This is a genomic window from Vreelandella sp. L-25, from assembly GCF_056857535.1.
The window spans coordinates 1-57,671 of sequence record NZ_JBSXNH010000041.1; the positions used below are offsets into that span (position 1 = coordinate 1).

Here is a 57,671-nt window from a genome sequence, read left to right on the forward strand (position 1 = left end):
GTGTACCGTTAACTTCCTATGGCTTCCTTCAGACCCCACCGTTGGCCAGTGACGCCCTTGCCAGTCGGATTGTCTTCCCCTCAGTCGGGGTGACGCCACCTTCTTTCAGATGGCCGGGTTTGCCGGCTTCGCCGGGCAAACAAAAAAGGCCGCCCGCCATTTGGCGGCCTTTTTCGGATGATGCGCAGATCAAAGCGTCATGGCCGCCAGCCAACCAAACGCAATCAGCGGAAGGTTATAGTGAAGGAAGGTCGGCACGACGCTATCCCACATATGGTCATGCTGGCCGTCCACGTTCAATCCTGAGGTGGGCCCCAAAGTGGAATCCGAGGCTGGCGACCCCGCATCGCCCAAGGCGGCAGCGGTGCCCACCAGCACTACGGTCGCCATGGGTGAGAAACCAAACTGCACGGCCAGTGGTACGAAGATCGCCGCAATGATGGGAATGGTTGAGAACGAAGAGCCGATGCCCAGGGTAATGAACAGGCCGACCAGCAGCATGACCAAAGCGGCCAAGCCACGATTATCGCCAAACAGATCGAAGGCACCCGCCACCAGCGAGTCGATATCGCCGGTGGCTTTCATGACTTCCGCAAAGCCTGCCGCCGAAATCATGATAAAGCCAATCAAAGCCATCATCCGCATACCGCTGGTGAACAAATCATCAGCCTCGCGCCATTTGAAAATACCACCCAATGACAGCAAGCCGATACCCACCAAGCCTCCAACGATCATCGAGCCAGTGTAGAGCTGAAGGCCTAACGCCGCCACGATCGCCACGCCTGACATGACTAACCCTAAGAGGTGCGGTTCGACAGGCGTGTGCGTCTGGCCATTGAGCGCGGCCACGTCCTTGCTCGCGTAGCTACGCTGGCCGCGGTAGCTAAACAGTAGGGCGACCAACAGGCCCATGGCCATGCCTCCCACCGGAATCGCCATGGCCATGGGCACCATGCCACGCGAGATCTCCAGCCCTAGTGGCTCTCCGGCACTGTTCAGGTTTGCCAACAAAATATCGTTCAAGAAGATCGCCCCGAATCCTACCGGCAGCAGCATATAGGGTGCCGTAAGACCAAAGGTCAGCGCGCAGGCAACCGCGCGGCGGTCCAGCTGCAAGCGATTCATCACCGCCAGCAGCGGTGGAATCAGCACGGGAATGAACGCGATATGGACCGGAATGGCATTTTGTGAGGAGATGGCGACCAGTAACACGGCCACCAGCAGCAACATCTTCACCCGCGCTTGGTGGGCGGCGGTCGCCTCTTTACCTAGCAAGGTGATCAATCGATTTGCCAGCATGTCCGGTAACCCAGAACGAGAGATGGCCACGGCAAAAGCGCCTAAGGTTGCGTACGCCAGCGCCACCTGCGCGCCTCCGCCGACGCCCTCGTTGAACGCGCTGAGCGTATCGTCCAGGGAAAGGCCTCCGACCAGCCCCCCTACTAACGCACCGACCACCAGCGCAAATACGACGGACACACGAAGAAGCGACAGTGCCACCATGACGAGCACTGCGAGAATTACTGCATTCATGGAAATACCCTGGGTTATTGGAAGGTCATCAACGCCAAAGGTGGCGGATTTTAACAGATGAGGCGCGCTTAAGCAGGCGAAAGTGACGCTCTCTTTTGGTTACGACTTTAGTCACAACGCTATTGCTGCTATGCAACATAATGCCTAGTATCCCGGCCTTCGTTTACACGCACCGATAACTAAATTAACAAATACTTAGGATCCTGTATGGGCATGCTCGCTATTATCGTCTCATTGTTGCTGTTGATGCTGCTGGCCTACCGAGGTATCTCGGTCCTCCTGCTTGCGCCGTTAATGGCCGCGTTAGCGGTTTTACTATCAGGCGACGGCGCTTTTTTACTGCCGATTTACACCAACACCTTCATGGGCGCCCTGGGTAACTATGTTATGCAGTTCTTCCCGCTTTTCTTGCTTGGTGCGCTCTTCGGTCAGTTGATGGCAGATTCAGGCGCCGCTCAGTCCATTTCCAACGGTATCGTCAAGCGGCTGGGCACGCATCACGTGGTGCTGACGGTCGTCATGGCCTGCGCCGTTCTGACCTATGGCGGCGTCTCGCTGTTCGTCGTGGCCTTTGCCATTTACCCGATCAGCCGTGAGCTGTTCCGCCAGGCCAATGTGCCCAAGCGCCTCATCCCCGCCTCCATCGCTCTAGGCTCCTTCACCTTTACCATGACGGCGCTGCCCGGCACGCCAGCCATCCAAAACGCGATTCCCATCCCTTACTTTGGCACCAACAGCTTCGCGGCACCGGGGCTTGGCATCATTGCTGGGTCGATCATGCTAGGTCTAGGAACGTTCTACCTTCAGTCGCGAGTCAAGAAAGCCGCTGCCCAAAGGGAGGGTTACGGTACCCACACGGAACGTGAAACCGATACCCACAGCGACGTCGACACAGCACCCGGCATGCCGCTGGCCATCGCGTTGATCCCACTGGTTATGGTGATTGGTCTCAATGCCCTCTTTACTTACTGGGTATTCCCGGCGATGGACCTGAGCTTCATCAGCGACGCGTTCGATAACGTCACACCCAGCCGACAGACCGGGCTTTGGGCCATTCTGATTGCCCTGCTGAGCGCCTCGGCTTGGCTGATCATCACCCGCTGGCGCCACTGGCAAGACTTGAAAGCCACCATCAATCAAGGCTGCTTTGGTTCGCTGCTACCTATTTTCAACACGGCCTCTGAAGTGGGTTACGGCGCGGTCATCGCCAGCTTGGCAGGCTTTGCCATCCTTCGCGATGCGGTGCTCAATGTCTCCCCCGGTAACCCCCTCATCTCCGAAGCCATGGCGATGAGCGTGCTGGCAGGCATCACCGGCTCCTCCTCCGGCGGGCTCTCCATTGCACTCCAAACCTTGGGTAGCGAGTATCTGGCCATGGCGCAACAGGCTGGCATCGACCCAGAGCTCATGCACCGCGTGGCGACGCTGGCCGCGGGCGGCATGGATACGCTCCCCCATTCCGGCGCCGTCATCACACTTCTGGCCATTTGCGGGCTGACCCACCGCCAGTCGTATGGCAATGTCGCCATGGTCACCATCGTGCTCCCCATCGCCGCGCTGATGAGTGTGATTACGCTCGGCACCCTATTTGGAAGCTTCTAAAATCGCCAATGCCATGCGATAGTTGATTAACGCGTTAACCAATCCACCATAAGAGACGTGCCATGGCCCTTCAGAAACACCATACGCTGCTGTTGATCGTGCTCGCCAGCTTGGTTATTTCCACGGCCATGGGGCTACGTCATGGGTTCGGGCTGTTTCTCGAGCCCATGAGCAGCGATTTCGGCTGGGGGCGCGGCGTTTTTGCGTTCGCACTGGCCGTCCAAAACCTCATTTGGGGGCTGTCCCAGCCATTTACCGGGGCGCTGGCCGACCGTTTTGGCGCGGCCAAAATCATCGTGGCGGGCGGCATCCTCTACGTACTGGGGCTCTGCTTCATGAGCCTTTCGACCAGCGCGCTCGGCATGACTGTCAGCGCGGGTCTGCTGATTGGCTTCGGCCTATCGGGAACGACGTTTTCGGTGATTCTGGGCGCCGTCGGCCGGGCCGTTCCCGCTGAGAAGCGCAGCATGGCCATGGGGATCGTCAGTGCGGCGGGCTCGTTTGGTCAATTTGCCATGCTGCCCGGCACGCTGGGATTGATCGAGTGGCTAGGCTGGTCCTCTGCGCTCCTGGCCATGGGGGCGATTGCCGCACTCATGATACCGCTGGGCGCCATGCTCAAAGACCGGCCCAGCCCGAAGGCACTGGGCGACTTGAGCCTGCGCGATGCGCTTAACGAAGCGGCGGGGCAAAAAGGATTTTGGCTACTTTGCCTGGGCTTTTTCGTCTGCGGCTTCCAAGTGGTGTTCATTGCGGTCCACTTGCCAGGCTACCTGTTCGATAACGGCTTGGCCGTCCAAGTCGGCACCACGGTGCTCGCGCTGGTGGGTCTGTTCAATATCGTGGGCACCTACACCGCTGGCTGGATGGGGGGTATCTGGTCGAAACCGCGCCTATTGAGCTGGCTTTACCTCATCCGGGGCGTGATCATCACGGCCTTTATCGCCCTACCCCTGACGACGACCAGCGCTTATCTCTTCGGGATCGCCATGGGGCTGTTATGGCTCTCCACCGTTCCGCTCACCAACGGTATCGTCGCATCGGTGTTTGGCGTTCGCCATCTCTCGATGTTGGGCGGCATCGTGTTTCTCTTTCATCAGCTGGGCTCGTTTATGGGCGTGTGGCTGGGTGGATTTTTGTACGACCTCACCGGCCACTACGATACGGTGTGGCAGATTGCCATCGTGCTGTCCGTGGTCGCCGCCGCGCTCCACTGGTTCATCAGTGAGAAGCCGCTGGCACGCCCCTCTGCGGGACAGGTGACGACATGATGCGTTCAAGTCTATGGTGGAGTTTGATTGCCCTACCGATAGTGAGTGGCTTGATATTGCTGGCATGGTGGGGCTGGCACGCACTAGACCCTTCGATGCTGCTGTTAGGCAGCCAACTTTGTTGACTAGAGAACACTCGCAACGTGTCCTAGATCAAAAGAGACGACATGCGTAACCATTACACTGATGAGTATAGACGTATCAGCCATTGAAAAAGGGCACTAATGAACTTTATTCACTCTCTCGCCCTGCAGCTCAAAAACAGTCTTCGGGATTTGCTACCCGTTGTGCTGGTTATGAGCTTCTTTCAAACGCTCGTCATCCAACAACCTCTTCCCGATACATTGGCGCTTTTCGATTTAGCACTAGGGCTACTGTTTGTAGTGATCGGGCTAACGCTCTTCATCAAGGGGCTAGAGCTGGGACTGTTTCCTTTAGGAGAGAACCTCGCACGTGCTTTCGTTCATAAAGGTTCTGTCGTTTGGCTCCTTCTATTTGCTTTTGCACTGGGGTTTGGATCCACCGTCGCAGAGCCAGCACTGATTGCCGTGGCGGCTCGTGCAGCGATTGTCGTCTCCGAAAGCGGTCTGATCGAGAATAGCAGTCTCGCCCAAACGTCCTTTGCGTTCACGCTCCGCATGATCGTAGCGCTTTCCGTAGGCACCGCCGTGGTCGTTGGCGTACTGCGTATCTTTAAAGGCTGGCCGCTGCATTTGATGATCATTGGTGGTTATATTCTTGTACTGCTCTTGACGCTGTTAGCGCCTGCTGAGCTCGTTGGCATTGCTTATGATTCGGGAGGTGTCACGACATCGACCATTACTGTCCCTCTTGTTACGGCACTCGGCGTTGGCTTGGCCACGGCCATCAAAGGCCGCAACCCTATGCTGGACGGCTTTGGTTTGATTGCATTTGCTTCCGTTATGCCCATCATTTTCGTACTGCTTTTCGGTATTGTTGGCCTTGATCTCGTTGCAGAGGGAAGATCATGAATATGCTGGCTGTTTTTTGGGGGACGCTACGCGATATTCTTCCCATCGTGGCGATTATTTTTGGCTTCCAATATTTGGTGATCCGCAAGCCGGTCAAACGGTTTCTTAAGGTCGCTATTGGTTTTTTCATGGTATGGGTAGGACTCTCTGTCTTTTTGATAGGGCTAGAGCAAGCCCTGTTTCCCATGGGTGAGTTGATGGCCAGCCAATTGACACACCCCGATTTTCTACCTGCCATGACAGAGGGAGCTCAGCGGCATTGGAGCGACTACTACTGGGTCTATATTTTCGCGTTTACGATTGGCGCAAGCACTACGATTGCCGAGCCATCGCTGATCGCGGTGTCGATCAAAGCTGGCGAAATATCCGGCGGTACGATCAACCCTTTTACCCTGCGGCTCGCCGTTGCCCTCGGCATGGCCGTTGGAATCACCCTGGGCGCATGGCGCATCGTCATGGGCCTACCTTTGCAGTGGTTCGTGCTAGGAGCGTACTGCCTAGTGATTGTCCAAACCCTACGATCCCCAAAGTCGATTATTCCCCTTGCATTCGATTCCGGGGGCGTCACGACATCGACCATTACCGTGCCGATCATCGCCGCGCTAGGTCTTGGATTAGCCTCCTCGATACCCGGTCGTAGCGCGTTAATGGATGGCTTTGGAATGATCGCGCTTGCCTGCCTATTCCCTATTATCACGGTAATGGGATACGCCCAAATTGCTCGATGGCGAAGCAATAGGCCATCGAAAATACAGCCGCTCTCAGGCACGTCAGTGACAAAGTCTCATCAAGGAGATACCCATGCGCTTTAAACTCATTGTCGCGCTTGTAGAAGATGAGCTAAGCGACCAGATACTTCAGGCAGCTAGAGATGCTGGAGCCACCGGCGCCACTGTCATCAATAACGCGCGTGGCGAAGGCTTAAAAAAAGCAAAAGGCATTTTTGGCATGGACATTACGTCGCAACGTGACGTGCTGCTCTTTTTAGTGGAGGAGCATATTAGCCGTTCAATTCTCGAAGCGATCGCGGAAGTGGGTGCATTTGACGACACGTCGGGAACAGGCATCGCCTTTCAGCTAGACGTCGAGGATGCGGTAGGCGTCGCACACCAAGTGAAATCCCTCGAAGATGCATTCGATCAACCGCTAGGCTAGAGAGAGGCTTTAACAATGGCAAGCTCATCACTGACGGAGCGCACTGCCCAGGACGTCATGCACTCCCGCTATGTGACGACCGATGGTTTTATGACCGTTACTGACGGCATTGAACTAATGAGGCAATACGATGCCACCGCTATCATCGTTGATAGGCGCGATGAGAAAGATGAACTGGGGCTTGTGTTAGCCTCTGATATTGCTAAAAAAGTGCTCGCAGTCAATCGCTCTGCAGACCGTGTAAGCCTTTACGAAATCATGAGCAAACCGATCATTAGCGTCCGTCCGGAAATGAATATTCGCTATTGCGCTCGCCTGTTTGCTCAGTTTGGTTTATCCCAAGCACCGGTCGTCGATGCAAAACACAGCGTCATTGGGATCATCGACTACCCACGGCTCGTCATCGGGTGGGAAACTAATTAGCGCCTCCCAAGCTTCGATGCCGCCAAAGCCGCATCAGCACACCGTGCTTTGGCGAAAACAGCAGCGCCGTGAAGAAGCACCCCGTTGCTACCAAGACGATGGTGCCACCGGACGCTACGTCAAACGCAAACGAGAGCCATAGCCCCAACACGGCAGACCCCACCCCAATCCCCACGGAGATAAACAGCATCGTTTTGAAGCGGTCGGTCAGCAAGTGGGCCGTGGCGCCCGGCGTAATCAGCATGGCCACCACGAGGATGATACCGACGGTTTCCAAACTGGCCACGATGGTGAGCGTGAGCAGTAGAATCAAACCGTAATGTATCACTCCCGTATTGAAGCCAAGCGCTTGGGCCTGCGTGGGATCGAAGGCGTAAAGCATGAGCGGACGATAAGCCAGCCATACCACCAACAGCGCAACAAGGCTGGCCGCCAACGTGAGCAATAGTGCCGACTGCTGCACTCCGAGCACGTTGCCAAACAGGATATGCATCAAGTGAGTGCTAGAGGCGATCTTACTGATCAAGACCACGCCCAGCGCAAATGCCCCGGTAAACATGATCCCCATGGCGGCATCGGATTTGATGCGCGTGTGCCGCTCGATTGCCCCAATACCGAGCGACGTCAGCGCTCCAGTGACGAAGGCACCGATAAAAAAAGGCAGGCCCAGCAGGTAGGCAACCGCCACCCCAGGCAGCACCGCATGAGAGATCGCATCCCCCAGCAACGACCAACGCTTGAGCACGACGTAACACGAAAGCATGCCGCAGATGGCTCCCACCATCATCGACGTGAGCAGCGCACGCTGCATGAAGGCGTACTGAAACGCCTCTGATACGCTGTCGGGCATTAGGTTCACGGGCACCATCAGCGCCGCAATGAGCCCCGCCACCAGCGCACTACTCCAAACATCCAACGTTTCTAACATTCAAGTCGCCTATTCTTTGCTGGCAAATGCAGGAAGGCGGACACGCCCGACATCCGCTGGAGAATTTGCAATAGAACTCACCGCAAGTTCGGCCAACTTGCTATCGCTCAGCATTTCGTCGGGCGCGCCCTCGCCGCGAATGAATCGATTGATCAGTACCACATGGTCCACGTAGCGACGCGCGCCCGGCATATCGTGCGTCACCATCACGATGGTTCGCCCGGCTTCGCGTTCGCGTTTGAGCACGTCGAGAATGAGTCGCTCGCTAGGTGGGTCGACCCCCGCGAGCGGCTCATCGAGCAGCAGGATACTCGCCTCTTGCGCTAACGCACGCGCTAGCAGCACGCGTTTTTTTTGTCCGCCCGATAAGGCCCCGATCGGCCGCTCGGCATATGCCAGCATATCAACGTCGTTTAACGCCTTTTCCACCGCATCACGATGCCGTGACGAATGCCAACGCGCAGGAAGCAGCCTCCGCCACCACGCATCTTGACGCATGTGGCCATAGCGGGCGCTCATCACGGTTTCCCACACCGAAATAGGGAAGTCCCACTCGATGGCCTCTCGCTGGGCCATGTAGGCAATGCGCCCGGCTTTTCGATGATGCTCGATGGCTTGACCAAATGCCGTCACGCGGCCGCGTAAGGGTTTCATACTACCGGTCAGCACGTGAAACAGCGTCGACTTGCCTGCGCCGTTCGGCCCGACGATGGCCGTCCAACGCCCGCTTGGCAGCGAGAGGTGGATATCCTCTAGCACGGGCTGACGCTGGTAAGCCGCATAGACACCGCTCACATCGATGGCGCTGGCTGGTTGAGACGGTAGTGAGGACATCGTGATTTACTCGCTAGCCAAGTAGCGACGCAGCAAGGCAACGTTATGACGCTGCATGGCAAAGTAATCGGCAGCCTCCCCGTCAGGCTCACTCAACGAGTCGACATACAGCGGCCCGGCAACGGGCAGCCCCGTATCACGTGCGATACTGGTCACATGGCGGTCAGAAATCGTGCTTTCCCAAAACAGTGCCGCCGGTTGACGCTCGTTGATTCGATCGATGACCCGCATCAACTGGCGCGGAGAGCCCTCTGTTTCGGCATTGGTCCCCCAAATGCCGTCGTGCTCGAACCGATACGCGTCGGCAAAGTAGAGAAAGGCTGCTTCACTGGAGAGCAGCACGCGGCGCTCTTCGGGAATGGCTTCGAGCGTTTCTTGGAGCTCGACATGTAGATCGTGCAGTTGCGCTTCCAATGCCGCTGCACGCTGCTGAATTGCATCGGCTTGATGGGGCAGGCTATCCTCCAACGTGTTGGCAATGGCTTGCACATAGGCACTGGCAGCCCGCGGGTCCATCCACAGGTGTGGGTCCACGTCGCCTTCCATCTCACCGGTGACGATCGTTTGCGTCGGATAACCCGACGCCTCTGCCACGGCGATCATAGGTATGTCATCGTTGACCGTCGCCGATACTTGGCGCATCCACTGCTCGAGCTGATAACCGTTATAAAAAACGATGTCGGCGTCCTCGAGCGCAGCAAAATTATCTGGGGTGAGCTCCCACTCGTGCACTTCGGCGTTGATCGGTGTCAGCACCGTGACGTTCGCATCATCGCCGGCCACTTTCTTCACCAAGTCGCCAAGAACTGAAAACGTCACGGCAATCTCGATGGGCGGATTTTGCAACTCATCGGCCTGAGCACTGGTCAAAACGCCACACCAGGCGAACGGCACGCTCAAAGCTGCTAGCAAGTATGGTTTAGCCACTGGATCTCTCTTCTGTGCTAGGCTCGTGTTACAGATAACTTTAGCTCAACAAAAAAGCAATGTGCAAACAGTTTAGCCTTGGCTAACAATTATCTTCAAAAATGCGCTACCATCGCCAATTAACGTTTCCACTAACTTTGATAACCTTTGCCAATGAGTGATCACCAACAGCGGCGCACCTCCTCCCCCTCTGGACACAGTGGTGATGCACTACCGCCTGTGGAACAGCACGCACAGCAGTATGAAACGGTGCGCAATGCACACGAAACCGAGTTGATCGAAGATTATGTCGAGCTAATTGGCGATTTAATTCGGCATCGCGGCGAGGCACGCGCCGCCGATATCGCCAATCGTATGGCAGTAAGCCAAGCAACCGTATCGAAAATGATTCGTCGCTTGAATGAACTAGGATTAGTGACCAGCAAGCCCTATCGCTCGCTTTTTTTGACCGAAGAGGGTCAGAAAATGGCGGAAACGTCCCGCGCCCGCCACGACATTGTATTGCACTTTTTGCGGGCGCTCGGCGTAGATGACAGCACGGCAAGAATTGATGCCGAAGGGATGGAGCATCACGTCAGCGATAAGACGCTCACCATCATGCAGCGCTTCACCGAACAGCAGATTAAGTAGTCGCCCTCTCTCCCTAGCGGGGCACCCGAAGTGTAAAGTCATCGAACCACGTTAAGTGATTCGATGACTAAACCGAATGTTATCGGCCTCTAGCATAGAGCGTATTCAGATCTTGATATTATCCGCCACCTTCCAGACACCAGGTGAATTCCTTAGTGCCTTCTGCAGTGCGTGCGAAACTATGAATGCAGTATCACGGTAGACTCATTAACCTTAATCCACCCCAAGCGCTTTGACCACTGCATCAATCGGTTCGGCATAGAAGCTGGTCTGGAACTTGGTGAACAGCTCTCCGGGGATGGTAGGAATATCCATGGCACTGCTCATGGGCAGGGTGACGCGCTTGCCACCGGCGTCGAAGGCAACCTGCAGGCATTCCGCTATGCTTTCGACGGGTTTTAGGCTTCCTCCCAGGCTCATATCGCCCAGCACGACCATTTGGCTTTGGGTAGGTTTACCTACCAGGCCTGAAGAGAACGCGACCAGGCTGGCGAGCGAGAGATCTCGCAGGACACCGCTATTTTGCAGGTCAACCACATGCAGGTGGAAATCATGCTCCAACACCTTGCGGGCTCCGCTGATGCGGCTGGCGTTGGCTTTGAAGTAATCGAACGCCATTTTGACTTGCTCTTTGGCTGAAGTGGAATTCCAGAGCCCTGACATGGCCAGCTTGCCGCTGCCTGCGGTTACCTGCATTTCGATGCGATAAACCCCCGGCATGCCTTTATCGCTGAGGCCAATGGTATGCACCACGCCTGGCTTGCCTTGGCCTTCTGGAATTAGGCCGCCACCGCCCTGCTCTTTCACCGACACAAAGTGCTCTTCCAGGGTCTCTTTGTCGATGTAGCTGAAATGAACATCGTAAAACTCCATGCCACCAATCTTTTTCAGCTGCTCCTTCACGCGGCGGCGTACCTGCATGGCGTATTCCAGGCAGTCCCGTACATCGTCTTTCATCAGCCCTTGTGAACCGCCGCCATGGGGAAACATCAGCTTCAGCAGGCCCGACACCGTTTTACGTACCGCGATCACGTCACGCTGGTTGAGGTTATCACCCAACGAGAAGTAGCGATCAATCGCATCAGCGAAGCTGCGCTTGCGCATTTCACGGAAGAATTCCGCTAGGTAATCGACGATAAACCCATAGCGCTGAGTGAAGAATGAGGGCCGCATCTTGGGGATTTCCCAGCCGGGAATATAGGCATGGAAGCGGTCAAAGAAGGCAGCATCAATCATGGCATCGGGGAATGGCGTCAATAGGTGGCTGGTTTTCACCAGCGACTCCACGCTTTGGTTGATGTTGCCGACGAACACCATCGAGGCTGAGGCTTCCATCTGTTCGCGCCCACGGGCAAAAGAGCCAGAGGCCATGTAATCCTTCATGATCTGCACCCCGTCCTTATCCTTGAACGAGATACCGGCCACTTCATCGAATGCCACCAAGTCCCACATACCCACCAGGCCAATGCGCCGCGAGCTCATGTTGTAGAACAGGTTAGCCACCGTGGTTTGCCCGCCGGAGACCAAAATGCTGTTGGGTGAACACTCTTTGTAGATATGGCTTTTGCCAGTGCCCCGTGGCCCTAGCTCGCAAACGTTGTAGTTGTTCTCGACAAACGGAATCATTCTGGCCAGCAGGTGCCATTGCACGCTCTCATCCAGCTCGGTAGGTTCCATACCAATCGAGCGAATCAGCACTTCACGCCATTGAGCATTGGTGAACCCTCGCCGCCCTTCAAACAGCTCGTCCATATTCATGTGGGGCATCTGAATCGGCTTGAGCAGGCTGACGCCAAACGGCGAACTTGTTTGCCCCTCTTCATGGAAGTAGCTGAGTGTGGCGATCACCCAAATACCGCCTACCAACAGCTTCTCGTGCTCTTTAACAATGCCTGCAGAGATTTCGGCATCCTTGATGCCCAGGTTACTGAACGCGGCTTCATAGCGGTCTTTTTTCTCATTCAGACGCACCGTGACACGATCAATTACCTTGAAGCTGCCGCGCTCACGCACGATGGATTTCACTTTCTCCGCTTCATCTGGGCGAACGTAGTTATCCGTCAGAATCGCTTTAACGTTTTCCAATCCCGTAGCGATCACCTCCGCATCATCAGAGGCGCAGTACATACCCAGCAGATACTCCAGCACATACACGGGCACGTTTGCGCCCTCTTTCACGCGCTGGGTGAGATCCTTACGCACCACGCGGCCTGCAAAGTGGGTGTTGAGCAGCGTATCCAGATCGGCGTCCTGAAGGGCGCCGGTCACTTGCGTGGCGGAAGATGAGTCAAAATCCATGTGGGCGGTCACTCCTGAACGACGAAAAAAGCACAATGCACAAACATAAAAGCTTCCCAGCTGATGACGGGCCTAGAAAAAATCATCCGTAAACGCGAGATCAATCACCACTCGGTAGCGCTCCCGCTCGGTGCCCAGGTCTTTATCGCGCAGCACGAGAAAGTAGTCGTTTTTACGGTCGAATGACGTGCCCGATAGCGAGAGGCGCACCGACTTCATGCGCTCGTTCATATTGTCGCTTGCGCTATCGAAGGTCACGACTTCTTCACTGGAAACGACCTCGCTGCCCGCGTAAATCGCCACCGACAGCGTGACCGGGCGGAGGCGCTCGCTCACCGCTTCGGTTTGCAGCAGGTCGAAGCGCTGAATGTTATTGACCATCTTCAGCGATGCCTTGGGTGAGATCACTTCCACCTTGCGGCTGGTGCGCTTTTCTACCTTCTCACCCCGCAGCTGCTGAACGGTGAGCACGGGCACCACGATTTCCTGGGGCATAATGCCCCCGTGTACAAAGCGTGCCCCGCCGACAAAGTGAAAACGATGCGCGCCTTTGGGTATCCAGAACTGGGTATCGCAGGTGGTGCCTGCCGTATCGCGGGTATGGCCGTGCCACACGCTGGGGTTATCGGGCAGCGACTCGCCCAGCACATAGCGCTTTTTGCTTTTGAAGGCCGACGCTGGCTTGTCTGACAGCGCCGTGCGGTCGGTAGCATCTAACGCGCTGCGCTGGAACAGGAAACCGTGGTCGGCGGTGACCAGCACCGTGCTGGTGTTCAGGTGCATGAGAATTTTACGGGTCAGCTGATCCAGTTCATCTATGGCATCCTCCACCGCTGCGAACGTCTCGCTTTCGGTGTTAGCGGCATCCCCACGGGCATCCACCACGTTGTGGTAAACGTACATCAGCTGCACGCCTTTGATCTTTTCGCGCCCTTCTTCACGGCTCCAGCCTTTTACGTCCTCGGCGGTCACAGCTAACGCCTCCCCGCCTAGCGCGGCTTTGAGTAACTTGCTGCGGTTCGCCGTACCTTGGGTGGATTGGCCATTCACCAGCACCGTATCGCTGCCCGGCTGATAGCTGAGCTCTCGGTGCGGTAACAGCGAGGCCATTCCCAGCGTGGTGTAGCTAGGCACCACACCTAACTGGCTTTTTAACGTCGCTTCGCTATAACGCTTGGCATTAATGCGCTCACGCAGCTCTTCCGCCGCTTCATAGCGGAAGGCATCGCTTATCACCACCACCACACGCTTTTGGCGGCTAGCGGCTAGCTGGGGCTGCACCCAATCTCGGTAGAAATGCTGCTGGCTGGGGATATTGGGTAGCTTCCAGTGGGTGAGCCGCTGTTCGGCTTCCACGCGCTCGCTCCAGTTACGGGTGAGCTGGCCCAGGAACCACTCGTCGTAACAGCGCTCAACAGCGGCATCCAGGTTTTTAAGCAGCTCAACGCCGGTGGTATCCGAGGCCACCGCGTAATGGCGATAGGCGTTATCAAAACGGTAGAGATCTGTTTGGTAAGCGTGGTAGAGCGCCTCAACACTCTCGTAATGAAAGCCTTTAGCATGCAGATGACGCAGGCTAAACAGCGCAATCGCCGCCGTCAGTGCGGCATACAGCTGCCGGTAGCGCTCGCGGCGGGCATCGTTTTTATGCCGCGATGCCCAATAACCGTCCAGGCGCGCCACAATGATGCTGTCGAATAGCTTCAGGTCGCGGGCATCCGCCGTGGGAATCGCCTGGCAGAGATCGACAATGATCTGCTTCTCCACCACCTCAAACGTCGCCACATGGCTTAGCTGCTCTAGCGGCACATCCTGCAGCTTGTCATCAATGCGCTGGGCATCTGCCACCCACCCGGAGATCACATCAAACGCGGGGTAAAAGCGCGAGCTATCTCGCCAGCGGGTGAGCAGCGCCCGCGAAGATGCACGCGCATTAACAGAGGGAATGGCCACCTGACGCGCCCAGTCAGGAATATCAGAAATGCTCTCGCAGTAGCCAGTAATCAATAACCGCAGCATTAGCTGGCCGAAGTTTAGCGGCGCTTCACCGCTAAGCTCTGCTTGGCCAGCGGGGTAACCCACCTCGGCCTGCAGAGCACGCACCAGCGCAGGCACCAAAGCGTACTTTTCGGCCTCGGTCAACGCCGCTGGGTTCGTCTCTAACCCCAGTTCATTGGCCACCGCTTCTTCAGCCAGATGAAACAGCAGCGTGGCGACGTCAATTGACGTTGCCCCCACCACCACGGCCAGCATCGCCAGATCCAGCTCATCTTCACTAAGAGAAGGCGTGACCAAACGCTTCAACGCTTCGATTCGCTTACGACTGGCCAAGAACGCCTGCCGCTGCGCCAAGTGCTCGCGCAGTACATGGCGGGTTAGGCCCAGCTCATTGAAAATCATCGAAACGCGGTCGGCGTAGAAGCGACCAGAGTACAGCTTAATATCCAGCAGCCAGTCCTCTTCCGGGGCTGGCTCGGCGGAGGGAAAGTAGAGCAACGTAGGCGTCTCAGGCTCTTCCAGCTCCAGGCGTAGCTTCACGCCCAGGGTGGACTCCCCCGCCATATTGATCACCTGAACGCCTTCCAGCGTAAGCTCGCTGAGCGAATCCGCAAAGTGGCTAGGAGCATCGTACCAGAAGACAATCCGATGGCGGTCGGTGAAGAAGGCGTGTTGTAAGCCCTGCTGGAGTTGGTCGAGCTGCATCTAGCCTCCTTGCCACATAAACGTTAAAACTTGCTGCCAGTCACGCCGCCATCTCATAGATAGCGACGTGTACTTAGACGCGAAAAGACTTAGGATTCAAAATATTATCACGTTCGGATCAGTAAAAGCGGCAGCGCTGCCTAGCCATGCACTGCTCTGCTCTGCTCTGCTCTGCTCTGGCACGGGAAAATATACATCAGTCATTTTTTATCAGATTCAGCATATTGGCAGGCGCGATAAAAACGTCCTTTTTACCGACTTTATATTTTTTCAGCAGATGATACTTATCTGATAGCGCTAACAAGTCGGTTCGTGCGGTCTGATAAGCAATCCCATGGGAATTCTGATGGGATTTAATGGTGTACTCCATCCCAGGGTTATCCAACGCATTTTTTAACAGCCCCAGCTGCCGATGGTTGAGCAAACCATTGAGCTTTGATTTCTTGAGGATTTTTTCAGCCTCTCTGTACTCTCCTGCTTTGTCAGTGAGGTAGCGATGCAGATCAGCAATCGATTTTTTGATCACTTCAAGCTGATGAATAATGAAATAAGTAACATCATTACCATCCGTTTCTGTATGCAGGTATGCCGCCATGTATTGTGCGGGTGCCTGCTTCAGCACCCGAGAGATAGAGATATACTCCATCAGCCAATACCCCTCCTTGGCCATCACCCAATATAAAAGAGCCCGTGCCGTTCTGCCATTGCCATCCACAAAGGGGTGGTCATACCCAATCATGAAGTGGACAACGATGGCCTTGATAACAGGCGGTATAAAGCTAGCCTCGTTCTCATTTTCCGCATTGACGAAGTCACATAGCTGCTGAATACGGTCATCAAGCTCTTGATAGGATGGCGGCGTATGTAGCAGCTTGTCATCGAGTGAGTACACCCTTATGTCTTCATCTGGACCTCGAAAAACACCGGCTTTATCAGCATCTTCTGTAGGTAACGTATCTTCTGTCACGATCTTATGTAATTCGCATATCATTGACTTCGTGAGTGTTTCTTCCTTGTACTCACGAATGAAACGCATGGCGTTATAGTTGTTAAGAATCATTTTTTCAGAATGATCTTTGGGTTTTCTTCCCGAACGTAGCATATCCTTGGCCACCTGGCGGGTGGTTGAAGCCCCTTCCAGTTGGCTCGAATTGATGGCTTCTTCAATCAGCGAGTTGATCAGGTAAGTTTGCTTTGTGTGAGGGTCTGAGATTTTACTGTCTGCCTTGATTGCCCCCGTCGCGTTCTCACTGATCCAGAGAATGTCACGCATCACGGTATCCGGTATGCAAAACCGAAAGGGAGCCCCCTGCTTATCCTTAAAAGATAGGTCTCTGGAAATTTTCTCTCGCGCGTTGCGCATGGCCAGCCAGTAAAGCTCGGCATCATAACCTTTAGGCATGGCCAGATGCCTAAGCTTGTCCCAGTGTAGGTAACGGCCTTTACTGTCCGTCGGCCCAACCGCCTGACCAAAGAGCAACGCCATTTTAGCGACATCGCCACTTTTGAGCAGCTCAAGTAGCTTTTCCTGGGACGGTGGAGAGACAGGCACCTTCATCACATTGCTCCAACTACTAATTTATTAAATATTAGTATATGAGCCACAATAGGAGCTTGCTACTTATTATTTTTCTCTTCACGGCTGCCGTTCAATTTCTAGCGCTGATTCATCCCCGCAGTGAATGAAAAAATACCCTTTGGTGATACGCGATGATGAAAACGTAAACCAACCACGGCCAGATTTCTCATCGCCCTCATCATTACCCGACCAGGTGAAATCGATACGCTTGCCCTCTTCTGAAAGACGGTAGTCGAGCTGACCTTCAACAGCACCGAAGATAAAGTAGCCAAGGCCATTGTCATCGAACCGAAAGTGCCCAGGCTCAATCAAATCGACAAAGTCCTGATCCCAGGTTTCCATCCAGGTGATGCGCCAACGGCCAATAGGAGTTGTCATCAAAGCTCCATACATTGCACTTTATGGATTGATTTCATCTGCGAAGATATCATGCTCAATAGCATCCTCAATCGCGGAATCTAGGCGTATAAGCAACGCCTCAAACGACTCGCCAGGCCGCCTAGCTAACATCGCAAGGCAATTAGCTTCATCGCTTGCAGAAGCACCGCAGCGCACCGGCCCAATTCTACCGATGGTGATTTCACCCTCGTTATCAATCAGCTCTTCGATATTTTTAAGCTCCATAAATCACTTCCCCACCACTTGCTTCACCTCAGCCAACAAATCCCCAAACTTCCCGTAGTTCACCTTCACCCCATCATCCAGATCCAGTGAAATACGCTGGTCGGCGTAGTGGCGCAGCTTCTCGTCGAAGGTGTTGAGTTCGGCTTGTTGCTTGTAGAGCTTGCTCAATTCCTTCTCGATGGCTTTTGCTTCGGCGGCGGAGGTGCTGGCGTCTTTGTCTTGCTCTAGCTTTTCCACGTAGCTGGCGAGCTTGGTGGTGAGCGGGATGACGTAGTCGGTGCGCATCTCGGCTAGGGTGCTTTCGTTGTAGCGGTGCAGGTAAACCAAACACTCGAAGGCTTTCTGCTTGCCGGAGGAAAACAGCCAGTAAATGGGGCGTTTCTTGTAGGTGCGCAGGTGGTCTTTGAAGAACTGGGTGCTTAGGTAGCGGCGAATGGTGTCCAGGGCAGCCTCGCCTTTCTTGGGCTTAATGGCGTGCAGGCAGAGGCTTTCGGCGACGAAATCGAGGTTTTCTTGCAAATGTTCCTCACCCCACACAGTACGCACGAAATCGCGGAAGCGGTTGGTGGCGTCGTCGGGGAACCATTCCTGATCGGTGAGCGGGATGATGGCATTGTCATCCGGGGCGAAGTTTGGCTCGGGTATCTGGGCGAGGTAGTCGCGGACGGTTTCGCCCTGACTGGCGAGGATCAGGCCGGGCTTGTCCAGCGAGTAGCGGCCCATCATGCAGCCGATGGCGTAGCTAACCAGTTCCTTAAGGGTGTCGCACTGGAGCAAGGTTTCCAACTCTTCATCGGAACGGTTGCCGCCATAGCGGTAATGAGGATTGCAGGAGAGAGTAACTTCTTCTATTAGAACCTCAGATGATAGCTCATTTTGCAAGCCATAGCCGTGGATAAATAGGTGATTATTTTCTTCTTCCATGCACTGCATTTTACTTGTCAATTCTTTCCAAACTAGCTTAATTTTTTCGTAGCAAGTGCTTAATTCAAATACCCCTCCACATTGACTAACGATTGGGAGCACAGTGAAGCCCCATGAGTTCTCATATGAATCCCAGTCAGCTTTAGAAAGATTGATTATTTCCTGGGAGTTATTAGATAAAGTATCACTTAACAAAAGATGCTTGGCGACTGGCAAAGAACTAATATTCCCGGGTAGAAAATTTAGAGTTGGATTCATTGCTTTCAGCATTTCTATCGGTAGCTTTGAGCAAAGAAATGCTAGCAAGACAAGCTCATGCTCATCCTTGAGTGGAAATGCGTTCGCAGAAGCATCGTTAAATAAAAAACCCTCTGGTTGATATCTTGCCCCGAACATTCCTGAAGAAATTTTAGTCCATGTGATGCCTTTGTTAAAAATGCGATCTAAGTTAAAATTATGAGCCAGTGTGCGCGCTCCTGATTCATGCATACGATTTTGTAGCTCATAACCATCATTCGACCAATCTAAAACTGACTCATTATTTCCGTACCAGCGCCTAAAGTCTCCGCCCTTAGATTGAGGGAACCACTTTCTTTTAGAATTTTTGGCTTCATCTCTTGAGCTTACAAACCCAACCTGATCCTGTGATACCTCATGCCAGAGCCGAATATATTTATCGTTATCTCCTGTTATCAAACCAATACGCGTATCTGAGTATTTTGAGAAACTCGGATTGTTTAAAAAGCACTCACGCATAGCCACAGAAGTCCAATATGCCACAGGACTCCCCGGGATTTTCTTGAAATCATCGATGACGACATTCTTATGCCTCTCATTATCAAAAGGGAATTTTAAAGGAACACCATTATTATCAATTTCGTAAAATCTTAAACATGAAAAATGACCTTTTAACCTTGGAATATATTTATTTAGTGAAATCGAGGCAGAAGTTCCAAAATTAATACCTAGGGGAGTTCTTCCACGACCGTTGTAGGGCATATGCACTAAATCAAGGATCGTCTTTTCTTTTAAAAGCCTATTTCTAAAGCCGCCATATGATGATAAAAACATCCAGCTTTCCATGATAATCATAGCACTAAGACCGTTACTAACTAACAAGTCATAGCTCCGCTCTTTCATACAAGCGAACAGATCTGACTTACTGTTGGGGTAGGCGTTTTTGGCGTAATCCTTTAGCGCCTTGTTCATGCCTTTGCTGCCCATATACGGCGGGTTCGCTACCACTGCGTCATAGCGCTGCGCCAACACCCAAGCTTGCTTAACAATGTGCACCAACCGCTGGGCGGCTGCTTTTTGCATCATATCGCCGCTGTTGGTGAGCTCGCTTAGTTCCTCCAACAGTGCTTTCAGCGGTGCTTCCCATTCATTGGGCACTTCAATCAGCGAACCGAAAGTTTTGGCATCCTGAAAGCGCTCAATCAGGTCGGCCATCAGCTTGTAAGTGGCATCGTTGCTGGAAAGGTCTTGCTGTTCGCTCTCAAACAGACTTTGGGATTGGCCCTGGTGCCAGTCGCCGGTGAGGTTTAAATCGCGCCATAGGGTGTTGGCATCCAGGTGTTGGCTGCTCTGCATGGCCAGCACGTTCAGCCGCACATTCCTGCCTAAAATGCGTCGGTCGTCTTCGCGGGCTTTCATCAACAGCGCAAAGCCGGCAAGCTGGGCGGCGCGGTCGTCGATATCCAGGCCGAACAGGTTGTTTTCCAGAATCAGCTTGGGGATGTCGCGGGTGCGGTAGCCGCGCTCTTCGTAGATCGCCTTCAGCACGTTGTAGGCTTCGACCAGAATATGGCCGGAGCCGCAGGCGGGGTCGAGTACCTTGATGGTTTCGGGGTCGAGGCTGGCCGGGGTGATGGCATCGAGCTGGGCCTGTACTTCTGGCTCCTGCTCGGCGGGCTCGATGTAGTAGGGCATCTGGCCTTTGAGTGGCGAGCCTGGGTAGGTTTGCAGCCACTGGCGGCCTACCGAGTTCTGCACCAGATATTGAACGATCCAGTTGGGGGTGAACAGCTGGGTGGCGGCGGGGATGTCTTCGCTTTTCACCACCTTACCGATCACCTGGTCTTTTTTCTCGCTGATGTAGAACTGGTAGAGCCAGCCAATCACTTCTACATCTTGCCAATCCTCTTCGGGAATCGCCTCGACCAGCTCGCGAATCAGCGAATCGGTTTTGGTCAGGTTGTTGGGCAGCAGCAGTTCGCTGGCGTCGTCCAGCGGCTCGAACAGGAACGGCATGGCCTCATGCAGGGCGTGGCACTGGGCCAGCAGCAGCTCGCGGTAGAGGGTTTCATCCTGGGTGCCGTCGAGCTTGAGTTCGCGCACGCGGGCGGTGTCCAGCCCTGGTAAATCTACCTCTAAGCATTCCTCCAGAATCTGGAACTGCCCGGCTTCGCCCCCTGCCCCACTCAGCACGCGGCGGCCGTGGTCTAGGTAGCCGTGAATCTCCATATAGCGAACGGCGCACAGGCGATTGAACCAGCTATAGGCGGCCTGCTCTATCGCTTGGGTAAAGCTATCGCGCTGCACCCACGCGGCCAGCGCTTCCCGTGCGCCTTTTAGGTGGGCGGGCACGGTGTGGGTTTGGCCATCCTGGGCGGTCATCACCAACACATCGCCCTTTTGTGCCAGGGGGGCAATCACCACACCGCCTTTGCCATCTGGGCTAATGCCCACTCGGGCCGCCTGGCGCGTCATGGTGTCGATAAAGCGGGCGCGGGCCTTGGGGGCGTATTTTTTGATGTTGGCGGTGTTCATGTTAGATCCTTGAAAGTGTCTTGCAAAAAGCGCTGGCCTTTAGGCGTTAAACGGTATTGTTGAAGGCGGCTATTGGGCTTTGCGGGCAGCGTCATTTCAATCAGCTGCTGCTGGCGTAAATTGCCTACTTGTTTATTGAGCTCACCGGAAACGCCCTTGTGACCCAGCTCACGCGCTATGGCAGCTTTACCCAGCGGCTCCTGCTGTAGTATCAACAGCACTCTGGCTGCCAGCGCTGACTCTAGCCGTGACTCTAGCCGTGACTCTGACTGCACTGACTCAGCCTGGGTCACTGAAGCTGACTGCTGGATAGAAACCGGCGTTGCCAGCCGAATACTCAAACGCACGCGGTTGGCAATTTCTTCAATATGCGGTTCAGGCAGCCCTTGGACTTGGGCTTCCGAGAAAATACGCTTCACACCGCTGCCCCACTGCTCTATCAGCCCAAGCTCACGAAACACGCGGGCAATCACTGGGTTGCGAATCATGGAGACGCCGCGTTTCATGTCTTCAATCGTCATGCCGGGCATCAGTAGTCCTGGGCTTTCAATCTCGATACGGTCATCAAAAAACGCAATGCGTATAGGGCTGCCCCTTTGGGAGTAGTCGCTGTGTACCAAGGCATTAATAATCGCTTCACGCAGGATGGTCAGCGGGATACTCCACACATCGCGGCGACGCATGGCGCCAAACTCTGCCTGCTTGAAGGCATGTTTTTTGAGAAACAGCTCGATGTCATCAACCGCTTGGGATAACGGCGCGTGAATATCTGTCTGGTCGAAAATCTCGACCTTATCGTTACCGCGAAAACGCCCGCACTGAATCCAGGCATCTTCAAAGTGCCATTGGCGCTCGCGGCCAAACAGCAAAATTCCGCCCACGCTGGGTACTAGGCGGCCTTGGTACGGCACCAGTAGCCGTAACGTGCATAGCTTATTGTCATCAAGTGGTTGTTCGCTGCGAAAGGCTTGCTGTATGGCGTTATGATCAAGATCATCACGGCTCAGCTCGGGCATGGGCTGAACATCAAACGTAGTGCCGCTCGCTTGGCGCTGCATTTCCTGGATGAGGGCCAACCCCGCCTGCCGATTGCTGGAACCAAGCCGCACCAGCACACCGCTTTCTTCGCCAAGCGCTTTGAAAAAGTGTGGGCGTGCGCTGCTCAAAAACACCTCAATACACACCAGGGTATGTTCGCCCACACTCACCAGTTCAATATTGGGCAGTAGCCGGGGGTGAATGGCATCCGCGATCATGCTGGTCAAGCGCTCTTCCATATCCAGCGGATCATCCACGCCTAGCACGGTGCCATCATCGTCAACGCCAATGATCAACTGGCCACCGGCCGTATTGGCAAAGGCGACCAGGGTTTTCATCAGCGGCTTGGGCGATGATAGGTCGCGCTTGAACTCAAGCTGCTTGCCTTCTGGCTCGCTTAGGCGCTGCTCAATGGTCGCGGTGGTCATAGGTGTCTCGTTGACTTTTCATGTTTCTTTCCGCTTCGCTGTCCCGCGTCCTAGGACGCGGGACAGCAGTGAACAGGCATATTGGTCGTGTCAACAAAAATCGTTCGAACACTAACGCACCTGTACCCGTTTACCCGCTGAAAGTGACCCTTCCAGCTCTTTTCTCAGCTCGTCCATAAACGCATCGACTTCCGCTTGGCTTTCCAGGTACACCCCACTATGCACGCGGCTAAGTACGTCGCTTACACGCACTCTTGCCACGGGTTTGGGAGCATTTACCGCCGCCGGTACTGTTTCGGTATGCGGGTCGTACGTTTTATCACGTGGTGCCGTTTGTGTGGCTGGCTTGGGGTTCTCGGGTGCCGGTGTTGTGGTGTTTCCCGCAGGCGCAGGCGGCTGCCGCTTAGCAGCGTCGGCCTGGGCGTTGTGAAGCGCATCCAAACTTTCTTCTTCTAACTCGACGGCAGTTTCGGTTTGCAGCTGGTAGATTTGCGCGACGCTGACCGATTGACTGACCGAGGATTTAAGCTGCTGCAGCGGGTGCAGCAAGCGGTTGCTGAGCTCGGCGGTGCCAATGCCGCTTTTGGCAATTTCAGCGCTCACCTTGGCAATGCGCGTATCGATACGGGCAATGGCGTGCTGACGCTTTTCCTCTACCAGGCGGTTGTTCACCTCATCCAGCGTACGTACTAAGCCATCCACCTGGTTAAGCATGGCGTAGGGCGCTTCAGCGCGATAAATACGCTCACACTCGGCCAGCGCTTGCTGGGCCTGGGTGTTTTTCTCAAGCTCTAGGCGGTTCACCGCAAACCGATTGAGCGCTTGTTCTAGCTGCTGCCAGGTAGTCAGCTGCTTGGTGAAGAAGTCGTTGAGATCGCGGTAGTCCTCTTCGACATCGAGCAGCGTGTCTTGCTGGCTGGCGACGGTTTTGAAGAAATCAAAGCTATCGTCTAAACGCAGCAAACGCTCCACTTCCCGCAGTGAGCTATCAATGGCGTTGCGACCGGGGAAGTTGCCCACGTCGGTTTTGCTTTTGTACGCCTCTAGCTCACGTCGCCAGTGGGATAAGCGGTCTACGTAATAGGTAAACAGCTCTTTTTCACTGGTGGGGCCTAGCTGGCCAAACAGCTCTTTGGTGAGGTTACGGGCTTTGTTGAGCACCGCATCTTCGGTTTGGCGCTTTTTCTGGAGGCGGACTTCACTGCGGCGGCGGGCGTTGTTGAGTAGCTCAAAGGCTTCTTTACCGCTGAGCGCAGGGCCAGCGGTGTGGAAGGTTAAGCGCCCAGCGGCATGCAGGCGGCCTAGTATCAGTAGTGTTTCGCCTTCCGGCCAGCCGAAGGGTCGGTTGCTAAAGCGCTCAATCAGCGGGGTCAGTGGCACCGGCTCGCCACCGTGCAGGATGATGTACTGCTCCACCTCTTTCACGGCCTGGGGGTTGCCCTCCTCGCCGTCTAAGTTCAGGTTCTGGGTGCCCAGGTCATCGGCGGTTAATACGGCCTGCAGCTCGCGCATCGGCTCGGGGCTAAGCGCCGTGAGCTGGCTCAGCTTGTTGTAGGTGTTTTCCAGCAGGTAGCGGCAGGCCTCATCCAAACGGGTGTTGATCTGGCCGCGGTTGAGATCAAGCTTTTGCCCAAGCGCGTACACGTCCGCATCTAGCAGCATCTCTTCCAGGCGCACCCGCAGGCGTTTTTTGCGCTCTTGGTTTTCACGGCCACGGTCTGCCAGAATGCGCTCTACGCTGTGGTCGTTGGCCGATAGGTTCAGGCGAATAAACTTATCGGTTTTCAGCAGGGTGCGTAGTTCATCGGTAAAGCGCTTATCATCGGGCAGCTTAATGAGCACCTGCCCACCGTTATCGCCGCTTTTGTGAATGCAGCCCGCTTCGCTTAGCTGCACGTACTCCACATCCAGCGGTGAGACCACCTCCACCCTTAGCTGGCTTTGATAGCGGCCATCCAGGGTGTGGCCATCCAGGTAGCGGCCAATGCTGTAGTCGGTTTTGTTGACCGGGTAGCGGTACTTGGTGCGATCGCGCAGCAGGTCTTTGAAGATCAGGCTGGAAAGCTCTTTGTTCTCGTCGCTGCTGGTGACTTCGGTAGCTTTGATCTTGCGGGTGATGTCGCGCTCTTCATTGGTGAGGAACTGGTACTCATCGCCGTTGCGGGTAATCAGGCTCTCTTTTTCCAGTCGTGCCAGGGTCGCTTCCAGCTGCTCCCGAATGGCTATGCGGTCATCGTCGATTTGGGTCAGCGAGAGTGTCACCAGGTTATCGACCGTACCCTTCACCAGATCCACATAGCGGATCATAAACAGCGTGCGTAGGGTTTCGACATCAAACGCCTCTAACACGGGGTTTTCGCTGGCCTGATCAATGGTGCGCTTCACCGCTGTATCAAGAAAGCCCTCTACCGCTGTATAGAAGCAGTGCATTGGTACCAGCGCGCCAATCGTCTTCTCTTGCACGGCTTTGGCGGCCATGTGGAACGCATCGAGCATGGAGCGCTCGCCATAGGCTAAGTGAGCGCCCGTCGCCCCTACCTTGCGGATCTCTTCAAAGACTTTTTGCACCAACTGGAAGTGGTACGGCACAAAGGGGTAATTGGCGATAAAGCTTTCCACGCCTTCGATGTTTTTTAGCGTGGGGCCAGAGCGGTCAAAGGTCAGTTGGTTACGCAGAATGGAGCCTTTGGCCTCAAACACGCCTTCAAGCTCGGCGCGTGCCGGGGCGGTTTTCACCAGCAGGCGCTTTCGGATCACTTCGTCAGAGTTGGAGCTTGAGAGCGATAAGCGGGTTTTGAAGCGTCCGGCGATTTTGGAAAAATCGTTGGCTTTTGAGGCGGTCATTTCGCCTAGCACGGCATCCATATCCGCCTGGGAGGTGACCACGATCCAGGCACGCCCACCGCAAATCGTGCCCAGGTTTTCGGTGAGCGTTTGCAGAGTCAACATTAAGCGTGTGTCGCTGCCAATGAACTGGCCAACTTCATCCACCATGAACACCATGCGCTGGGTTGCTGACTGCGACTCCAAAAACTCTTTCACCCAGTGGCAGAAGTTCTCTACAGAGACGCTGAAGTTGGTTTCAGATTCCTCAAACCATTTATGCGCCGCTTCAGGAGAGAGATCGAGCGCCGCCCCAATCGCTTGCTCGATATCGTCCTGGTAGAACTGATAGCCATCTCGCTCCTCTTCCCACACCACACCACTGGCCTCGTTAAAGGCCTGCTTAAAACGCTCATACACACCGCGTTTTTCTAGGTGGCGCTCCATATGAGCAATGTGCGGGTAATCAGAGCTAAAGCCTTGGTGCTCGTTAAACACGCGCAGGAAGACGTTCAGGATGGGGTTGCCATCGTCGTTCGAGCTGGCCTTGCTGTCGATATTGAACAGCACCACATGCGCCGGTTCACGGACGGCCTTGTCGATATCAGCCCGGATAGAGCCGTCTACCAGCTTCTGCTCATCAAAAAAATCAGCGGCCCGCTTGGCCTGGCCGTTGGCATCAAACGCTTCCGTGTTGGCGAGTAGGTAAGAAAGCGTTTTCAAAAAGTGCGATTTACCCGACCCAAAGAAGCCACTCACCCAAACGCCCACGCGATTGGCGACGGAGGGGTCATCTAAAGGGGTGGTGTAAGATTCAAAAAAAGCGCGAAAGTGCTTTTCTAACTCGTTGGTGACGACATACTCATCCAGCTCTTGGTAGATGGTTTCCTGGTCACGCTGGTCGGCTTTGACCACGCCGTTGATTGACCGGCTAAGCGGTTTGAGGAAGAGCTCTTGAATGTGCATATCTGTCCTATAAATATGTAAACCCTGGGTATTTCGAGCTAGGAGGTACCGATCTCAAAGACCACGACTCACCAAGCGAACGTAGTACACGGAATGACGTCATCCGTTGCGCTAGGGCACAAGCGCAAACGCACGATAGTAGTTATTGCTTTCTATCCGCTTAAACAACGACATCGTCTGCCCGTCGTAACGGCCTGGATAGAACAACACCAGCGGCTTATGACCGAGTGGCCCGTGTAGGGCATTTAACAAGCTGTGCGCACGCACCATGGGCCACAGGCTGCCAACACCGGTGAGCAATACGATATCAGGCTCATGCGACAAAGAGTGTCGGATGAGGTACGGGGCGAACTTGTCCATGTGCAGCGGCCCACGTAGCGCTTTGAGCAGTGCCGCATCGCCTTTGCTTTTTTGCATGGCAATGGCTTTATCAAGAAAACCGCGCTCGGTCAGGTAATCCTTAAGCACTTCAAGCAGATTGACCTGCGCCATTTTGATATCAGGGTGCTGGCGTGCCATTAATGAGGGGAGGAAATTCAGGTAGGCACGCACCTGGAGTTCATGTTCAGGGGCGTAATCAAAAATCCAAAAGCCAATTTCGTTACCCAGCCCCTGGCCCGCTAAAAAATCGGGCCGAGTGATTTTCTCAGCGACTTGGTTCAACCGTGCCCGTAGCTGATCATCCTCGTGGTGGCTAAAACCGCTGGGGGGTGGGTAGTGATTGCTCTGTGACATGCGGATGCGTCCCTGTGTCTAGCATGTTTGATGCAAGGCATTTTTAATGCAAAAGGCTTATTTTTGATAAGACTATGTCGCTTGCCACCTGCGTTGCAAGGTCTACTTAGTCGCGTTTTGACGTCAGCAATGAGAGTAGAGGGATAAAATTACCGCAACTGGCGACAACAGGCACTCAAGCGGACGTGCTGGTAGGTTTCAAGCAAGCTTTTTACTTCTGGACGCAGCAGCAAGGGCTGTAACTTGCGCGAGCGACTGGAGGCCAATACGCCGACTTCCGTCAACATACGATACACCACCTGCCCCATTTTACGTTTGGAGCTTTCCGCCCACCCTGCTATTGCTTCATCACGATGGGCACGCTCGGCTAAAAACTCATCCCACTGGTAGGCCTGAAGCGCCTCCGCCTGGGTTAAGAAAGCATCGGCGACGACACTTTCAAGAAACTCCACCAATAGCAGGTTACGTGCCATGGCCGCACAGAAAGACACCTGTGTGGCGAGCTGGTCGTCGCCATCGCGCAGCGCTTGCCAAAACGGTGGCTCCAGCTTCTCTAAGCGCTTACGAATAGCTTGCCCAGCACGTTTAGCAGTAGCGGGACGGTTCTTCTGGAGGCGGTTATCAATGATGATTGCCTGGTGCCACTGCCCTTCATCCGCATTAGAGAGCAGCAAATCAGCAACGGCACGGCTCTCGCGCACCATCAGTCCACCGCCAATCAGATCAGAGTTGTAGCTGAAAAAACCAGTCAATGAGTATCCACCTATGTCGTTTGTGTAGCTTCCTATTAGGGCACAGCTCATAAACGCCATCATCATAAAAAAACATGATCGCTAGAAACCAGTGAGTCAGAGGGTATACGAGGGGATATGGAGCCGGTTTGCAAGTAGTATTCAGCATGCATAACGGCAAAGGCTATTAGTAATAGACCAGAAATGGAGGCGGCCCCAAAAGCCACATCCCGGCACACGCAGCCACCACTACCGTTGCTCCCTTCCGGGCCTGGCGGGGTTCGCAGTTTAGCGTTGCGGGAGGACCTAAGGGGCCACCATAGTCGTATGCTGTTGAACTGCATACTTGCGCTGATTGGTGGCTACGCCCTGATTTGAACAGGGGACCCCATCATTATGAGTGATGTGCTCTAACCAACTGAGCTACGTAGCCTTTCCGACATCAGCGGGTGCAGAGTATGCCTATATTAGCGGCAAAAGGCAAGCCGAAATGGCCTGCCTTTTCATACGCTCAGCGCACGCGCTTACAACGCCGACTGTACGGCAGGTAACGCGTCGCCGCCATCACGCGTCGTCACGCCTTTCAACCACGCCTCCAATACATCGGGATGTGCACTCAGGTAGTCACGCGCCGCTTCGCGAGGCTCGACCCCCTCGTCCATGATGGCGCTCATCAGCTGGTTTTCCATCTCCAGCGTGAACGTCATGTTGCTCAGCAACTCACCGACGTTTGGGCAGGACTCGACGAAACCAGTGCGAGTATTAGTGTAGACCGTCGCGCCTCCAAGATTCGGACCAAAGTAGTCGTCTGCATCAGACAGGTACGCCATCTCGAAATTGGTGTTCATGGGGTGCGGCTCCCAACCCAGGAAAACCATCCACTTTTCATTGGGAACCCGAGCGCTCAACTCGGCCAGCATGCCCGCCTCGCTGGAGTCGATTACTTGCCAGTCACCTAGCCCATAGGCGTCATCATCAATCATCTGCTGGATGAGTTCGTTACCGTCGTTCCCTGCTTCAATACCGTGAATGCGCTGCTCAAACTGCTCTGCGTGCTCGGCTAAATCGTTAACAGAAGTCACGCCAGCGTCATACACATACTGAGGCACCGCCAAGGTATATTTAGCGTCTTCAAGGTTGGCGACTAAGCGCTCCACTTCTCCACGCTCAATATAGGGGTCACTGATAGAGGCCATCGACGGCATCCAGTTACCCAAAAACACATCAAAATCGTTATTACGCATACCTGCATAAGCGATGGGAACCGAGACGGTATCTACACGCGGCTCGTAGCCAAGCGCTTCGAGTACTTCGCTGGCCAGCGCTGTGGTCGCCGTAATATCAGTCCAACCCACCTCAGCAAAACGAACGCTACTGCATTCATTAGCAAAAGCCGAGACGGGTAAAAAAGCGGTGACAAATAAAGTACCCAAACGACGCGTTGTTACTTGTTTCATAAAGCTCTTCCCTCATGATCTGTTTTATTGACACACGCTCTGCAAACAACAGATGCAGAGGTGAGAAGCGATCAGGCATACTTTTGTTGATTGAACGTTCAATAAAAAAATGCCATCATACTCAGGTAACCATGCCTACTCCTGCTTTTCAAGGTGAGGAGCCAATGGGCATTCAACGTCATTAGGAGATAGCTGTGCCTAAGGTGGGAATGGAACCAATACGCCGCCAGCAGTTAATCAAGGCTACGATGGCGGCCATTGATGAGGTTGGCCTTGCCGAAGCGACGGTCATGCGCATCGCCCGTCACGCGGGGGTTTCCGCAGGCATTATCAGCCACTACTTTGGCGGTAAAGATGGCCTGCTCGAAGCCACGATGCGACAAATTTTGACGGACTTAAGCGATGCCGTCGCCGCGCGGCGCCATGCCTTAGAAGACGATTCACCGCGTGCGCACATTGGCGCCATTATTGAAGGCAACTTTGATCGCACCCAGGTCACCGGACCCGCCGCTAAGACGTGGTTAGCCTTCTGGGCCAGCAGCATGCACAAGCCCGTACTTCAGCGGCTTCAGTATGTGAACGACCGTCGTCTTTACGCCAACCTATGTCATCAATTTCAACGTGTCATGCCCAAAGCGGATGCCCGCAACGCCGCTCGTGGCCTAGCCGCCATGATCGATGGTTTATGGCTGCGCGGTGCGTTAACGCCTGAAGGCCTGGATGCCGCAGAAGCGCGCTATCTTGCGCACACCTATCTCGACCAGTTACTGACTCATTACGGATGCTATCAAGACGCATCCACTGCCGATTTTAAATAAGGAGATCAACATGACCGCTCAAAGCGCACAACCCCTCTATATTGGTGGTCGCCCGGTTGATGCCACCTCCGGCGAAACATTTACCGTTACCAATCCTTATGATGGCAGTCTGCTGGCCACGATTGGTCAGGCAAGCCAAGCCGATGTCGATAGCGCCGTTCAGGCAGCACAGCGTGGCCAGCGTGAATGGGCCGCCATGACCGGCATGGAGCGCTCACGCATCCTGCTACGTGCCGTAGCACTTCTTCGCGAGCGTAATGACGAGCTTGCCGAGCTGGAAACCCGCAATACCGGCAAGCCGATCAGCGAAACCGCCAGCGTCGATATCGTGACCGGTGCCGATGCTCTAGAGTACTACGCAGGCCTTGCCCCGGCGATTGAGGGCAGCCAAATTCCCCTGCGCGATAGCTCGTTTGTTTACACCCGCCGCGAGCCGCTGGGTGTCATTGGTGCGATTGGCGCCTGGAACTACCCGATTCAAATCGCCTGCTGGAAAGCGGCTCCGGCACTCGCCGCTGGCAACGCCATCGTGTTCAAGCCCAGTGAAGTCACACCGCTAACGGCGCTTAAGCTTGCCGAAATCTTCACTGAAGCAGGCTTGCCCGACGGTGTATTTAACGTGGTACAGGGCGATGGTCGCGTCGGCGCCATGCTGACCGAGCACGAAGGCATTGCCAAAGTCTCGTTTACCGGTGAAGTGGGCACAGGCAAAAAAGTCATGGCCGCTGCCGGTGGTTCCACGCTGAAAGACGTGACAATGGAACTCGGCGGCAAATCTCCGCTAATTGTCTTCGCGGATGCCGACCTCGAGCGCACAGCCGATGCCGCCATGATGGCGAACTTCTACTCCAGCGGCCAAATCTGCACCAACGGCACTCGCGTGTTCGTTGAGCGCAGCGTCAAAGAGGCGTTCGAAGCCAAGCTAGTAGAGCGCGTGGCACGCATCAAAGCAGGCGACCCGATGGATCCGAGCGTCAATTTCGGTCCGCTTGTCAGCTTCGAGCATCAGGAAAAAGTGCTCTCCTACATCGCGCTCGGCAAAGAGCAAGGCGCACGCGTGCTGGCCGGTGGCGACGCGTGGAACAGCGGCGAATGGGCCAAAGGCGCCTGGGCGGCCCCCACGGTATTCACTGACTGCACCGACGAGATGCGTGTCGTCAAAGAGGAGATCTTTGGCCCGGTAATGTCAGTACTCGCCTTCGACGACGAAGAGGAAGTCATCCGCCGCGCCAACAACACCAAGTACGGCCTAGCCGCCGGCGTCTTCAGCGAAAGCCTGAACCGCGCGCACCGTGTGATTCACCAGCTGGAAGCCGGCATCTGCTGGATCAACACCTGGGGAGAGTCGCCGTCGGAGATGCCGGTAGGCGGTTACAAGGAGTCGGGCATTGGTCGCGAGAACGGCGTCGAGACGCTCAATCACTACACCCAGACCAAGTCCGTACAGATCGAGATGGGGCCGTTCGAGTCGGTGTTTTAAAGGCTGAGCCCAGCTTTCGTACACCGAACTCCCCTTTCTGGATGAGAGAACCGCTATGTCTCAAGCAACTGAGTTTGATTACATTATCATCGGTGCCGGTTCAGCAGGTAACGTGCTGGCCACGCGCCTGACCGAAGACAGCGATGTCAGCGTGCTGCTGTTGGAAGCCGGTGGCCCTGACTACCGTTTCGATTTTCGCACCCAAATGCCCGCAGCGTTGGCTTACCCACTACAGGGCAAGCGTTATAACTGGGCGTTCGAAACCGACCCCGAACCTCATATGGACAATCGCCGTATGGAGTGCGGGCGTGGCAAAGGCCTAGGCGGCTCCTCGCTGATCAACGGTATGTGCTACATCCGCGGCAACGCGCTTGATTACGACCACTGGGCCAAACAGCCCGGTTTGGAGGAGTGGGATTATTTAAGCTGTCTGCCCTACTTCAAAAAGAGCGAAACCCGCGATATCGGCCCGAACGACTACCACGGTGGCGACGGGCCCGTCAGCGTGACCACTCCCAAAGCGGGCAATAACCCGCTTTACCGCACTTTTATAGAGGCGGGCAAGCAAGCCGGTTACCCAGAAACCGAGGACGTCAACGGCTACCAACAAGAGGGCTTCGGCCCGATGGACCGCTTCGTAACGCCGAAAGGTCGCCGCGCCTCCACCGCTCGTGGCTACCTGGACACGGCCAAACAGCGCAGTAACCTGACCATCGAAACCCGCGCCGTCACCGACGTGATCGAATTCGAGGGTAAGCGCGCCGTCGGCGTCCGCTACGAGCAGAAAGGCCAGCCCAAGCAGGCTCGCGCGCGTCGCGAAGTGCTGCTGTGCGGTGGTGCGATTGCCTCCCCGCAAATTCTCCAGCGCTCTGGCGTAGGTAACCCAGAGTGGCTGAAAGAGCTGGGCATTCCTGTCGTACATGAACTGCCCGGCGTCGGCGAAAACCTGCAAGACCATCTGGAGATGTACATTCAGTACGAGTGCAAAGAGCCTATTTCGCTCTACCCTGCACTGAAGTGGTACAACCAGCCAAAAATCGGTGCAGAGTGGCTGTTCAAAGGCACTGGTGTGGGCGCAAGCAACCAGTTCGAGTCCTGTGGCTTCATCCGTAGCCGCGATGACGAGGAGTGGCCGAACCTGCAGTACCACTTCCTGCCTATCGCCATTAGCTATAACGGCAAGAGTGCCGTTCAAGCGCATGGCTTCCAGGCACACGTCGGTTCCATGCGTTCAGAAAGCCGCGGCCGTATTCGTCTGACATCTAAAGACCCCCACGCGGCACCGAGCATTCTGTTCAATTACATGGCCAAAGAGAAGGATTGGGAAGAGTTCCGCGACGCGATTCGCCTAACTCGCGAGATCATCGCCCAGCCCGCCTTCGACCGATACCGAGGCCGGGAAATTTCCCCCGGCCCGGACGTGCAGAGCGATGAAGAGCTCGACAATTTCGTCAAGCAGCACGCCGAAACTGCTTATCACCCCTGCGGCAGCTGCCGTATGGGCGAAGGTGACATGGCGGTGACCGATGCCCAAGGCCGGGTACATGGGCTCGAAGGACTGCGCGTGGTGGATGCATCACTATTTCCGGTCATTCCAACCGGCAACCTGAATGCTCCCACCATCATGCTGGCCGAAAAAATCGCCGACCGTATTCGCGGTCGCGAGCCCCTGCCCCGTGCCAGCGTAGATTACTACGTCGCCAACGGCGCGCCTGCCAAGCAGGTATCATAAGCCGATATCAACACGGGTACGCCAACCCGCTGCGTCAAAACGCCATGGTGCCTCACCATGGCGTTTTTTTTGCCCTAACTGCGCTACATTGAAGATATAAAGCGAACGTATAACGGTGAAATGCTTGCACAAGGCGCAATGACTCTGCGAATATTCAAACATACGTTTAAATACGTTCTTTGATAACCACCCACGGAGATTCCCCCATGCTCACCTTACTCCTCATCGTGCTCGCCGTTGCCGGCTTGCTCGTGGTGATGCGTCGCGAGGCAGGTGCCACCGCTGCCCTTGCCCTACTAGGCGTACTGGGCTTAATTGGCGTTGTGTTAGGCGCACCGATCATAGGCACGTTGCTACTCATTGCCGCCGCCGCAGTAGCCGTGGCGGGCCTTCCTGCACTGCGCAGTAAATGGCTAACCCCGCGTATTTTTGCCACTTTCAAAAAAGTAGCGCCGAAAGTATCGGCGACCGAGCGTACCGCGCTGGAAGCGGGTAGCGTTTCCTGGGATGGCGAGCTTTTTTCAGGTAAGCCCCAGTGGCAATCGCTGCTCGACTTCAAAGACGATGGCCTAAGTGACGAAGAGCAGGCGTTTTTAGACAACCAGTGCTCAAAAGCCGCTGGCATGTGCAACGCCTGGGATATCGCCCGTGAGCGTGCCGACCTGCCCCAAGAGCTATGGGACTACCTGAAAAAAGAAGGCTTCTTCGGCATGATTATTCCGAAGGAGTACGGCGGTTTGGGCTTCTCTGCCAAGGCGCAATCCATGGTGCTGCAGAAGCTCTCCGCCAACGAAACCCTGATGGTGACTGTAGGCGTGCCCAACTCTCTCGGCCCTGGCGAACTGCTGCTGAAGTACGGCACCCAAGAGCAGAAAGACCACTACCTGCCGCGCCTAGCCGATGGTCGTGAAATCCCCTGCTTCGGCCTCACCGGCCCCCGCGCAGGTTCAGATGCGACTTCCCTTCCAGATACCGGCGTGGTGTGTAAGCAAGTCATTAATGGCGAAGAAGTCGTGGGCGTGCGCCTGAACTTTGAGAAGCGCTGGATCACCCTGGCGCCCATTGCCACCGTGGTTGGCCTGGCATTCCGCCTCTTCGACCCGGAAAACCTGCTGGGCGAAGAAGAAGACCGCGGCATTACCCTGGCGCTGATCCCCCGCGATACCCAGGGTATGGACATTGGCCGTCGCCACCACCCGATTGGCAGCCCGTTTATGAACGGCCCGATTAAGGGTAAAGATGTGTTCGTACCGCTGGACACCATTATCGGTGGCCCGGATATGATTGGCCAAGGCTGGCGTATGCTGGTGGAGTGCCTCTCGATTGGCCGCTGCATCACGCTGCCTTCTGGTGCCACCGGCACCGCGCGTTACGCGCTGGGCTGGAGCGGCGGCTTTACCCGCGTGCGTCGTCAGTTCAACGTACCGGTCGCAGAGATGGAAGGCGTGCAAGAGCCCCTGGCACGTATGGCGTCATTGGCCTACATTTCGGCAGCCACGGTGTACCAAACCGCTAACCTGATCGACCATGGCGAAAAGCCAGCGGTACCCTCTGCCATCCTGAAAAGCCAGCTGACCGAATTTCAGCGCGTGCTGCTTAGCGATGCAATGGACGTGCACGGCGGTAAAGCAGTGACGCTTGGCCCGCGCAACTACTTGGGTATCGGCTATAGCGCGAACCCGGTAGCCATTACCGTAGAAGGCGCGAACATTATGACCCGCAACCTGATGATCTTTGGTCAGGGCGCTATTCGCTGCCACCCTTATGTGCTGGAAGAGCTGGCTGCCAAAGATGCCAACGATGTGAAAGCCTTCGATAAGGCGTTCTTTGGTCATGCGGGCCTGATTTTCGGCAACGCGGCCCGTGCCTTCACGCTGGGCTTCGGTCTCGGCAAGCCCAGCGTGCCGTTCAGCGGTCCGGCCGCTGGTTACGCCCAGGATATCGCGCGCCTCTCTGCCGGCTTCGGCCTGTGTGCAGATGCCGCCATGGCCAGCCTCGGCTCTGAGCTGAAAAAACGCGAAATGCTTTCCGCCCGCCTGGGCGATATCCTTTCCAACCTCTACCTTGCTTCTATGGTGCTTAAGCAGTGGCATAACGGCAATAAAGTAGAAGGCGAAGAAGGCCTACTGCATTACAGCATGCAGTTCCTGCTTAACCGCGCAGAGCAGGCCTTTGTTGAGATTTTTGACAACCTGCCAAACCGTGCGCTGGGTAAAGTACTCAACGTCGTGGTCATGCCTACAGGCCGTCGCTGGAATAAGCCACATGATGACTTAGCCCGCGATATCGCACGGCGTGTCTCTACCCAAAGCGCGCTACGCAGCAAGCTGCTAACCAACACCTGGGACAAAGACGACGGTACAGAATCTAACCCGTTGGCACGCTACAACGCTCTGCTGAAAGAGTACGACCGCGCGGAGGCTATTTACCGCACGGTAAACAAAGCCTACGCCAAAGGTGAGCTGCCGCAAACGGCACTTCACCCCGAAGCACGGGTAGAAGCCGCTCTGGAAAAAGGCTTAATTAACGAAGAAGACGCCGCCTTCATGCGCACATTTGAAGCTGAAGTGCTGGAAATGCTGACCGTCGATGACTTTGCTTACGACGCGTTTGCCAACGACAAGTCGACACTGATCGACCATAACGCAGCACCTGCCAAAGCATCGCCGCAGGCAGAGACCAGCGTTAAGTAAATGGCTTTTAGCCCTCGACCAACCGGCCCACCAAGGGCCGGTTTTTTATGCCACCCGCATGTTCTAAAACGAATCAAACGAACATTATAGCCATAGGGCGTAGTGGAGACTGAGCAAACCGAGCTTCTTACTCACCCTGAAAACTCTATTTTTGAGTTCTTCTACGCCTAAAAGCGAATACAAACGGCCATCAAAAGCGTTGCAAGTTCGCAAATGATCAACTAGCCTTTCGTTAATGAAAATATCGCATGGGTTGGTTGCCACACAATAATCGGCAAATAAGTACGGCCAGCCACCCTCCCTCGCGATAGCGCACTACACATTTATCGATACCACCTATCAATAACAACGACGCTAGCGAGATCGGCATGTCCTTACATTTGCAAAATATCGACCACGTCGTCGGGGGTCAGACCCATATCAGTGGGGTTAACCTCGAACTGGAACCCGGTTCCTTTAACGTGTTGCTCGGACGCACGTTGGCGGGCAAAACCACGCTCATGCGTCTAATGGCAGGCTTAGAGCAGCCCACCCGCGGGCGTATCTTCATGGACGGCAAAGATGTCACCGGCGTTTCGGTTCGCAAACGCAACGTGTCGATGGTCTACCAACAGTTCATCAATTACCCCAGCCTGACGGTACGCGACAATATTGCTTCACCGCTGAAACTAGCCAAAACGCCTCAACAGGAAATTGATCGGCGTGTCGGCAGTATTGCTGAAATGCTGCATATCGAACATCTGCTCGACCGCTACCCCCAAGAGCTCTCAGGGGGGCAGCAACAGCGCACGGCCATGGGACGGGCACTCGTCAAAGATGCCGATCTGATTTTGTTCGACGAGCCGCTGGTCAACCTGGACTACAAACTGCGCGAAGAGCTGCGTGACGAGCTGCGCGAACTCTTCAAAGCGCGCAACTGTATTGCCGTTTACGCCACTACAGAGCCCAACGAAGCGCTGGCATTAGGCGGCAATACGGCGGTACTGCATGAAGGCAAGCTACTGCAGTACGGCCCCACCGAACAGGTATACCGTGAGCCCAACGGTCGTCATAGCGCCGAGATGTTCTCCGAACCGCCGATTAATATCGTGCCCGGAAAGCTGACCGCAACGGAAATCACTTTCGACCAGTCGCTGCACTTCCCCTGCGACCCCGGCCTTCAGCGGCTCACCCCGGGCGATTACGACTTTGGCGTACGCGCCTCTCATATCACCCTCAAACCCCAGTCAGTCGACGATCTCGAGCTGCCAGTCAGGGTCGACGTCGCCGAGATAAGCGGTTCTGAAACGTTCTTACACGTGCGCCATGAGCGCTTCCCTCTGGTGCTGCATTTAGCGGGAATTCACGAGTTTCACGTCAACGATGCGATCAACGTGTACTTCCCAACGCATCAGCTCTACGCCTTCGATAAACAGGGCAGCACCGTGCACATCCCCTCTTCTGCTCAAGGGAGCGTTGCTCATGGCTGAGATTACTTTAAAAGGCTTGGCGCACAGCTATAGCAAAAGCCCTAGCAGCCATAGCGACTACGCGATTCGCCAGATGGATCACGTGTGGCACCAGGGCGGTGCTTATGCACTGCTGGGCCCGTCGGGCTGCGGTAAATCAACCCTGCTAAACATTATTTCTGGCCTGCTGGAACCCTCCGAAGGTGACGTACTGTTCGATGGTCACCGTGTGAACGAGCTGCCGCCGGAGGAGCGCAACATCGCCCAGGTGTTCCAGTTCCCGGTGATCTACGACACCATGACGGTGTACGACAACCTGGCTTTCCCGCTGCGCAACATGAACACCCCCGAGTACAAGGTCGACCCGAAAGTTCGGGAAATTGCCGATATCCTCGACCTCACGCCGCTCCTCTCCCGGAAAGCCAAAAACCTCACCGCCGATGAGAAGCAGAAAGTCTCCATGGGCCGCGGGCTAGTGCGTGACGACGTCTCTGCCATCCTATTTGACGAACCCCTCACGGTGATCGACCCGCAGCTCAAGTGGAAGCTGCGCCGTAAGCTCAAAGAGATCCATGAGCGCTTCAATATCACCATGATCTACGTCACCCATGACCAGCTTGAGGCGTCTACTTTCGCTGACAAAATTGCGGTGATGTACGACGGTCAGGTGGTGCAGTTCGGCACGCCTCGTGAACTGTTCGAAAAACCGGCGCATACCTTCGTGGGGTACTTCATTGGCAGCCCGGGCATGAACTTTATGAGCGTGTCTCACCAAGCGGGCAAAGTAATGTTTGGCGAGCTGCCGCTACCCGTGAATGAGGCCGTTAGCCGCAGCGTGGCCGCCGCAGGCTCCAGCAATATCAAGCTTGGCATTCGCCCGGAGTTCATTACGGTCAGCAACTCGCCGGAGCCAAACAGCGTACCGGTTGAAGTGGTTAACCTGCAGGACTTGGGGACCTACTCGCTGCTGAGCTTTACCTTGAACGGCCAGTTGTTCAAAGCGCGCCTGCCTGAAGGTCACGCGCCGGTAGGTGACGCTGCTCATGCAGTGTTTTCCGATCAGCACATCGCGCTCTACGTCGATGAATACCTAGTGGAGATCGGCCATGAATAATAAAGTACTCAATAACCGCGCATGGCTGCTGGTCCTTCCCATGCTGGTACTGGTGGCTTTTTCGGCCATCATCCCCTTGATGACCGTGGTCAACTACTCGGTTCAGGACGTGCTGGGCCCTAATGCGCGCTTCTTCACCGGTACCGAGTGGTTTCATAGCATCTTGAACGACTCGGCGCTTCGCGACGCCTTCGTGCGTCAGATTCTTTTTTCTCTGACCATTTTGGCCATCCAGGTGCCGCTCGGCATTGGCATTGCCCTGATTATGCCTAAGCGCGGCTGGCAGGCCTCTGCCGTACTGATCTTGATTACCCTGCCGCTTCTGATCCCTTGGAACGTGGTGGGCAGCATTTGGCAGATCTTCACCCGTGGCGATATTGGCCTCATGGGTTACGGTCTGCGGGAGTTGGGCATCAACTACAACATTACCCGCAATGCGGGGGATGCCTGGGCGACGATCATTTTGATGGACGTGTGGCACTGGACCCCACTGGTGGCGATGCTCTGCTACAGCGGCCTGCGTTCGATTCCCGAGGCTTACTACCAAGCCGCGCGTATCGATCGTGCCTCCAAGTGGGCGATCTTCCGCTACATCCAACTGCCCAAACTCACCAACGTTCTGGTCATTGCGGTGCTGCTGCGCTTTATGCACTCATTCATGATCTACGCCGAGCCCTTCGTACTAACTGGCGGCGGCCCGGGTAGCTCCACCACCTTCCTGAGCCAGTCACTCGCGACTATGGCTATCGGCCAGCAGGATCTGGGGCCCTCTGCCGCGTTCTCGATCATCTACTTCCTGGTTATTTTGCTCGTGAGCTGGGTGTTCTACACCACCATCATGCACATGCAAAAAGATAAGAACCCGCACGGGGGAGCATGATATGTACCGCTTAGATAACGCCCAGCAGGGCGAGAAGTACAACACCATATTTAGCAGAACCACCCCGGCACAGCGGCGTAAACGCAATGCGCGCAGCCGCTTTCGCGCGCGGTTTCTGCTGGGGCTGTACCTGTTCCTGATGATCCTGCCAATTTATTGGCTGATTAATATGTCGCTGCAGACCAACAGCGAGATTTTGGGCTCCATGACGCTATGGCCCAAAAACCTGACGTTTGATAACTACATCGGCATTTTCACTAACTCCAGCTGGTACATGGGCTATGTGAATTCAATGCTGTATGTAGCGCTCAACATGCTAATCACGATTTGCGTGGCGCTGCCTGCCGCCTATGCCTTCAGCCGCTACCGCTTTATTGGCGATAAGCACCTGTTCTTCTGGCTGCTCACCAACTTGATGGCACCGCCTGCGGTGTTTCTGCTGCCCTACTTCCAGCTCTACTACTCGGTAGGTTTGTTCGATACCCATATCGCCGTGGCCCTGGCCCACTGTTTGTTCAATATTCCGCTGGCCATCTGGATTCTCGAAGGTTTCATGAGCAGCGTGCCAAAAGAGATTGATGAGACAGCCTATATCGACGGCTATAGCTTTCCGCGCTTCTTTATCAAGATTTTCATTCCTATGATCCGCTCCGGTATCGGCGTCACGCTGTTCTTCCTGTTCATGTTCTCGTGGGTAGAGCTGCTGCTGGCACGCACGCTGACCGCCACCGACGCTCAACCGATCGGCATGATCATGACGCGGACCTCCACCGCATCGGGCATTGACTGGGGCACGCTTGCCGCCGCTGGTGTACTCACCATCGTGCCGGGCATTTTGGTGGTGTACTTCGTTCGCAACCATATCGCCAAGGGCTTTGCCCTGGGCCGCACCTAAGGAGCACCGTTATGTCTTGGATGGTATGGACAACACCGACTGCCATTTTCTTTTCATCCATTGCAGCGATGCTAGCAGGGATGACGCTGTGGGAGATCTTATCCCCCACCGTCGAACGCAAGGGGTTTCTACCCATTAGCACCACCCGCGGCGACCGGCTGTTCATCGGCCTGCTCTCCGCCGCGTTTATTCACCTGGGGGTGATTGGCTTCACAACGCTATCCATTTGGATAGCGCTGGCACTATCAGCGGTATGGCTGCTGGTGTTGATGCGCTGGGGCTAGGCCGACGGCTTTCTCAGCGGATGTACGGCGGTATCAAGGACGCTCACGTCATCAAGGAAGAGCACAACAAAACGAGGTCAACATGCGTAATAATAAGTTCAAACTCACTACCCTCGCCGCTAGCCTAATGCTCGCCTCGGGGAGCCTAATGGCAGACGACCACGACGCACGGGCAATCGCCGAGCGTTTGGTGGACGAGCACTTCCAAGACTCGACGCTCAGCCGTGAAGAGCAGATCGAAGAGCTACTGTGGTTCGCCAAGGCTGCCGAACCCTTCCGCGGTATGGATATACAGACCGTAGCCGAAGGCCTGACCACGCACGTGTATGAAAGCGAAGTGCTCGCTCCCGCGTTTAGCGAGCTGACCGGCATCAACCTGACCCATAACATCATCGGCGAAGGTGACGTGGTCGACACCATGCAGAACCAGATGCAGTCGGGCAACAGCATCTACGACGGCTTCGTCAACGACACCGACTCCATCGGCACGCATATTCGCTACGGCACCACCATCAACCTAACCCAAGCCATGGAGAACGAGTGGGCAGACTATACCCTGCCGACGCTGGACCTGGACGATTTCATCGGCCTGCAGTACGGCACCGGCCCGGATGGCAGTCTCTATCAACTGCCCACCCAGCAGTTCGCCAACCTGTACTGGTTCCGCTATGACTGGTTCCAGCGTGAAGACTTGCAAGAGCAGTTCCGTGACATTTACGGCTACGATTTAGGCGTGCCCACCAACTGGACCGCTTATGAAGATATCGCCGAATTCTTTACCGAGCATGTCGGTGAGATCGACGGTACTAAGGTCTACGGTCACATGGACTACGGCCGCCGCGACCCCTCTTTGGGTTGGCGCTTCCACGACTCCTGGCTCTCCATGGCAGGTATGGGCAGCCCCGGCGTACCGTCCGGTAACCCGGTGGATGACTGGGGTATTCGTGTCAACGAAGAGAGCCAGCCGGTCGGCGCAAGCGTAAGCCGCGGTGGCGCGACCAACTCACCTGCTTCCGTCTTCGCCATGCAGAAAGCCGTGGATTGGCTGCGTGATTTCGCACCGCCCGAAGCCCAGGGCATGACCTTTGGTGAAGCTGGCCCCGTGCCCGCCCAGGGCCATATCGCTCAGCAGATCTTCTGGTACACCGCCTTCACCGCTGACATGACCGACCCGTCTGTTGCCGTCACCGACGACGAAGGTAACCCGCTGTGGCGCATGGCACCCTCTCCCACTGGCCCCTACTGGGAAGAGGGCATGAAGGTGGGTTATCAGGACGTAGGTGCCTGGACCTTCTTCGATTCTACGCCTGAAGATCGCCGCACGGCCGCTTGGCTGTTTGCCCAGTTCACCGTGGCGAAAACCACCTCGCTGGAAAAACTGATGGCGGGCCTAACGCCAATTCGCGAGTCGGATATCTTCTCCGAGCAGATGACCGAAATGGCACCCCGACTGGGCGGCCTGGTGGAGTTCTACCGCAGCCCCAACGAGTCTAACTGGACGCCTACCGGCACCAACGTACCGGACTACCCACGCATGGCACCGCTGTGGTGGCAGAACCTGGCACCGGTGATGAGTGGTGAAGTCACGCCCCAAGAAGGCCTCGACAAGCTCGCCGCCGACATGGACAACACCATGAACCGCTTGGCACGGGCCAACGTCTTCGACAGCTATGCCCCGGTGCTGAACGAAGAACGCGACCCGCAGTACTGGCTTGACCAGGAAGGCGCCCCCAAAGCGAAGCTGGATAACGAGATGCCGCAAGGCACCACCGTTCCTTACGATGAAATGATGGAAGCATGGATGGCGGCCGGCACCCGCTAAGACCTATAGGGCGGGCGCCAGCCCGCCCCTTTTCCGTGGTGTCATCAGCGGCGGGCATTGTTGCCCTCTCCACTCGTTGAGACCGCAACCGACACGGGGCTTTTTCTTAATTAATTGGAACCGCTATGAAACTGCGTAACCGTAATGTCGAGAAATTGCACACTGATGACTTTGACGCACTGATTATCGGTGGCGGCATCAATGGTGCAGCAACCGCCGCTGCTCTTGCGGGCAAAGGTGCTAAAGTAGCCCTAATCGACCGTGGCGACTTTGCCGGCAGTACCAGCATGCACTCCTCGAACCTGGTTTGGGGCGGCATCAAATACATGGAAAGCAAAGACTTTGCGCTGGTACGTAAGCTCTGCAAAAGCCGCAACCACTTAATCAAAAGCTACCCGTCTACCGTTCAAGAAATTCGTTTCCTTACCACGATTACCAAAGGTTTCCGCCACTCTCCGCGCTATTTGTGGGCGGGCACCTGGCTTTATTGGCTGATGGGCAACGGCTTCACCAAGTTACCGCGCTTGCTCTCGCCTAAAAAGATCAAGCAAGAAGAACCGATTATTGATATCAACGGTGCCGTTGGCGGGTTCGAGTACTCAGATGCTTACCTGCATGATAACGACGCTCGCTTCGTGTTCAACTTCGTACGCCATGCCCTTAACTACGGTGCCGTGGCGGCCAACTACGTCGAATCGTTGGGGGCCGAACGCGAAGGCGATACCTGGGTGACCAAAGCCCGCAACGTAATGGATGGCAGTATCTTCAATATTCGTTCCAAAGTGTTGATCAACGCCGCTGGCCCCTGGGTCGACCAGCACAATGCCCTGACGGGGCAAAAAACGTCCCACCAGCACCTCTACTCGAAAGGCATTCACTTGATTGTGCCGCAGTTAACCGACACCAAGCGGGTGCTGGCGTTCTTTGCCGATGATGGGCGGCTCTTCTTCGTCATTCCGATGGGCAACCGCACCTGTATCGGCACCACCGACACTCATATGGAGCACCCCGAGGTCGACGTCACCGCCGACGATATCGCGTTCGTTTTGGAGAACATCAACAAGCGCCTGACGCTCGACAAACCACTCACCCAAGCCGACATCATATCGACGCGCTGCGGGGTACGCCCTCTCGCCATCAAGGCTGACCAGGGCAGCGACCGCGACTTCCTGCAGCTATCGCGCAAGCATGTCATCGATACCAATCCAGAGAGTGCCCATATCAGTATCTTTGGCGGCAAGCTCACTGATTGCCTCAACGTGGGCGATGAAATTGCCGAGGAGGTAAAAGCGCTTGGCGTGGCGCTCAGCGATCCTAACTTTCACTGGTATGGCGAGCCGCCCGAGCCGGTGAAGCAGCAGTTTATGGATCAAGCCAAGCGCATGAACCTAGATGCCATGACGGCGGCTACCTCTTCAGAGCCGCTCTCCTCAAGACTATGGCGACGTTATGCAGAACAAGCGATTCCCATGCTTGAGAAAATTCGCCAAGACCCTTCTGAAGCCGATATTTTGATCGAAGGCACCGAGTACATCCGCTGTGAACTCGAGCACGCACGTGACCATGAGATGATCACGCAGTTGGAAGACTTCTTACGCCGCCGCGCCAAGGTGTCGCTGGTCGTTCACCATGAGCAGCTGCGCCAGTCACCAGGCCTAAAAGAGGCCTGTCGGGTCCTCTTTGGCGAAGAAGCAGAAGAACGATTTACCACCTACTTCAAAGAGAATCGTGATACGTCTCGGCCGTCGGTTGAAACGCTCTCTTAAACAGAAGCGAGCATTTTAAACCGTCACTCTTGCTCACATAAAAATCCCCCTGCTAACTCAATAGCAGGGGGTATTAATATCGTGAGCAAGTGTGTTAAGGCATCACTCTTCGTGTTCGACGAGCAGTTGAGAATCGCCCGCTAATACCTCATCCCATGCTTCTTCCAGCGTACAGCCTGAACGACTATCAATGGTGTCGATAACTTCGACGGCATGTTGGAGCGACTCACGATTGCTCTTCAACGCCAATACTAGCTTGGCTAAATCTTGCTTGCTGAAAGAGCTAGCGATACGGTCGGCTTGTTGGCTCAATTCGATGCAGTTCATGGTTAGTCCCTCATGGTATGGTCAGCCGCTGCTCGTTATTGTTTGATACTTCGTATGAATAATCGAGCAGCCATCTTAATTAACGACGAATGGTGACATTGCTACTCATGCTGGGCCGGGTAAGTGCCCAGTTCGGTAACTGCGAAACGGTCACAAGCGTTACAAGACCTTCGCCTTAAGCGCCCTGGTAATACGGCAGCGCCTCGGTATGTAGCAAGGATAAGTGCGACGTATCGGGATAACAAAACACCGCCCTGATCCATGACTTCACTATGGTTCACGGCTGCCATGCTCACAATGCATCATTGGCAGCAGGCTGGGTTGTAGTTTGACTACATAACACCCATAGAAGCGCTATCGATGACGTAGACTTTCAAGAAGAGAGTTAAACGACTGTTTTAAAAGGGTAGGGAAAAATCAATAGAGAAGAACTAACACGTCTTTAAAAGATAAAAAACGCCTGCTCATTAAAAACGAATGCAGTTTACTCCTAAATAACGATTTCTCTATACGACCAAGGACGATGGCTTCGTTAAAAAAACGCCATAAAAAAACGCCGCTGTGCGACAGCGGCATCTTTTATGGCGCTTCTATGGCGCTTCGCGGCGGCGTTGTTTACGTAGAGCGCACACGGGATACCGCATCCAACCAGCCCTGGTAGAGCTTTTCACGGGTCTCCTCTTCCATGGTCGGCGTAAAGCTGCGCTCGCAACGCCAGAGCTGCTCGATCTCCTCTAGCGTGTCGTACCAGCCAAGACGTAACCCTGCCAAGTAAGCCGCCCCAAGGGCCGTCGTTTCCAAAATGGTCGGACGGTCAACTTGGACATTGAGCATATCGGCCAAAAACTGCATGACCCAGCTGTTCTTCACCATACCGCCATCCACACGCAGGTTGCCCGGCGCAGCCTCCATATCATCGTTCATACAGTGCTGCAGGTCGCGGGTTTGGTAACACACCGCCTGCAGCCCCGCCGCAACGATTTCGGCGATGCCAGTGTCACGCGTCAGGCCAAAAATAGCGCCACGGGCCTTAGGGTCCCAGTGGGGCGCGCCTAGCCCGGTAAAGGCTGGCACCAAATAAACGCTGTGGCCGCTGCGGGTTTTCTGGGCCAGCGCTTCGGTTTCAGAAGCATCGGCAAACAGATTCAGACCATCTCGTAGCCACTGCACCGTGGCGCCTGCTACGAAAATACTCCCCTCCATGGCGTAAGTAGGTTTGCCGTTGATACGGTAGCCAATGGTGGTCAGCAGGCGATTACGCGATACCGAGGCCGTTTCCCCGGTATTCACGATCATGAAACAGCCGGTGCCGTAAGTGCTTTTACCCATACCGGGTTTAAAGCACGCCTGCCCGACCAGCGCCGCCTGTTGATCACCCGCGACGCCTGCAATCGGCAGCGGCGCGCCCAGCCAGTGGGCCTCGACCGTGCCAAAATCATCGCTGGAATCGTTCACCTCGGGGAGCATATTGGCGGGCACATCAAATAGCGCCAGCAGCTCCTCGTCCCAAGTTTGGTCATGAATGTTGAACAGCGCCGTGCGCGAGGCATTGGTGGCATCGGTCACGTGACGTTTACCATCGGTCAAACGCCACATCAAAAAGCTATCGACGGTGCCGAACGCCAGCTCGCCCCGGGCAGCACGCTCGCGGGCGCCCTCGACGCAATCGAGAATCCAGGCTAGTTTGGTGGCGGAAAAGTAAGGGTCGATCAATAGTCCAGTTTTCGACTGTACTAACTCAGTATACCCCTCGTCGCGTAGCGCCTGACAGCGCTCGGAGGTGCGACGATCTTGCCAAACGATGGCGTTGTATAGCGGCTTGCCTGTGGCGCGATCCCACACCACCGTGGTCTCACGCTGGTTGGTAATGCCGACCCCATCCACTTGCTCGGGGGTTATCTGGGCTTTGCTGAGTACTTCCCGGCAGGTCGCGATCACCGATTCCCAGATATCTTCCGGGTCGTGTTCGATCCACCCATCTTGCGGAAAGTGTTGAGGAAACTCTTGCTGGGCAACTGCCGCTATTTGGCCTTGGCGGTCAAACAGAATCGCGCGGGAGCTGGTCGTGCCTTGATCGATGGCGAGAATAAAGGAGGACATATCGCGTTCACTTTGTTGTAGGTTCTTTCGATTTTGTCTGTTTTGTTTCGTTTTATTATCATCAGAGGCTACTCTAGGCGCTTGGAATGCTCAAGTATGAAACTCTGCCACCTTAGCCAAAGCCTGAGCACTGTCGTGACAGGCGCTAAGCAATGTGCAGCGCCACATCGTGTTGGGTGAGCAGCCGTTGAATCGCCTCGGGGGGCTTACGATCGGTAAACAGCGCATCCAGTTGGGAAATGTTACCTTGGCGCACCACTGGGTTTCGGTGGAATTTCGAGTAGTCTGCGGCTAAATACACCCTTCGCGAATTGGCAATGATCGCCTGGGCAACGCGTACCTCTTGGTAGTCAAACTCCAGAAGCGAGCCATCCTCGTCGATGCCACTGATCCCGATGATTCCATAATCCACTTTGAACTGATTGATGAAGTCGATGGTGGCTTCGCCGATGATCCCGCCATCACGGGAGCGCACTTGACCGCCCGCGATGATCACCGTGAAGTCCTCTTTATGTTGCAGAATCGCCGCCACATTGAGGTTGTTGGTAATGATCTCCAAACCTTGGTGCTCCAGTAGCGCTTGGGCGATCATTTCATTGCTGGTCCCGATATTGATGAACAGCGAGGCATGATGGGGTATATGCTGTGCCAAGCAGCGGGCAATGCGCTCTTTCTCTTCGAGGTGCAACGTTTTGCGGGTGCTGTAAGCCGTATTGACCGTACTTGACTCGACCCCGACACCACCATGTACGCGGCGCACGCGACCTTCGTTGGCCAGAGTGTTCAAGTCTCGACGAATGGTTTGTGGCGTGACCGCGAAGTGCTCGGTGAGCTGTTCGATACTCATATAGCCGTGCTGGCGAACCAGTTCGACGATGGCATCCTGGCGATACTGTTGATTCATAAGCCCGGCCTGTTCGATATTTATTGGTCTATGTGCGTTATAGATTAGCAAAATTTTCGAAATCTAATAGCGCGAACATTCGAACAGGCCAAGTGCTACCGTTACCCTAGGGCTATGTCAGAGCGGCCACACCCATAAAATCGCCGGAATGGCTGCGGCCATCACCACAAGCGAAAGCGGCAGCCCCAGTTTCCAGTAATCTCCAAACCGGTAGCCCCCAGGGCCCAGCACCAGGGTATTCGATTGGTGTCCAATCGGGGTTAAAAACGCACAGGAGGCGCTGACGGCTACCACCATCAAAAACGGGTCCAGCGAGGCATCGAAGCCGTTGGCAAGGCTCGCCGCAATGGGTGCCATAAGGAGAGCTGCGGCCGCATTGTTGACTACGTTAGAGAGCAGCATAGAGAGCAGAAATAGCCCTACCAAGGAAACGACAATCGGCCACTCTACGCCAAACCGCAGCAGCGCATCGGCAATGATATCAGCACCGCCGCTGGTCTCCAGCGCTTCGCCCACTGGCAGCATGGCGGCAAGCAGCACAATCACCGGACCATCAATAGCCTGGTAGCCATCCCTTAGCGGCAGCACGCCAATCAGCAGCGACACCAGCGCCGCCGTGCTCATCGCAACAGCCGCGGGCAAAAGATCAAACAGCATCGCGACAATCGCTAGCGCGAAAATACCCACCGAAATAGCCAGCTTACGCGGCTGGCCTAAATGTAGCTCGCGGTTGGCCAGCGGCAAACAACCCAGCGTCGATAAACTATCGGCGATTTCGTTTTCGCTACCCTGCAATAGCAGCACGTCACCGGTTTGAAAACGAATGTCGCGCAGGCGCTGCTTCAGGCGGCCACCATCACGGGCCACGGCCACTAAGTGCAAGCCAAACTGATGGTTAAGGCGCAGCTGTCGCACGCTGCGATTAATCATCATCGAATCATTGCGAACAACAGCTTCAATGAGCTGTAGGCCTTCGGTATCGACCGGCTGACGTTCATCGCTCTTCTCCGCGTCCTCGCGCTGCTCCTGCCCGTCCTCTGGCTCTTCAGGTTCGGCAATGGCGCTAAGACCCACTTTGTCCTCCAGCAGCTTCAGCTCATCGGGGCCGGCTTCCAGCAGCAGGATGTCACCCTCACGAAGCACGCCGTGAAACTGGTAGCCCGCCCGGCGATTATCTTCACGCACCACCGCTAAGACAGGGATGGTCTCATCCAGCTCATCGCGCAATTGTTGAAGGGTGAGCCCATTAGCTTTGGAGTCTTCAGTAACATTTAGCTCTACTAGATAGTTGGCGGTATCGAACATATCGTCTGCCGCCGCCTGACCACTGCGTTTGGGGGTCAAGCGCCAGCCTACCAGCACAATAAAAGCCAAGCCCACCAGAGCCACCACAACACCGACTGGCGAGAAGCTAAACATGCCGAAGTTTTCGCCGGTAATATTGCCCCGGTAGGCAGAAATAATAATATTGGGCGGCGTACCAATCAGCGTGGTCAGCCCTCCCAGCAGCGAGCCAAACGCCAGCGGCATTAGCAGCAGTGAAGGAGACGTATTGTGTTCCCGTGCAAGGCGCATCGCCACCGGCAGCAGTAGCGCCAGCGCCCCCACGTTATTCATCACACCGGAAAGCACGACCACCGTGCCCACCAGGACCAGAAGCTGTAGCAGCAGGCGCTCGCCCACCTTTAGCACCTGATTGGCGATGACATCGACCACGCCGGAGCGTTCAAACCCACGGCTCAACACCAGCACCGCCGCCACGGTGATCACCGCTGGATGCCCAAAGCCCGCAAAGGCGTCATCCGCAGGCACCAGCCCCAGCATCACCGAGCATAGCAAGGCAGCCAAGGCCACCAAGTCGTAGCGGAAACGGCCCCAAATAAAGGCGACTAGCGTGAGCCCCAGCACGATGAATACCAGCGTGCTGGGAGAGAGTCCTATGCTTTCCAGAGTCATGTGCGTGCCATCTCCCTATGTTGTCGCTCCTCTTCCCTGACACGGAAAGTGCGGAGTGTTCAGCATCACATTAGGCGATGACTATACAGCCGTACAAGCACTGAAAAATAGGAAAAAATAGCGCGCGGGTTAGCGTTTCATTCGTGCCAGTAACCGCTCAACGGCCTCTAGATGTTCCGGCTCGTTGTGGCACATGCCTTGGAACACGGCGCACACATCCAGAAACGGCTTTAGCTCCATATCCGGGGCCATTTTCATGAGCCGCTTGGTGAGGCGCGTTGCTTTCGGCGGCTGGGCCGCCATGCGGTTGGCATGTGCCAAAGCGGCCTCCATCAGCTGCTCCGGCTCCACGACTTCCAGCACTACACCGTAGGCAAGCGCTTCATCAGCGCTGATCACCCGGCCTGAAAGGGTTAGTTCAAAGGCACGCTGGTAGCCAATTTGGCGCTGCATGAACCACGCCCCGCCATCGCCGGGGATGATGCCTAGGTTGAGAAACGTCTCCCCAAAGCTCGCCTTACGGGATGCAATACGCAGATCCGCCATATTGGCCAAATCAAACCCGGCACCAATCGCTGCACCATTCACGGCGGCGATGATGGGCACTTCTACCTGATTAAGTGCCAGGGGCATTCGCTGAATCCCTTGCCGATAGCGCTCAGCGACTTCGGCTACGTCCCCCGCAAAGTCGCCGCTGCGTTCGGCCATGTCTTTTACATTACCCCCGGCACAGAAAGCGCTCCCCGTTCCGGTGATCACCAGCACCGAGACGTCCTGGCAACGGTTCACCCATGCGGCGGTGGCGATGATATCATCCACCAGCGCCGTGCCGGTAAGCGCATTGCGCACGTCGTGGCGGTTAAGCGTGAGCGTTGCCACACGGTTTTCCAGCGTTAGGGTAGCGTCGGTTAATTCAGGTAGCGTTCGGCTCATGATTGGCGCTCTACAATAATTCGTGCATCGACGATGGCATAGTTAACGGCAGAATGGCCTTTCGGATAGGCAATCACCGGGTTCAAGTCTAGTTCGCAAATATCTGGGTAAGCCTCTACGAGCTGAGACACCTGCATCAGCAGCGACACTAACGCCTCCTTATCGACCCCTGCAGCCCCGCGCACCCCTGCCAGCACTTTCTGCGCTTTAATTTGATCGACCATGGAGCGTGCGTCGCGCAGAGTCAGCGGCAGCGAGCGGAAGGCCACGTCTTCGAGCACCTCCACAAAAATGCCGCCCAAGCCAAACATCAGCACCGGGCCGAAAATCGGGTCGCGCAGCATGCCGATAATCACCTCAACGCCCTTCTCCGCCATTGGCGTGACCAGCACGCCCTCTATCTGGGCGTTCGGGTCGTAAGCCTGGGCATTTGAGTGAATGGCCTGAAAGGCATCGCGCAGTGGGGCGTCACCCACCAGGTTAAGCTTGACCCCGCCCGCGTCGGATTTATGCAGGATATCTTTCGAGACCACCTTCATCGCCAGCGGCTTGCCATGCGTGCACTGGGCGATCTCGGCGAGTTCGTCCTCACGACGCACCAACCACTCCTCGGGCACTGCGATGCCGTGCTCCGCCAGCAGTGATTTCGCTTCAAATTCCAGTAAGTCGCGTCCTTCTGCCTTGGCTGCGGCAAACATGGCCCTGCCTGTTTCCGTTGGCGCGGCGGGCGCTATCGTCTCCTGCGCCTGTTGGATGGCCAGATACTCTCCTCGCTCACCTAGGGCAGCAAGCACGCGCACCGCATGCTCAATCGAGGAATACACCGGCAAACCGGCTTCGTGTAAACGGCGCAGCGCAGGCGGCTTGATGGGTGCGTAGAGGCTGTAAATTACCAGCGGCTTCTCGGAGGCTTGAGCAAGCTCTACCATGCGCTCTGCGCCACGCATCTCAACGCCCATCAGCGACTCCGCAAAGCGCAGGCTATACCCGCCGAACATGCCGACCAGAAAGACGCTATCGACGCCTTCATCCGCCATCACCAGCTCAATGCAGCTTGCCAGCAGCGAGGGGTTCGCATCCGAGGAGCCCGCCACGTCCACCGGGTTAAGGGTAGATGCCTGAGGCAGTAACACCTCGCGCAGTGCAGAGCGGGTAGCGTCAGAAAGCTCGGCCAGCGTCAGGCCCGCTTCAGATAACCGGTCGGCGGCGATGGTGGCTTGGCCGCCGCCGTCAGAAATCACCGCCACGCGCTTACCGGGGGCTTTTTGCAGCCGCCCTAGCCCTTCCGCCACGGGCAGGATTTCATCGGAGTACTGCACCACGCTAACGCCTGCCTGGCGCAACAAATCGACGGTCATTTGGTAGCTACCGGCCAACGCACCTGTATGGGAGCTGGCAGCCTTTTGGCCCTGCTCGGTGGCACCGGATTTATACACCACCACCGGCTTCATGGCGGTCACGTCACGGGCCACTTTCAGAAACTGCTGCCCATCACGGAAGCCTTCCACGTAGAGCGTCGCCACACGGGTATGCTCGTCTTCGCCTAGGTAGCGCAGGTAATCGTTAAAGCCGATATCACTCTGATTGCCCGGGCCAACGTAGGTGCTAAACCCCACCTGCCCATTGTGCTGAGCCTCCAGCGCCAGGGAGAGCAGCATATTGCCGGATTGGGAAACAATACCGATATCGCCCGGTTTGACGTTCTCCAGCGCCAGCAAGTTGATCTGGTGGTGCAGGTTAAACATGCCGGAAGTATTCGGGCCGATAATACGCACACCGTGGGCACGGGCGGCCTCCATCATTTGTGCCTCCAATGCCGCACCCGCTTCACCGGTTTCGCCAAACCCGCTGGCCAGAATCACCGCCCCTTTCACACCCCGGCGGCCACACTCGGCAATCAGCGCAGGCACGGTGGCGGCAGGCGTACACAGCAGCGCAAGCTCAGGGCAGCCAGGCATCTCGGTGAGTGAAGGCCACGCCTGCACGCCTAAAATGTGATCGGCTTTGGGATTGATGGGGTAAATATGTCCCTGGTAGCCGCCATTAATCAGCCCAACCATGGCTTTGTAGCCCCGTTTGGTGGGGTCTGCAGAAGCGCCTACTACGGCAATGCCAGAGGGCGCTAAGATATCATGCAGCGGGCTGCAGACTGGAAGATGGCCTTCGAGAGTATTCATTGCGTGACCTGTTTGACAAAGAAGTGCGTGACGGAGTGATACCAAGCTAATTCAAGAGGGCCGAGATCATTGACCCAAAAAATTTGGCGCTCGCCGCTCGGCAAAGGCATCGACCCCCTCTTGCCAATCATCGGTCGTGGAGCAGGTAAACACCGCGTCCAGCTCCTGCTGCAGCTGGCTCTCCATGCTGGTATGGGCGCTGCGATTGACCAGCGGTTTGAGCATCGCCATGGAGACCGGCGCCTGCTTGGCAAGCCGCTCGGCGAGTGTTTGCGCTTCGGCCATCAGCTGCGCTTGGGGGTAGCTGGCCAGCGCCAAGCCGATCCTGGCGGCTTCTGGCCCATGAAGTTTGTCGCCCAGATAGAGCAAGCGCCGGGCTTGGGTGAGCCCTACCAGTTGAGGCAGCAATTTTGAAACACCGCCGCCCACGCAAGTGCCAATACTGGTTTCTGGAAAACCAATCTGCGCCTCGTCAGCCATCACGATAAAATCGCAGGAGACCGCCATCTCCGCGCCTGCCCCCAGCGCATAGCCGTTCACGGCTGCTACCACCGGCTTACTGAGTTTGGTGATGGCTTCGCATACGTCGTTGCCCAGCTGCAAATACGCCCGGCGCTGAAACAGCGTGCGCTTAGCGCTGCCGTGGGCCTTCATATCGGCACCGACACAAAACGCGCGCCCCTCACCGGTCAGCACCACCGCCCTAACCTGAGGCGACTGCTGTGCTATTCGCAGCACATCCAGCAGCTCTTGGTAGAGCGCCTCAACAACGGCGTTGAGGCGCTGTGGGCGATTCAGTCGCACGGTCAATACTCGGGCATCCAGAGTGACCAGCAGCGTTTCATAATTGGGCAGCGCAGTAGCGTCAGCAGGCATGGTGCTTTTTTTAACCTCATCGGATCAGTCGTCAAAACTTAACGAAACGTTTGTTTCTTTATTTTGAATAAAAAGAAACGTATGTATTTTTTGAACGATAGAGTAGTCGCCGGGACAACGTCAATACATCTGTAGCAAAAACATCTATCATTGGCACAAATGTTTTATTTTCATAGAGAGGGTGCCATGCCAGACAACGCCACTCACGCCACCAGCCTGGACAGCATTCACCAGCAGCTAGCCGAGAGCTATGCAGCGCTTAGCCCACAGCTCAAGCGCGCCGCCAGCTACGTGCTGGAACATCCTACAGAGATGGCGTTTCAGTCGATCCGCAAAACGGCTCAGGCAGCATCCGTCACTCCCTCCACCCTGGTCAGGCTAGCCAAGCGGCTTGGGTTCGAGAGCTACGAGCCGTTTCGGGAGGTGTTTCAATCGGCGGTACAGGCAGCGCCGGTGGAGCTATCCGGCCGCGCCAGCCAGTTGAATCAGCAGCACAGAAACCCAGAAGCGGCGCTGTTTGCGGAGGTAGGCGACGCTGCCTTCGATAATATTGGCAGGCTGTTTACGGCGGATAACCAAAAGCGCGTCAAAGAGGCCGCCGAGCGAATCTTGGCCGCGCGGCGAGTCGCCGTGGTCGGGTTTCGCGACACCTTCGCCTGCGCGTACCACTTTGCCTACGTGGGGCGCATTGCGATGCCGGAAGTGACGCTCATTCGCGGACAGGAGGGAGGCTTGCTCACCGAGTTGGCCCCGTTCAACGAGCAGGATGTGGTAGTGGCGTTTGGCTTTGAACCCTACTGCGCCGAGACGGTGAAGGCGCTGGAGATTACTCGCGCCAACGGCGTGCAGGCGATTGTAATTACCGACACGCTGCGCTCGCCGCTGGTGCCGGGGGCCAGCGTAACGTTTACCGTTGCCAACGCTACGCCGCACTTTTTCCCGTCGATATTAGCGGCAATTACACTCAGCGAAGCGATTTTGGCGGAGTGCGTGGCATTCGGCCCCGACCAGCTGGTCGATAACGTGACCCGCTTTGAGAGCCGAATGCGTCAGTTGGGAGCGTATATAGAGATTGCCTAAACAGTCGCTTAGTAATGTCATCAGACCGGAACAACCCTAGGCGGGGGCGCTGTGAATCCTTCCATGGACGCTACTTTCGCCATCCATGGCGAAAGACCCCCGCTACGGGATGATTCCGATCATCTCTAGTACCATTATCACGGCAATAAAATAGTAGAACCGGTGGTTTTACGGCTCTGTAGTGCATCCTGAGCCTTACCGGCGTCTTGCAGCGGGTAGCGGTTGGCCACGTCGATTTTGATTTTGCCGCTCTCAATCATGGCGAAAAACTCGTCGCACATCATCTCTAGGCGCTCACGGGTGTCGGCGTAGCCGTTCAGGCTTGGGCGAGTCACAAACAGCGCGCCTTTTTGGTTCAAAATACCGATATTCACGCCATCCACAGGGCCAGAAGCGTTGCCAAAGCTCACCATCAGCGAACGGGGCTTCAAGCAGTCCAGCGACATTTCCCAGGTGTCTTTACCCACCGAGTCATACACCACGTCACACATCTCGCCGTTGGTCAGCTCGCGCACCCGCTCTACCACGTTCTCTTCGGTGTAGTTGATGGTCGCCCATGCACCGTTGGCCATGGCTAGGTCAGCTTTTTCCTGAGAGCTCACCGTACCAATCAGCTTCACGCCCAGCGCTTTAGCCCACTGGCAGGCAATAGAGCCAACGCCCCCGGCCGCCGCGTGGAACAGAATGGTCTCACCGCCTTTAAGCTCATAGGTTTGACGCAGCAGATACTGCACCGTTAAGCCTTTCAGCAGGCTAGCGGCAGCGGTTTCAAAATCGATAAAATCCGGTAGCTTGACGACTTTGGACGCAGGCAGCGTGTGCAATTCCGCATAAGCACCCAGCGGGCCTTGGGCGTAAGCCACCCGGTCGCCGACTTTGAGATGCGTGACGCCCTCACCGACCGCATCCACAATGCCCGCGCCTTCGGTGCCTAGCCCTGTTGGCATGGCGGGCGCAGGGTAAAGTCCCGTACGGAAGTAGATATCGATAAAGTTCAGCCCCACCGCTTTGTTAGCGATGCGCACTTCACCGGCAGCGGGGGCGGCAGGTTCGACATCGACCCACTCCAATACCTCTGACCCACCGGTGTTAGCAAGCTGGATACGCTTAGACATCAATGACACTCCTGTTGTTAATTATTGGACATACCCTGCGCGCTATCCAACCGCGTTGGGCGTCATTAATCAAGCTATTAGCTCACTAGGCCGACACGTCGTCGTCATGCACCCATGCTAAACTTGGCAACATTGTGCTTCATGACGCTCAATTGGCGACCACGACACGGAGTGGCTATGACCCATCCCGCAATTTCTGTCCCCACGCTCATCGCCCACCGCGGCTACTCCGCTGCCGCGCCCGAAAACACCCTGGCAGCCGTACGCGCCGCCCACCAAGCAGGCGCAACCTGGGTGGAATTGGATGTACAGCTGCTGAAGGATGATACACCGGTCATCTGGCACGATGGCGACGTTCGCCGCTGCTCAGATGGCCGTGGTGAGCTCGCCAACCTGACATGGCAGCAGGCTCAGCAGTTAGATGTGGGCAGTTGGTTTGGTGATCGCTTTGCGGGGGAAAAAATGGCCAGCCTTGAGGCTATGCTCGCCCTACTCAACGAGCTGGAGATGGGCGTTAACTTAGAAATCAAGGTCAACAAAGGGCGTGACCCCATCCGTTTGGTGGACGTGGTCTTGCCTGCTGTTCTAGCCGCCCTCCCCCCTGAGCGGCTAGTGATCTCGTCGTTCGACCCCGTCGCCTTAGCCCACTGCCGCCAACATGCCCCTAAAGAGGCCCTGGCGTTAGGGGCGCTGTTTGGCAGTGTGCCCAAAAACTGGCGCGAACAGTGCGAAGCGGTCGAGGCGTTTAGTATTCACCCTCATTGGCCGCGGCTCAAACAGACCCAGGCCGCCGCCATGTGCCGCGACGGTTACCAAATTCTTTGCTACACCGCCAACGACCCCAGCGCGTTTGATAGCCGCTGGGCCTGGGGCATTGCCAGCGCCATTACCGATGAACCTGCTGCCTTTAAACGCTACCTAGACAACCGCCAGCGCGCAGGCCAGCCCGCTTAACCTATTTAACCTGTTTACATTCAGGCAACGTCACTAGGGCAACGTCACTGGGACAACGTAATAAGGAGAACGATGAACTATCTTGGTGCGCACGTTAGCGCGGCGGGCGGCGCGGATCAGGCCGTCCTTCGTGCTGTTGATATCGGTGCAACGGCGTTTGCGCTGTTCACCAAAAACCAGCGTCAGTGGAAGGGGAAACCGCTAACGGACGAGGCCATTGCGGCCTTCAAGCAGGCCTGCAAAACCCACGGCTTTGGCCCTGAACAGATTCTGCCCCACGACAGCTATCTGATTAACCTGGGTCACCCAGAAGCCGAGGGGCTAGCCAAGTCCCGCGCGGCGTTTTTGGATGAGATGCAGCGCTGCGAGCAGCTAGGGCTGACGTTGCTCAACTTCCATCCCGGCAGCCACCTGAACAAGATCAGCGAAGCCGAGTGCCTGGCGCGCATTGCCGACTCCATCAATGAAGCGCTGGCTGACACCCAGGGCGTGACCGCCGTGATCGAAAACACCGCGGGCCAAGGCACCAACCTCGGCTGGCGTTTTGAGCACTTGGCCGAGATTATCGATCAGGTGGAGGATAAATCCCGGGTGGGCGTGTGTATCGATACCTGCCACGCTTTCGCTGCCGGGTACGATCTCCGCACCCGCGACGCGACACAGGCCACCCTGGATGAGCTTGGCAAGGTCGTAGGTTTTGAGTACTTGCGCGGCATGCACTTGAACGATGCCAAAAGCGCCTTTGCCAGCCGCGTTGACCGCCACCACAGCCTGGGTAAGGGCAATATTGGGCTAGATGCCTTTAGCACCATTATGCAAGACGAGCGCATCCACGGCATTCCGATGATTTTAGAGACCATCGAACCCGAGATCTGGGCCGACGAGCTCAACTGGCTGCGCGCTCAAGTGCCAGAGGCCGCGCCGGGCAAGTAGTGAATCACATC

At 55.7% G+C, this 57,671-nt stretch carries 45 protein-coding genes, 1 tRNA gene and 1 other RNA gene (1 of these 47 running past the window's edge); 21 read left to right on the plus strand and 26 right to left on the minus strand.

Going from position 1 to position 57,671, the window contains the following annotated elements:
- Nucleotides 1-189 precede the first annotated feature (189 nt).
- On the minus strand, nucleotides 190-1,533 hold the full coding sequence (locus tag AC13CN_RS03615) for a Na+/H+ antiporter family protein (RefSeq protein ID WP_062362828.1): 1,344 nt from the start codon (nucleotides 1,531-1,533) through the stop codon (nucleotides 190-192).
- Between the two features lie 207 nt (nucleotides 1,534-1,740).
- On the opposite strand from AC13CN_RS03615, the gene AC13CN_RS03620 reads away from it, so the two are divergent.
- The 6 genes from AC13CN_RS03620 to AC13CN_RS03645 all read left to right on the plus strand — a co-directional run bounded on the left by AC13CN_RS03620 (nucleotide 1,741) and on the right by AC13CN_RS03645 (nucleotide 6,976).
- Nucleotides 1,741-3,135, plus strand: a complete 1,395-nt coding sequence (locus AC13CN_RS03620) for a GntP family permease (protein WP_074210648.1) — start codon at nucleotides 1,741-1,743, stop codon at nucleotides 3,133-3,135.
- A gap of 62 nt (nucleotides 3,136-3,197) precedes the next feature.
- Nucleotides 3,198-4,406: an MFS transporter gene (locus tag AC13CN_RS03625; RefSeq protein ID WP_044628013.1), complete on the plus strand. Its 1,209-nt coding sequence runs from the start codon at nucleotides 3,198-3,200 to the stop codon at nucleotides 4,404-4,406.
- A gap of 224 nt (nucleotides 4,407-4,630) precedes the next feature.
- Nucleotides 4,631-5,398, plus strand: a complete 768-nt coding sequence (locus AC13CN_RS03630; RefSeq protein ID WP_128082409.1) for a DUF1538 domain-containing protein — start codon at nucleotides 4,631-4,633, stop codon at nucleotides 5,396-5,398.
- Entirely contained in the window at nucleotides 5,395-6,210 is an 816-nt protein-coding gene (umpB, locus tag AC13CN_RS03635; RefSeq protein WP_054641502.1) for a Na,Li,K/H(+) antiporter subunit UmpB, read from the plus strand. The genes AC13CN_RS03630 and umpB overlap by 4 nt, the downstream gene beginning before the upstream one ends.
- Complete coding sequence (locus AC13CN_RS03640; RefSeq protein ID WP_044628015.1) at nucleotides 6,200-6,553, plus strand: P-II family nitrogen regulator; 354 nt, start codon at nucleotides 6,200-6,202, stop codon at nucleotides 6,551-6,553. The genes umpB and AC13CN_RS03640 overlap by 11 nt, the downstream gene beginning before the upstream one ends.
- 15 nt (nucleotides 6,554-6,568) lie before the next feature.
- Nucleotides 6,569-6,976, plus strand: coding sequence for a CBS domain-containing protein (locus AC13CN_RS03645; protein ID WP_044628016.1), 408 nt, complete (start codon nucleotides 6,569-6,571; stop codon nucleotides 6,974-6,976).
- Here AC13CN_RS03645 and AC13CN_RS03650 read toward each other — a convergent pair.
- Genes AC13CN_RS03650 through AC13CN_RS03660 form a run of 3 tightly spaced genes read right to left on the minus strand, consistent with a single transcriptional unit; the run spans nucleotide 6,969 to nucleotide 9,665 of the window.
- Nucleotides 6,969-7,904, minus strand: a complete 936-nt coding sequence (locus tag AC13CN_RS03650) for a metal ABC transporter permease (RefSeq protein WP_044628017.1) — start codon at nucleotides 7,902-7,904, stop codon at nucleotides 6,969-6,971. The genes AC13CN_RS03645 and AC13CN_RS03650 overlap by 8 nt on opposite strands.
- 9 nt (nucleotides 7,905-7,913) lie before the next feature.
- Nucleotides 7,914-8,738 (minus strand): metal ABC transporter ATP-binding protein, encoded by an 825-nt coding sequence (locus AC13CN_RS03655; protein WP_044628018.1) that lies wholly within the window; start codon nucleotides 8,736-8,738, stop codon nucleotides 7,914-7,916.
- A gap of 6 nt (nucleotides 8,739-8,744) precedes the next feature.
- Nucleotides 8,745-9,665 carry a metal ABC transporter substrate-binding protein gene (locus AC13CN_RS03660; protein WP_054645235.1) on the minus strand — a complete coding sequence of 307 codons (921 nt, stop codon included), beginning with the start codon at nucleotides 9,663-9,665 and terminating at the stop codon, nucleotides 8,745-8,747.
- 153 nt (nucleotides 9,666-9,818) lie between these two features.
- Between AC13CN_RS03660 and mntR the strand changes: the two genes are divergently transcribed.
- Nucleotides 9,819-10,295, plus strand: coding sequence for a manganese-binding transcriptional regulator MntR (gene mntR, locus AC13CN_RS03665; RefSeq protein WP_054641501.1), 477 nt, complete (start codon nucleotides 9,819-9,821; stop codon nucleotides 10,293-10,295).
- A gap of 213 nt (nucleotides 10,296-10,508) precedes the next feature.
- On the opposite strand, the gene brxL is transcribed toward mntR, so the two are convergent.
- The 13 genes from brxL to AC13CN_RS03730 form a co-directional block, all read right to left on the minus strand.
- On the minus strand, nucleotides 10,509-12,593 hold the full coding sequence (gene brxL / locus AC13CN_RS03670) for a protease Lon-related BREX system protein BrxL (protein WP_062362834.1): 2,085 nt from the start codon (nucleotides 12,591-12,593) through the stop codon (nucleotides 10,509-10,511).
- Between the two features lie 72 nt (nucleotides 12,594-12,665).
- Nucleotides 12,666-15,296: a BREX-1 system phosphatase PglZ type A gene (pglZ, locus tag AC13CN_RS03675; RefSeq protein ID WP_483053022.1), complete on the minus strand. Its 2,631-nt coding sequence runs from the start codon at nucleotides 15,294-15,296 to the stop codon at nucleotides 12,666-12,668.
- 196 nt (nucleotides 15,297-15,492) lie between these two features.
- The gene (locus tag AC13CN_RS03680) at nucleotides 15,493-16,854 is read right to left on the minus strand and encodes a Fic family protein (RefSeq protein ID WP_483053023.1); all 1,362 of its coding nucleotides are present in this window, start codon (nucleotides 16,852-16,854) and stop codon (nucleotides 15,493-15,495) included.
- A 78-nt stretch (nucleotides 16,855-16,932) separates the two neighbouring features.
- Nucleotides 16,933-17,253: a hypothetical protein gene (locus tag AC13CN_RS03685; RefSeq protein WP_197915458.1), complete on the minus strand. Its 321-nt coding sequence runs from the start codon at nucleotides 17,251-17,253 to the stop codon at nucleotides 16,933-16,935.
- Between the two features lie 21 nt (nucleotides 17,254-17,274).
- Nucleotides 17,275-17,499 carry a hypothetical protein gene (locus AC13CN_RS03690; protein WP_074210654.1) on the minus strand — a complete coding sequence of 75 codons (225 nt, stop codon included), beginning with the start codon at nucleotides 17,497-17,499 and terminating at the stop codon, nucleotides 17,275-17,277.
- 3 nt (nucleotides 17,500-17,502) lie between these two features.
- Nucleotides 17,503-21,195 (minus strand): BREX-1 system adenine-specific DNA-methyltransferase PglX, encoded by a 3,693-nt coding sequence (gene pglX / locus AC13CN_RS03695; protein WP_483053024.1) that lies wholly within the window; start codon nucleotides 21,193-21,195, stop codon nucleotides 17,503-17,505.
- Nucleotides 21,192-22,661 carry an ATP-binding protein gene (locus AC13CN_RS03700; protein WP_483053025.1) on the minus strand — a complete coding sequence of 490 codons (1,470 nt, stop codon included), beginning with the start codon at nucleotides 22,659-22,661 and terminating at the stop codon, nucleotides 21,192-21,194. The genes pglX and AC13CN_RS03700 overlap by 4 nt, the downstream gene beginning before the upstream one ends.
- Nucleotides 22,662-22,772: 111 nt before the next feature.
- Complete coding sequence (gene brxC, locus AC13CN_RS03705) at nucleotides 22,773-26,450, minus strand: BREX system P-loop protein BrxC (RefSeq protein ID WP_253557196.1); 3,678 nt, start codon at nucleotides 26,448-26,450, stop codon at nucleotides 22,773-22,775.
- Nucleotides 26,451-26,561: 111 nt separating this feature from the next.
- Entirely contained in the window at nucleotides 26,562-27,185 is a 624-nt protein-coding gene (locus AC13CN_RS03710; protein ID WP_253557198.1) for a DUF1788 domain-containing protein, read from the minus strand.
- A 149-nt stretch (nucleotides 27,186-27,334) separates the two neighbouring features.
- A complete protein-coding gene (locus AC13CN_RS03715) occupies nucleotides 27,335-27,937 on the minus strand; it encodes a DUF1819 family protein (protein WP_084812757.1) in 603 nt (200 codons plus the stop codon).
- Nucleotides 27,938-28,130: 193 nt separating this feature from the next.
- An RNA gene (gene ffs / locus AC13CN_RS03720) (signal recognition particle sRNA small type) lies at nucleotides 28,131-28,227 on the minus strand.
- A gap of 45 nt (nucleotides 28,228-28,272) precedes the next feature.
- Nucleotides 28,273-28,349 (minus strand) — tRNA-Met (locus AC13CN_RS03725).
- Nucleotides 28,350-28,440: 91 nt separating this feature from the next.
- The gene (locus AC13CN_RS03730; RefSeq protein ID WP_253557200.1) at nucleotides 28,441-29,373 is read right to left on the minus strand and encodes a choline ABC transporter substrate-binding protein; all 933 of its coding nucleotides are present in this window, start codon (nucleotides 29,371-29,373) and stop codon (nucleotides 28,441-28,443) included.
- Between the two features lie 209 nt (nucleotides 29,374-29,582).
- Between AC13CN_RS03730 and betI the strand changes: the two genes are divergently transcribed.
- From betI to AC13CN_RS03785, 11 genes are all read left to right on the plus strand, one after another.
- A complete protein-coding gene (gene betI, locus AC13CN_RS03735) occupies nucleotides 29,583-30,191 on the plus strand; it encodes a transcriptional regulator BetI (RefSeq protein WP_044628022.1) in 609 nt (202 codons plus the stop codon).
- A gap of 10 nt (nucleotides 30,192-30,201) precedes the next feature.
- Entirely contained in the window at nucleotides 30,202-31,671 is a 1,470-nt protein-coding gene (betB, locus tag AC13CN_RS03740; protein ID WP_172514439.1) for a betaine-aldehyde dehydrogenase, read from the plus strand.
- 55 nt (nucleotides 31,672-31,726) lie between these two features.
- A complete protein-coding gene (betA, locus tag AC13CN_RS03745) occupies nucleotides 31,727-33,403 on the plus strand; it encodes a choline dehydrogenase (protein ID WP_253557201.1) in 1,677 nt (558 codons plus the stop codon).
- Between the two features lie 206 nt (nucleotides 33,404-33,609).
- Nucleotides 33,610-36,096, plus strand: coding sequence for an acyl-CoA dehydrogenase (locus AC13CN_RS03750; RefSeq protein WP_074210659.1), 2,487 nt, complete (start codon nucleotides 33,610-33,612; stop codon nucleotides 36,094-36,096).
- A 368-nt stretch (nucleotides 36,097-36,464) separates the two neighbouring features.
- Nucleotides 36,465-37,565: an ABC transporter ATP-binding protein gene (locus AC13CN_RS03755; protein ID WP_044628026.1), complete on the plus strand. Its 1,101-nt coding sequence runs from the start codon at nucleotides 36,465-36,467 to the stop codon at nucleotides 37,563-37,565.
- Nucleotides 37,558-38,658: an ABC transporter ATP-binding protein gene (locus AC13CN_RS03760; RefSeq protein ID WP_044628027.1), complete on the plus strand. Its 1,101-nt coding sequence runs from the start codon at nucleotides 37,558-37,560 to the stop codon at nucleotides 38,656-38,658. Before AC13CN_RS03755 ends, AC13CN_RS03760 begins: the two co-directional genes overlap by 8 nt.
- On the plus strand, nucleotides 38,651-39,538 hold the full coding sequence (locus AC13CN_RS03765) for a carbohydrate ABC transporter permease (RefSeq protein WP_159342407.1): 888 nt from the start codon (nucleotides 38,651-38,653) through the stop codon (nucleotides 39,536-39,538). The genes AC13CN_RS03760 and AC13CN_RS03765 overlap by 8 nt, the downstream gene beginning before the upstream one ends.
- Before the next feature lies 1 nt (nucleotide 39,539).
- Nucleotides 39,540-40,433 (plus strand): carbohydrate ABC transporter permease, encoded by an 894-nt coding sequence (locus AC13CN_RS03770; protein WP_062374354.1) that lies wholly within the window; start codon nucleotides 39,540-39,542, stop codon nucleotides 40,431-40,433.
- 11 nt (nucleotides 40,434-40,444) lie between these two features.
- Nucleotides 40,445-40,717, plus strand: coding sequence for a DUF2160 domain-containing protein (locus AC13CN_RS03775; protein WP_044628030.1), 273 nt, complete (start codon nucleotides 40,445-40,447; stop codon nucleotides 40,715-40,717).
- Between the two features lie 82 nt (nucleotides 40,718-40,799).
- Nucleotides 40,800-42,539: an ABC transporter substrate-binding protein gene (locus AC13CN_RS03780; protein ID WP_044628031.1), complete on the plus strand. Its 1,740-nt coding sequence runs from the start codon at nucleotides 40,800-40,802 to the stop codon at nucleotides 42,537-42,539.
- Between the two features lie 125 nt (nucleotides 42,540-42,664).
- Nucleotides 42,665-44,305 carry a glycerol-3-phosphate dehydrogenase/oxidase gene (locus AC13CN_RS03785; RefSeq protein WP_054645151.1) on the plus strand — a complete coding sequence of 547 codons (1,641 nt, stop codon included), beginning with the start codon at nucleotides 42,665-42,667 and terminating at the stop codon, nucleotides 44,303-44,305.
- A gap of 102 nt (nucleotides 44,306-44,407) precedes the next feature.
- On the opposite strand, the gene AC13CN_RS03790 is transcribed toward AC13CN_RS03785, so the two are convergent.
- The 7 genes from AC13CN_RS03790 to AC13CN_RS03820 form a co-directional block, all read right to left on the minus strand.
- The gene (locus AC13CN_RS03790; protein ID WP_044628033.1) at nucleotides 44,408-44,632 is read right to left on the minus strand and encodes a hypothetical protein; all 225 of its coding nucleotides are present in this window, start codon (nucleotides 44,630-44,632) and stop codon (nucleotides 44,408-44,410) included.
- A gap of 615 nt (nucleotides 44,633-45,247) precedes the next feature.
- Nucleotides 45,248-46,732 carry a glycerol kinase GlpK gene (glpK, locus tag AC13CN_RS03795; RefSeq protein WP_253557202.1) on the minus strand — a complete coding sequence of 495 codons (1,485 nt, stop codon included), beginning with the start codon at nucleotides 46,730-46,732 and terminating at the stop codon, nucleotides 45,248-45,250.
- Nucleotides 46,733-46,877: 145 nt separating this feature from the next.
- Nucleotides 46,878-47,636 carry a DeoR/GlpR family transcriptional regulator gene (locus AC13CN_RS03800; protein ID WP_054645152.1) on the minus strand — a complete coding sequence of 253 codons (759 nt, stop codon included), beginning with the start codon at nucleotides 47,634-47,636 and terminating at the stop codon, nucleotides 46,878-46,880.
- A 117-nt stretch (nucleotides 47,637-47,753) separates the two neighbouring features.
- Nucleotides 47,754-49,592, minus strand: coding sequence for an SLC13 family permease (locus AC13CN_RS03805; protein WP_172416110.1), 1,839 nt, complete (start codon nucleotides 49,590-49,592; stop codon nucleotides 47,754-47,756).
- A gap of 129 nt (nucleotides 49,593-49,721) precedes the next feature.
- Nucleotides 49,722-50,525, minus strand: a complete 804-nt coding sequence (locus AC13CN_RS03810) for an enoyl-CoA hydratase-related protein (protein WP_137092870.1) — start codon at nucleotides 50,523-50,525, stop codon at nucleotides 49,722-49,724.
- Nucleotides 50,522-52,702: an acetate--CoA ligase family protein gene (locus AC13CN_RS03815; protein ID WP_301272769.1), complete on the minus strand. Its 2,181-nt coding sequence runs from the start codon at nucleotides 52,700-52,702 to the stop codon at nucleotides 50,522-50,524. Before AC13CN_RS03815 ends, AC13CN_RS03810 begins: the two co-directional genes overlap by 4 nt.
- A gap of 66 nt (nucleotides 52,703-52,768) precedes the next feature.
- Nucleotides 52,769-53,578 (minus strand): enoyl-CoA hydratase/isomerase family protein, encoded by an 810-nt coding sequence (locus tag AC13CN_RS03820; RefSeq protein ID WP_054641311.1) that lies wholly within the window; start codon nucleotides 53,576-53,578, stop codon nucleotides 52,769-52,771.
- A 186-nt stretch (nucleotides 53,579-53,764) separates the two neighbouring features.
- Here AC13CN_RS03820 and AC13CN_RS03825 point away from each other — a divergent pair, with 186 nt between their 5' ends.
- Nucleotides 53,765-54,658 (plus strand): MurR/RpiR family transcriptional regulator, encoded by an 894-nt coding sequence (locus tag AC13CN_RS03825; RefSeq protein WP_054641310.1) that lies wholly within the window; start codon nucleotides 53,765-53,767, stop codon nucleotides 54,656-54,658.
- A 137-nt stretch (nucleotides 54,659-54,795) separates the two neighbouring features.
- On the opposite strand, the gene AC13CN_RS03830 is transcribed toward AC13CN_RS03825, so the two are convergent.
- A complete protein-coding gene (locus AC13CN_RS03830; protein ID WP_228219538.1) occupies nucleotides 54,796-55,773 on the minus strand; it encodes an NADPH:quinone reductase in 978 nt (325 codons plus the stop codon).
- 177 nt (nucleotides 55,774-55,950) lie between these two features.
- On the opposite strand from AC13CN_RS03830, the gene AC13CN_RS03835 reads away from it, so the two are divergent.
- On the plus strand, nucleotides 55,951-56,727 hold the full coding sequence (locus tag AC13CN_RS03835; RefSeq protein ID WP_044628042.1) for a glycerophosphodiester phosphodiesterase family protein: 777 nt from the start codon (nucleotides 55,951-55,953) through the stop codon (nucleotides 56,725-56,727).
- Nucleotides 56,728-56,799: 72 nt separating this feature from the next.
- On the plus strand, nucleotides 56,800-57,660 hold the full coding sequence (gene nfo, locus AC13CN_RS03840; protein WP_044628043.1) for a deoxyribonuclease IV: 861 nt from the start codon (nucleotides 56,800-56,802) through the stop codon (nucleotides 57,658-57,660).
- Here the strand turns inward: nfo and AC13CN_RS03845 are convergent.
- Nucleotides 57,630-57,671, minus strand: partial view of a helix-turn-helix domain-containing protein gene (locus tag AC13CN_RS03845; RefSeq protein ID WP_044628044.1) — the 3' end only. Its footprint extends 546 nt past the window's final position; only the last 42 of its 588 coding nucleotides appear in the window; its start codon lies off the right edge, out of view; it ends in the stop codon at nucleotides 57,630-57,632. The genes nfo and AC13CN_RS03845 overlap by 31 nt on opposite strands.

Excerpts from the sequence above, each read along its gene's own strand:
- AC13CN_RS03830 (WP_228219538.1), bottom strand. The coding sequence starts at position 55,773 with ATGTCTAAGCGTATCCAGCTTGCTAACACCGGTGGGTCAGAGGTATTG.
- AC13CN_RS03640 (WP_044628015.1), top strand. The coding sequence starts at position 6,200 with ATGCGCTTTAAACTCATTGTCGCGCTTGTAGAAGATGAGCTAAGCGAC.
- umpB (WP_054641502.1), top strand. The coding sequence starts at position 5,395 with ATGAATATGCTGGCTGTTTTTTGGGGGACGCTACGCGATATTCTTCCC.
- AC13CN_RS03630 (WP_128082409.1), top strand. The coding sequence starts at position 4,631 with ATGAACTTTATTCACTCTCTCGCCCTGCAGCTCAAAAACAGTCTTCGG.
- pglX (WP_483053024.1), bottom strand. The coding sequence starts at position 21,195 with ATGAACACCGCCAACATCAAAAAATACGCCCCCAAGGCCCGCGCCCGC.
- brxL (WP_062362834.1), bottom strand. The coding sequence starts at position 12,593 with ATGGATTTTGACTCATCTTCCGCCACGCAAGTGACCGGCGCCCTTCAG.
- AC13CN_RS03645 (WP_044628016.1), top strand. The coding sequence starts at position 6,569 with ATGGCAAGCTCATCACTGACGGAGCGCACTGCCCAGGACGTCATGCAC.
- betB (WP_172514439.1), top strand. The coding sequence starts at position 30,202 with ATGACCGCTCAAAGCGCACAACCCCTCTATATTGGTGGTCGCCCGGTT.
- AC13CN_RS03755 (WP_044628026.1), top strand. The coding sequence starts at position 36,465 with ATGTCCTTACATTTGCAAAATATCGACCACGTCGTCGGGGGTCAGACC.
- AC13CN_RS03800 (WP_054645152.1), bottom strand. The coding sequence starts at position 47,636 with ATGAATCAACAGTATCGCCAGGATGCCATCGTCGAACTGGTTCGCCAG.
- AC13CN_RS03835 (WP_044628042.1), top strand. The coding sequence starts at position 55,951 with ATGACCCATCCCGCAATTTCTGTCCCCACGCTCATCGCCCACCGCGGC.
- AC13CN_RS03625 (WP_044628013.1), top strand. The coding sequence starts at position 3,198 with ATGGCCCTTCAGAAACACCATACGCTGCTGTTGATCGTGCTCGCCAGC.
- AC13CN_RS03680 (WP_483053023.1), bottom strand. The coding sequence starts at position 16,854 with ATGAAGGTGCCTGTCTCTCCACCGTCCCAGGAAAAGCTACTTGAGCTG.
- AC13CN_RS03700 (WP_483053025.1), bottom strand. The coding sequence starts at position 22,661 with ATGACCACCGCGACCATTGAGCAGCGCCTAAGCGAGCCAGAAGGCAAG.
- glpK (WP_253557202.1), bottom strand. The coding sequence starts at position 46,732 with ATGTCCTCCTTTATTCTCGCCATCGATCAAGGCACGACCAGCTCCCGC.
- pglZ (WP_483053022.1), bottom strand. The coding sequence starts at position 15,296 with ATGCAGCTCGACCAACTCCAGCAGGGCTTACAACACGCCTTCTTCACC.
- brxC (WP_253557196.1), bottom strand. The coding sequence starts at position 26,450 with ATGCACATTCAAGAGCTCTTCCTCAAACCGCTTAGCCGGTCAATCAAC.
- AC13CN_RS03685 (WP_197915458.1), bottom strand. The coding sequence starts at position 17,253 with ATGACAACTCCTATTGGCCGTTGGCGCATCACCTGGATGGAAACCTGG.
- AC13CN_RS03690 (WP_074210654.1), bottom strand. The coding sequence starts at position 17,499 with ATGGAGCTTAAAAATATCGAAGAGCTGATTGATAACGAGGGTGAAATC.
- AC13CN_RS03825 (WP_054641310.1), top strand. The coding sequence starts at position 53,765 with ATGCCAGACAACGCCACTCACGCCACCAGCCTGGACAGCATTCACCAG.
- mntR (WP_054641501.1), top strand. The coding sequence starts at position 9,819 with ATGAGTGATCACCAACAGCGGCGCACCTCCTCCCCCTCTGGACACAGT.
- AC13CN_RS03770 (WP_062374354.1), top strand. The coding sequence starts at position 39,540 with ATGTACCGCTTAGATAACGCCCAGCAGGGCGAGAAGTACAACACCATA.
- AC13CN_RS03655 (WP_044628018.1), bottom strand. The coding sequence starts at position 8,738 with ATGTCCTCACTACCGTCTCAACCAGCCAGCGCCATCGATGTGAGCGGT.
- AC13CN_RS03820 (WP_054641311.1), bottom strand. The coding sequence starts at position 53,578 with ATGCCTGCTGACGCTACTGCGCTGCCCAATTATGAAACGCTGCTGGTC.
- AC13CN_RS03710 (WP_253557198.1), bottom strand. The coding sequence starts at position 27,185 with ATGTCACAGAGCAATCACTACCCACCCCCCAGCGGTTTTAGCCACCAC.
- AC13CN_RS03810 (WP_137092870.1), bottom strand. The coding sequence starts at position 50,525 with ATGAGCCGAACGCTACCTGAATTAACCGACGCTACCCTAACGCTGGAA.
- AC13CN_RS03730 (WP_253557200.1), bottom strand. The coding sequence starts at position 29,373 with ATGAAACAAGTAACAACGCGTCGTTTGGGTACTTTATTTGTCACCGCT.
- AC13CN_RS03805 (WP_172416110.1), bottom strand. The coding sequence starts at position 49,592 with ATGACTCTGGAAAGCATAGGACTCTCTCCCAGCACGCTGGTATTCATC.
- nfo (WP_044628043.1), top strand. The coding sequence starts at position 56,800 with ATGAACTATCTTGGTGCGCACGTTAGCGCGGCGGGCGGCGCGGATCAG.
- AC13CN_RS03615 (WP_062362828.1), bottom strand. The coding sequence starts at position 1,533 with ATGAATGCAGTAATTCTCGCAGTGCTCGTCATGGTGGCACTGTCGCTT.
- AC13CN_RS03780 (WP_044628031.1), top strand. The coding sequence starts at position 40,800 with ATGCGTAATAATAAGTTCAAACTCACTACCCTCGCCGCTAGCCTAATG.
- AC13CN_RS03765 (WP_159342407.1), top strand. The coding sequence starts at position 38,651 with ATGAATAATAAAGTACTCAATAACCGCGCATGGCTGCTGGTCCTTCCC.
- betI (WP_044628022.1), top strand. The coding sequence starts at position 29,583 with ATGGAACCAATACGCCGCCAGCAGTTAATCAAGGCTACGATGGCGGCC.
- AC13CN_RS03785 (WP_054645151.1), top strand. The coding sequence starts at position 42,665 with ATGAAACTGCGTAACCGTAATGTCGAGAAATTGCACACTGATGACTTT.
- AC13CN_RS03750 (WP_074210659.1), top strand. The coding sequence starts at position 33,610 with ATGCTCACCTTACTCCTCATCGTGCTCGCCGTTGCCGGCTTGCTCGTG.
- AC13CN_RS03775 (WP_044628030.1), top strand. The coding sequence starts at position 40,445 with ATGTCTTGGATGGTATGGACAACACCGACTGCCATTTTCTTTTCATCC.
- AC13CN_RS03815 (WP_301272769.1), bottom strand. The coding sequence starts at position 52,702 with ATGAATACTCTCGAAGGCCATCTTCCAGTCTGCAGCCCGCTGCATGAT.
- AC13CN_RS03790 (WP_044628033.1), bottom strand. The coding sequence starts at position 44,632 with ATGAACTGCATCGAATTGAGCCAACAAGCCGACCGTATCGCTAGCTCT.
- betA (WP_253557201.1), top strand. The coding sequence starts at position 31,727 with ATGTCTCAAGCAACTGAGTTTGATTACATTATCATCGGTGCCGGTTCA.
- AC13CN_RS03650 (WP_044628017.1), bottom strand. The coding sequence starts at position 7,904 with ATGTTAGAAACGTTGGATGTTTGGAGTAGTGCGCTGGTGGCGGGGCTC.
- AC13CN_RS03760 (WP_044628027.1), top strand. The coding sequence starts at position 37,558 with ATGGCTGAGATTACTTTAAAAGGCTTGGCGCACAGCTATAGCAAAAGC.
- AC13CN_RS03620 (WP_074210648.1), top strand. The coding sequence starts at position 1,741 with ATGGGCATGCTCGCTATTATCGTCTCATTGTTGCTGTTGATGCTGCTG.